Origin of the sequence: Solibacillus sp. NPDC093137 (assembly GCF_050280445.1) — a bacterium.
In the GTDB taxonomy this organism is placed as follows: Bacteria; Bacillota; Bacilli; order Bacillales_A; family Planococcaceae; genus Solibacillus; species Solibacillus isronensis_B.
This window is the reverse complement of sequence record NZ_JBNNVH010000001.1, coordinates 922,081-979,751: the sequence shown is the minus strand read 5'-3', so window position 1 is coordinate 979,751 and position 57,671 is coordinate 922,081. Positions and strand designations below refer to the sequence as shown.

The window sequence follows — 57,671 nt, the reverse complement described above, 5'->3', positions numbered from 1 at the left end:
GATGGTAAGGTGAATGCAGGTGATATTATTACACATGTCCTCCCACTTGAAAAAGCAAAACATGGCTATGAAATATTCGATACAAAGCAAGATGACTGTATAAAAGTTGTTTTAAAACCTTAAATATAAGTATTTGGTACTTTTGTAACTACTCTTTGCAAAAGTACTTTTTTATTATAATAATTACCTTCTCTCCACCTACTTATCACGAGAATAAGCTTCAGCCACCCCTTTAACAATTTAACGCCTTCTCCCCGAAAAGGTATTTACAATTAATTCGACACATTTTATATAAATTCCATTAAATATATCAATTTATTAATAAACATTTGCTCTACATAAAAATATTACCAGTATTATTATCCTACAATAACTAGTAATATATATATAGAATCAAAAAGGAGGATTTACCGCGTTGAAGAAAGCATTTAAACTTGGTTGTGGCGGGTTTTTAGCCCTTATTATATTAATAGTAATCATTGCAGTGTTCAGTGATGGAGAAACATCTGAAGTGGATTCAGATACAAAAGTTGAAGCGACAACTGAACCGAAAGAAAACGCAGCAGATACAAAAGAAGCTGTAAAAGAAGAGCCAAAAGAGGAAGCAAAAGAAGATAATGTACCGCGCGAATATAAATCTGCGTTGAAAAAAGCTGAAATGTATGCGGAAACAATGCAAATGTCTAAAGCTGGTATTTACGATCAATTAATTTCGGAGTATGGAGAAGGTTTTCCTAAAGAAGCTGCGCAATATGCAATCGATAAACTGGAGTTTGACTGGAAAGCGAATGCATTAGAAAAAGCAAAATCATACGCTGAAACAATGGCAATGTCTGACTCTGCTATTTATGATCAATTGATTTCCGAATACGGAGAAAAATTTACGGCTGAAGAAGCACAGTATGCAATTGATCACTTAGAATAAAATGAAAGCCTTCCTTCGAATTGATGGAAGGCTTTTTTCGTTAAAGTTCATCGATTTTCTTAATGACCGTTTTTAACAAATCAATTGAACGGACAGGATCGCCCTTATACTGCAGGCTGTGATCCGCTCCTTCCAGTAGTCTTGACACCAGTTTTGGATTATTGGCGAATTGACGATATCTTTCCGCATTATAATGCGTGTCATCATCCCCAATAAAACATAAACTTTCGTTACGGCTGTGTAACATTGATTCAAAAACATCATCTCGATTAAGAAGCGGCGTTAACCATACAGCCTTTGCATTATAAAAGATTTCTTTGTCTAACAATGAAGCCATAGCAATCGTTCCTAGAGACTTTCCAACAAGATAATAGCCATCATATGAGTTCTCTTCTAAAACTTTATCAATGACTGTACCTACATCATGTTTAATCGCTTCAACGAGCTCATCCATAGTGAAGGAATCATAAAACTTATCGTTATACGTATAATTCACCTGCAGCACATCCACCGATTTATGTGAAAACACACCCGTCGAATAATGAAGAAGTGGTGCTTGCGCGGTATAGCCAGCTCCAGGAAGCAAAATCGCCAATTTTGAGACATGCTCATCGGTACTTAAAACAGTATAATCAATATCCTTACCTTTATAACCTTTGATAAAATCTGTTTTAACTTTAAACATATATAAAACCCCTCCTATAAATTATTTATTACTTGGTTCAGTTGCATTTTGATCGACATCAACGGTCCATGAAACAATTGTTGTACTGTCCCGTACACCCTTTGCTTCAACCTCCTTTAATAGCTGCCTTACAGAATCGTTTGGAGACTGGGCATGGTCAAATACATTCATAATATCCTTCGGGTTATCAAATGTAGTATGAGGACATTCCGTTAGTCCGTCCGTTGTCAAAAACAGCTGATTCCTTCCTTTTCGCAATTCTCTGCGACCCGTACTGTAACACGGCACATCCAATTCAAATGTATTGACACTCCCGATCCACTCGTAGAAATTTCTTTGATTTAACTGATATTGCTGCATTTCAGCCAATTCGGGATGAAATAAATGAAAAATACAGTCCCCAACTGAAAACCACCAAATATATTTGTCTTTCCTTAACACGATCAGACATGCCGTTTCCCCTTGTACTTCACGGCAACGGGCTAAAAAGAGCGGATTTTGAAAAATATGTAGGATATGATGATCTAATTCCAGAAAAGCTTCAGAAAGTGGCTTGTTAAAAATTGAAGTCAGATTATGTTCTTCTTTCGTAAAAGTTTCCACGACAAGTTCGGCACTTTCCGCACTGTTATGAGCATCCAAAATCATGACAAATTCCCAATTCTGTTCTTCATTCACCCAGACGATACAACCATCCTCGTTTTTATATTGCCCTGCTGATGAATTGCCGCCAAACCGTCCAATTGTAAGATTCTTGAATTGCTGAATGTGCGGTAAATCAACAAAATGCGTTTCGCTCCCTACCCAACTGAATTTGAACATTTCTACTAACCTCCTTATACTCTTTATAGATTTCCATAGTATAGCACCAATAAAATAAATTTGTAAAATATGGAATATATCTAAGAGGAAAAGGTAGGAAGTTTGCCACTTTATATAACAAAAAAGCAATCGGTTCCCCGATTGCTTTCATCATTTTTTTATTAAACTTCTACACGGTAACGCCAATTTGCGTGTTTAACATCCTCATAATTGATATACGCAACACTTGCTTCAATGACGTCGTTTAAATTCAGGCTATGATCCTTTGCAAATTCTTTCAGGCTATCCAGTAATTCTTTATCGCATGTCGTCCGGAATTCGATGCGATCTTTAGGCCGGTTTTTTTTGTCGTAAACGATTGAACCGGATTCGATTAAATTACTATAACCATTTTCCAATAAATAACCGATATGTGTGTCATATTTTTCGGCAAGGTTCTTTAAACTGTTAATAATTGCCGCGCTCATTCGCGTTTTGTACCGGATTCTAGATTCATCCGTTGTTTGAATCAGTTTCCCATTATGTATCTTCCACATTGTCATTCTCCTATCAGCAATTCGTTACGTATATTATAGCCATTATTGCACAAAAGAAAACACTCCTTATGGCATAAGGAGTGAAAGGCGTAAAGTTGCGGTCGGTATTGCCTATTAAGTTGTAATGTTTCGTACGTTAGTTTAACATCATATAAAACGTTTGAGCTGAAATTTTCAATGGTATATCTCAATTCGTGTATGCATTTCGCTCGCCTAACTTTTGCTGGCATCTTTCGAAAATCTTCGTTAAAGCATTTTTGTTCATTAATTGCCTAAAATAAACTGTGAATGTTGCTTTATAAACGCATACAACGAAGCTAATAGAAATCATCATATAAACAATCTAAACTAGTGGTTAACTTACATCTACTCTTCAGTGACCGCAACTTTACTTACAAGTAATATACCACGTCAAAACATCCTTAAACCTAATTTGCGAACTTTTTTTTCGGAATTTCAATGATTCAAGTATATAATAGTAGGAACGGAGGTGTCTTAGCATGCTAAAAATTAAAAAGATCGAGTTTATTAAAGTTCTGTATGATGACGCATTAGCGCAAAATATCTTTTCAATCGCGAATATTACGTTTTCAAATAGAAATCCGATTCAAGGAGCCCTCCTCTACTGGCAGCAAAATGAATCAAAGGAACCTTATACAAAAGAAGGCGATTACAAGTTTTTCTATGACTTGGCAAAAGCGCAATATTTTGCTGCTGTAAAGTTTCCGAAAGACTGTGAATTAACACGGGATGAACGCCAGGAACTTGCCTATATCTTACTGGAAGAGCGCGGAGCAATCGGGACGTATAGTTTTGTTTCGACGAAGCCAAAAGCAACTTTCCATTTAAATAGTGCTTTTCAGGAAATTCCGTTCCCTGCACAGTTTTCGGTAGATGATTTTAATGATCTGTCCATTGTGAAACAAATGGAATCGAATGATGAAACTGTTTACGAGCAGCTTCCATATGACCGTGTATTTTTAGAAGCTTACCGAAACTGGTGCCATCAAGCAGTCCAGTTGCATCCTTCCCGCTTGACGGCTTATTTTCAATACTTGCCGTCTACGTATGTAAGTTATGCGAACCCGCTTCTATCAGAGCAGTTTATAATCGATTATTTGCCCGAAGTGGATCTGGAAGCACTCCAGTATAACAAGCCTGTACTTGCGCGGTTGTCGATGTCCTTTAAACGTTATTTAGTAACAACATTAATGGCCAACAAAAAGCGTTTGAATCCGGATTTTGTCGATCAACTGGATGACTTCATTGAAAGCAATGTCTTTTATAATTCATTTGAGCTTATTTATTTACCGGAAGCCGATGAAATCCCGGATATGGATATGCAGCTTTTCGAATATGACCGAGGTTCGTATAAATGGTCTGGCAGTGAGCATTTAGTGAAAGGAATTCCGTCACTAGTCAGTCAGAAGTATAACCGGTATGGGGACCGACGATTAACAAATGCCGAAATGGATAAAAAATTTAAGGCATACAGTGACGAACAAAAACAGTTATTTACCGCAATTGCGGAGCTGCATTGGCTGAATAAGTACAAAAATGAGCTGGATTGGTCTTACATTTGCCAATATAATGTGCATTTAACGGAACAATTTTTAACGGCGCATATCAATTATGTCGATTTCAATGCGCTGGGCCAAAACACGGATATTGCAGTAAATGAGGATTTTTTATCGACCTATTTACACCGGTTTAACCATCAAAAAGCGGTTCCGTTAATAATCTCTCATTTAACAGAGCAGTTCTATTTAACACATAAAGATGAAATCAAAGTCGATCTCGATTTGCTGTATAAATATATGGACAATATCGATGAGGAAGAGTTTTTGCGAATTGAAAGTTATTTGCTTGATTAATAAAGGGCTGCTTTGTAACTCGATTACGAAGCAGCCTTTTTGATTTACAAAGAGCCAAACAATAAAAAAAATCAATCTACAACGGATTCGTAGATTGATTTAATACATTAGATTAAGTTGTAATTTCATAAACACCTCGATGCAGCATGGCGTAATTTGCACATATGTGGGACATTTCCATCGTCAGATCTGGCTGGATATAGTGGATGTTCACGAGTTCGATTGAATGAATCGGCATTACATCCTTATAATAAACTGTTTCGGTTTGAGGGCTAATCATTTTGTCTCATCTCCTGTTCCATTGCATAGCCGTTGTACGCAAGTAATTGCTGATAGGAAAGCTGATTTACGTAATACCGGAAATTCAATGGCTGTAATCCAAACTGTTCACACTTTTCTACATACATTTGATACCCTTTTTCAAAATAACTCATTGTTCTTCTCTCCTTTGTTATATAACAGTTTTTATTTGTAAATTAAATATATAACAGTTTAGAGACAGTGTCAATGAATTATCTGAATCTTTATTTTACTTTCGGAAATTTTCGACAAGGGTTTTTATCAGGAATCCGCAGTAGACAATCATTTCATCTTATCGACATCTTTGTTACCATAGGAGGCGGGAGGAATTAGATGAATCTTATTTATAAAAAACTAATCGATTTTGGCGTAAATACAATAGTTGCTGAGTATCTCTCAGTGGGAATCATGATTATTTTTATCGTGCTCCTTTGTTTATTGGCAAACTTTATAACTAAAAAGATTGTCATCAGATTTATTACACATATTGTGAATAATAATAAATATACGTGGGATAACATCCTTTTAGAAAAGAAAGTATTCCACAAGTTATCTCATATCGTTCCGGCGATTATTATTTATCATTTTGCTGAAGCTTTTACGTATCAGGACCTCATTGAAAAAGGGGCCACTACGTATATCATCATCGTCGTAATAAGTCTAATAGGCAGTTTATTGAATGCTGTTCATGATATTTATCAAACATTTGAAATTTCCAAAGTTCAGCCGATTAAAGGTTATATTCAAGTAGCGAAAATTATTGTCTATGTACTAGGGATTATATTAATCATTGCGAACTTAATTGGTAAAAATCCACTAATTATCCTAAGTGGACTTGGTGCACTGTCAGCTGTGCTGCTGCTCGTTTTTAAAGACTCCTTATTAGGTCTTGTCGCAGGGATTCAATTAACATCTAATGATATGGTCCGTGTAGGAGATTGGATTGAAATGCCGAAATACGGCGCAGACGGTGATGTCATTGATCTTTCATTAAATACCGTAAAAGTCCAAAACTTTGATAAAACAATAACAACGATTCCTAGTTATGCATTGATTTCGGATTCTTTTAAAAACTGGAGAGGTATGCAAGTTACTGGTGGCAGAAGGATAAAACGCTCCATCTTTATTGATACAACAAGTATCGCGTTTTGTTCTGAGGAAAAGATCAAGGAGTTGCGCAAAATTCATTATCTTACGGACTATATTGATACGAGACAACGGGAAATTACGGAATACAATATTAAACATCGTATTGATATTAGCCATCAGGTGAATGGCAGAGCACTGACAAATGTCGGGTTGTTCCGAACATATATTAGCAACTATTTAAAAAACCATCCAGGAATCCATAAAGATATGACAACGATGGTAAGACAATTGGCGCCAAGTGAACATGGGTTACCACTTGAAATTTACACGTTCTCAAACGATATCAACTGGGCAGTTTATGAGTCGATCCAATCGGATATATTCGATCATCTCTTTGCAATCGCATCCGAGTTTGACCTGAGACTCTTCCAAAATCCAACCGGAAATGATTTTAAAGCAATGAGCTCCATACAACTGAATAAAAATGAAGGCGAATTACATTAATTGATCGCTTAAAAAAACACCCGTTTTCTAACAAATAGAAAATGGGTGTTTTTTGGATTTTAACAGGATATGTGCCGATCTTCTTTCCTGATTAAGTCTTTTATATTTATTTAGTTTACATAATATTATTATTATAAATTATTGAATGGATTATTTTTAAGTACTTCCTGAATTTGTTCGTCTTCGATATGCGTATAAATTTGTGTTGTTGCTACACTCGAGTGGCCAAGAATATGCTGCAATGTTCGAATGTCCGCTCCGGATTTATACATCATGGTCGCGGAAGTATGTCGAAGTTTATGCGGTGTCAGCTTTTCTTTCGGTGACTGACTGTTGGCGTTGATCACTTTCACGATCCGTGCAATCGACTGTCTCGCAAAACGTGTCCCTTTTTGAGAAATGAACAGTGGTTCTTTCCCTTCCCCTTTATATGCATGTCGCTCCTGTAAATACTTTTCTAATGCATTTATACACGCATCATTTAAATACACATGCCGTTCTTTATTCCCTTTCCCGATCACCGTCAGCATTCGGCCATTGATGGAATCGATATTGAGTGAACACAACTCGGAAACACGAATACCGAGGTTCAGGAAAAAGACCATCATGCATTCATCGCGTGCACTGTACGACTGTATCTGTACAGCACCGATAAAATCCTTTGCCTCATTATAATTTAAATAAACCGGTTGGCGTCGTCCGATTTTTGGTGTTTCCAAATGTTCAGCCGGGTTTTCATTAATTAGGCGGCGCTTTCCTTTTAAATATTTGAAAAAGGATTTTAATGTTGCTACTTTACGAGCGCGGGCTGCTGAGGAGTTGCCGCGTTGTACTTCGCAATACTCCATAAACAAATATAAGTCTTCCAGAGACACTTCTTTAATTTGATCAACTGTAAACGTAGAAATGTCGATTGTATGTAAACGGTCTAACGGGATATCTTCTTCGATCGCTTTTAGAAAACGCATGAACAAAATAAGATCATATTCATATTCTTTTCGGGTTCTTTGGGACTTTCCCGTAATCGTTGTTAAGTAAATTAAAAAATCACGTAAAAATTTCGGCAGCTTCATTTTCGTCCAATCCCCTTCTATTTCGCTCTAATTATAGCATAAAAAATGTTCCCAAATTCATATTTGGGAACATTATTGCTAATTTAGTAGATTTAAGCGGTTTTTCGACAATAAATAGAAACATATGTTCCTGTTTCGCGATTTCGCTCTCAGACGAAGTGAAATGTCGAATCGTGTATAATGACCCGTGTCGAATCGTCTGAGATCGATTTCTGTCGAAGCCCTTTTTGGTTAAATTTATCGAATTTTGGGAATAGATGTTCCAGGAGGTGAAAGGATGAATTCGCTAAAAACCCACTATGTTTTTTATTATCCTTTCAATTATCGACAGTACGATTTTGAAAAGTTACAGCAAGTATTAAAGCGCAACAAATTTTATCACTTTACGATCGATGAAGAGGAATTTAACGAAACACTTTACGGACCCGATATTAAAGTATCCCCCCAATTGTTAACGCAATTCTTTTATCCTTTCATGGAAGAGAAATTATTGAATGACGAAATTTCCGTACGAAACTTCAACCGTTACTCGAAAAAAATCCAATGTGAAGGAAAAATGAAGACGGCATTCGATGAAATTCCATTTACGTTATTGAGTGCGGATATTAATCTGTGTCCATTTGGTATTGGAATTTTAGCGCTGAGAATTCAGTTGGCGGATAATGTCGATATGAATGCCGCGTTATCATTCGGTCATTTTTTTAGAGTGCTGCGGCCAAAAATTGATGAAGAGCTTGGTACGGAAATTTATTACGACAATTTTTTCTTTAATAATACAGATGAATTATTATTAAAAAAAATCGCCCCATTTTTGGAAAATTATTTTGTTGATTATTCATCAATTCACAAAAACATAAGCAAAATTCCATTTTTCGAAGATGAGCGCATGTATGTCAGTGCTTTTTTTCATATGGGAGAAGACGCGGAAATCGATGAACATTTACTGTATCGGGCAGGACAATTAAATGGTCGGGACAGCAAAGGGGGTCCTTATATTTCGAGTACAAATGAGGAGTATATCAAACGCTTTGTTGAGGAACATTGCTACGAAAGATGGGCACCAAAATTTCATATTATTACAACATTGCAAGGCCATATTCACCTATCATCCGTAGATGACAAAAGCATGTATAAAAATTTAAACAGCTTTCACTCAGTCTCTTACTATACATTGCTTATTCACTATTTTTATAAGCTGATGTTGTTAAAGCTCGTATTCGAACATAGTGAATTAAAGTTTTCAAAAGATAAGGATATTGTAAAGGAGTTAATCGAACAGATTACGAAGTTTGCATCGAGGTATTATTTTACTGAGGTATCGGCACGTACAGAGGGGAAGGAAATCTCGCACTATTTCAGGAAAGTATTCCGTATTGACGGACTATACCGCGAGACGAAAGAAACGCTAGAAGAACTGTACCGGATACAGGAAGACCGTTCAACAGACCGGTTAAATAAACTGATTTTTATTTTAACGATTTTCAGTATGATTTCCGGTATATACGGAATGAACCTTGTCATTGAAATGCTGGCAGAGCCATTTAAACTATCCGAAATTTTTAGTTTTACTTTCTTTGAATGGATCGCACTTATACTGATGGTTATCGGCTTACTGACGCTGGCACTGCTCATTTTAAACCAGGTTTATAAATATTCAATTAGCTATTACGGGAAAATAAACAGGCGACGACAACGCTAAAGGGGGTATGGGATGAGTCATTTGACTGTTCCCATATCCCCTTTTTATACCAACTAGACAAATAATGTAATTAGTTCCCCATTACGCTCGACTTTCCAGTTTGAAGAAAGCATTCCGCGAATGTGCTGTTCAGTGATCGGATCGACTTTTAATGATTGCAGACCGTTCCCTTCAGGCAGCAGTTCATACTGGTCATCGGAAATTTGAAAACGCATGCGCAGCAAGTTTTTCAAACCATTGATCGTTACAAATTTCACCTTATAGTTTCCTGCAAAAGCCCGTTCCATCTCTTCAGCCTTTTCATTCAATAAAATTTTCAAACTATCTGGATCTATATCATAAGTATCTGTTAATAGATACATTTCGTCATTTTCAATAAAGTGTTTAACTTGTTCAAATGTATAAGGATGAGTTTTTAATAATTCAATCGTATATGCTTCCATCATTGAAATTGCCATTGTATTCCCTCTCAATCTTTCATATTAATTACTAGCCGTTTTTCGGGAATCGTTGTTCTCGTTCAAGCAGGACGCCTTTTCTCGCATAGCCGAACTGCTCGTACAAAACTTTTGGATCCTCTTTTTTTGTTAATAGTTTTTGAATTGCGTGATAGCGCATATTGGTAGCGGTCACTTTAAATTGGAGCTGTTCGGACATCGCCTTAAAAATCCGTTCGATCGTTTTGACGGTGACCGGCTCCCCCATTTTATTACCGACACCGAGCCAAACATACGGTGACTGCTCCGTTAGCGGCATGAATTCAATTGTATGGCGTTTATAGTCCTCAAGCAGTTCGAGCAGTTTTTTTGAACACTGCAAAACACGGTAACTTTTCGAAGCCAGTACAATGATTTCTCGCTTTTCGGCATGGATATGCTTCCATTCCATCCGCACAAGTTCTGCTGGTTTAATACCAAGCTCCGCAATGGTAAAAACAATGACGGTATTGCGTAATGCAAGCCATTCATGTTCCTCATTTAACGCAATCTCATACTGTTTCGGCCAATAGGCTAATGCCCGATTAAATTGCTTTTCCTTCAGTACATTCAGTTCCGTTTCCTGCTTTGTCAACGGAGCAATGATTTCTTCGTTATATACGGAAATCACACCGCGCAGCTGTAAGAAAGTAAGGAAATGGCGAATGGATGCGAATTTGCGGTTGACCGAATTGAACGAAGGATACTTTTCCTGAATCATTTTTGAATAAAGTTGCAATGCTTCATTAATCTGATTCTCATGTTGAATGATTTCCGCGAATTGCTTTGCGTCCAATGTATATTGTTTCGTCGTATGAAAGGATTTATTTAATGACTTCAAGTAAGCTGTAAACGCTTTAACATACGGTTGGATTTCTTCCACATTTTTCGCCCCTTTCTTTATATTGTAACATGCGTAGTGGTAATAATTACACGGATTTCATACATGAAATTGCTGAATATTCGATATATTTACTTGAACCATCCGGAATGCATGTTATTGTATATTGTTTCGTCTATAATGACTATGTATACATAATTAAGGGGGACCATCAATGCAAGTACGTACGACAAGACTTGAAGCAGAAGAAGCGAAAATCATTTATCAGGAAACTGCGGGGCTCGCCATTATTACGATTCATCGCCCGCAACTTAAAAATGCATTAACGGCGAATATGTGGGATCAGCTTGCCAAAATTGCATTGGGTACATTGGAAAATCCAAAAAACAAGGTGCTGTTATTGCGAGGATCTGGCGAGAACTTTACAGCGGGCTCGGATATTAAAGAATTTAATTCGATTTCTCTGGAAAAAGCGGAAGAAGCCTTCGTGCATATGGAAAAAACGATTTCGACAATAGAAAACTTGCCGATTCCGGTGATCGGTGTCATTAACGGACCGGCAATGGGAGCTGGGCTGGAGCTTGCCCTTGCATGTGATATTCGTATCGGCTCGGACAAAGCGAAAATGGGCATCCCGGTCGGTAAGCTCGGCATTACTTTGAATAATAAATTCGCCAAGCGATTAGTCGATTTGGTCGGACCATCCGCAACGAAAGATTTTGTATTCACTGGACGAATGTATAAAGCAGAAGAAGCATTTAAAGCCGGAATGCTCAATTATTTAGTTGCCGAAAAAGATCTGAACCGTTTTGCAATCCGTATGGGTAAGCTTGTTGCCGGTATGTCACCTGATTCCTTATTAGCAGTAAAACGCTCGGTTAAAGAATGTGTGGATTCGGCCCCTGTATTATGGGAAGGATCAACACCATTTGTTTCCGAAAGAGACTTTTCTGAAGGTGTTCGTGCATTTGTTGAAAAACGTCAGCCGGTTTTCACAAGACAGCTTCCAAAACAATAAAAAAACTGCCTCCTTTATGCGAGGCAGTTTTTTCGTTAGGAATGCATCAAATTAAAGTTCCTTAATTAGACGCCATTCGTGCAGAATATACAAAGTCGTTTGAGCTGTTTTTAACAAGACGCTTGTCAAATGCTGTTGAATTGCCTGTAGTTCAATTGTTTTTTATTTAAGTTCTGTAACTGTAGCGAATTTCGACAAATCGTTCAACCACTAATCAAGAAAAATTTTGCCGGGGTTCATAATGTTGTTCGGATCAAATACCCGTTTAATCTCTTTCATCCACATGTAGGCAAGTCCGTGTTCTTGCTGTTGGTATTTTTTCTTACCATAACCTACACCATGTTCTCCCGTACAAGTGCCTCCAAGTGACAGGGCGTATTCAACGACATGTTCATTCAGTTCTTTTGCTCTTGCAATCTCTTCTTTACTTTCCATATCTACCATCAGCAATATATGATAATTGCCGTCTCCTACATGCCCGACGATCCCAGCGTCAATCTGCATGCTTTCAATTTTCTCGCGGGAATTTTGAATCGCGTCCGGCAATGAGTTAATTGGTACAACAACATCTGTAGACATCAGTTTTTTCCCTGGTGCGGAATGGATATATGTATAAGCCATGTTATGCCGAAGCTCCCATAATTGATTGCGCGCACGTTCGTCCTGTTCAAATGCCAGCTCAATACAGCCATTGTCGTTCAATAATTCAGTCGCAAAAATAACATCTGACTGCAAACCTGCCTCATTACCATGGAACTCCAAGAATAGCGTTGGAGTCTCGGGGAAATTTGTTCCGGAAGCAAAGTTTACTTTTTCAATACTTTGTTTATCGACAAGTTCCATTCGGGCCATTGGTATACCGGCTTGTTTTAATGAAACCACAGCATCGACCGCTTTCTGTATCGTCTCAAATGTCGCGCGGCCGGCAACAATGCTTTCCGGAATCCCGAATACACGCAATGTCAATTCAGTAATGACCCCAAGTGTCCCCTCGGAACCGACCATTAAACCATTCAAATGATAGCCTGAAGAAGATTTCGCGGCCAATCCTCCAGTATGGATTACATCACCATTTGCCAAAACCACTTCTAAATCACGGACTTGGTCACGCATGATGCCGTAGCGTACAGAAGTTGTTCCACTCGCATTCGTCGCAGCCATTCCGCCTAATGTCGCATCGGCACCCGGATCGACTGAAAAGAATAAGCCATATTTCTTTAATTCTTTATTTAGCTGGCTGCGCGTGACACCTGGTTGGACCTTTACAAGAAAATCTTCCGGTCTTACTTCCAATACGGCATTCATAAGCGATAAATCCAAAGAGATTCCGCCTTGATAAGGAATCACATGTCCTTCTAGACTTGTACCAAGACCAAATGGCACTACTGGAATGCGCTGTTCATTTGCAAGCGCTACAATTTCGCTTACTTCCTTTGGAGTTTTCGGGTAGACAACAACATCCGGTAAATGCGGTTCATGATAAGATTCATCTCTCCCATGTTGTGTACGTAACACTTCATTTGTTGTCACTTGCTCATGTGTTAAAATTTGCTGTAGCTGTTCCATGTAATTCATCTCATTTCCCCCTTATATTCTCATTGCAACTTTAAAAGATTTGATCCAATCAGTACTTAATAATTAGAATATACTTAATCATCTAAAAATAGAAACTACAAATTTATTATACAATATTCTCCATATAAAAAGAGCTGACATATACATGCCAACTCCTCTTATTACTATTCACTTGATTCCTTTTATTTGCACATGAATCGTTTCCGGTTCAATACCGAAATGCAATGAAAATTCCTGTGAAATTTCATTCTGAAGTTTATATAGATATTCCGGCACAACATAGGATACAGGTGACTTTAAATAAAGCCCGATTGTCATTTGCGGTACGCCGTCTGTTTGGATATTGGCTATTTCGAATTTTGCCAGTTTATCCTGTTTTTCAAGTACATGGTCCAACACGTCGGTAAATACATTCCGAGAAATATAAACACTATTTTGATGAAAATCCGGCTGGACGATCGTCGTTTCGCCAAGCTTAACTTGTGAAGAAGAGAAAATTTCCTTCCCCCGCTGAATAAGCCGTTTGAAAAAGTTCTGTTCTACTTGGCGGTACGGAACAGGCATAACATGTTTGCCCTGAATTTCCCGCACATATTTTGCAATGCGGATTTCCTTTTCTGTTCGGATATTATGGACATAGTGAAATTCATCGATTTCTCCTAGCTGTAACCGAGCTGCAATTCTTTTCGTCATTTTGTCGGATGTGCCGATCAGTAAAATGGATTTCACATCGTGGGAGCTAATCGCCTCCAGTACTTCCGATTTATGTATGTCATCATCCAAAATGGCGCGGCGCACTGCTTTTAACGTGTTTTTCTCAAATTTAGCGGATGTCCCCGCGATTTTTTCACCGTTTACGATCAATATACCGTCATCAATGATGGCTTCAATTTCATTGTCATGTGCAAATTGTAAAGCACTCGTACTCTTCCCAGTACCGCTTGGCCCACTTAATGAATAGATTTTCATCCTACACCTCTTAATCATTTATTTTCCTAAGAATAATATTTTCCAGTACCTATATTGCTATTCCATTACGGTTTCGTGCTTTATGCAGTGAATTAATTCTCTTTTCTGATTTCATCCCCATTATACGTGATGTGTGTGATAAAATGGTGCTTACAATTGAAAGTTTTAAGGAGTGTTAAAGATTGAATATCCAACCGTCTAAAAAAATGTCATTATTTGTGCCGGCTATATTTGGTGACTTAAAAAAACATGCAAAATTGCAAGAGCAAAAAGGAACGGTACTCATTGATTTAAGCCTTGGGAGCCCTGATATTGCTCCGGCGGAGAATTTACGCCAAAAAATGTCCGAGCTTACGGCACTCTCGTCTTCTTACGGCTATACTTTAACGGGTATTCAAACATTCAATGAAGCGGTATGTCGCTATTATAAACGAGTAAACAATGTTGAATTAGATCCGGAAACTGAAGTTGTCCAAACAATTGGCTCTCAGGAAGGTTTAGTCCATTTGCCAGTCGCATTCTGCGATCCTGGTGATATCGTACTTACTACAAACCCGGCATATGTCGCTTATGATGCAGGGATTCATTTGGCAGGTGCAACACCTTACTATATGCCATTAACTAAAGAAAATCAGTATTTACCGGATTTAACAGCCATTCCAGAAGAGATTCGCCAAAAAGCAAAATTACTAATTTTAAACTTGCCGGGTAACCCGGTACCAGCCATGCCATCGATCGCGTATTTTGAAGAAGTCGTGGCATTCGCGAAAAAGTATAATATTATCGTTCTGCATGATGCGGCCTATTCGGAATTTTACTTTAAGGGGGATGCCCCAATCAGCTTCCTTGCGATACCTGGTGCGATGGAAGTCGGTTTGGAAATCAACTCTTTATCGAAAAGCTTCAGTCTGGCTGGTACTCGTATTGCCTACATAGTTGGAAATGCACAATTAGTCGCGATTATGAAACAGCTGAAGTCGAACCTGGATTTTGGTATTTTTGAACCGATTCAGCAAGTAGCTGCTTTAGCGTTGGACAATGCCGAGCAAGTTACTACTGTACTGAGAGAAACCTTCTCTGTCCGTCATAAAACACTGATGGAAGGCTTAACATCAATCGGCTGGGAAGTTGCGCCAAGTGATGGCGGGATGTTTGTTTGGGCAAAATATCCGTATGATATTAAATGCATCGACTTTGCATATAAGGCAATTGAACAAACAGGTGTCGTGATGGTGCCGGGTACGGTATTTGGCACAGCCGGTGAAGGCTATATGCGTCTCGCATTAGTGCAGCCTGTCGAGCAACTGCAAGAAGCTGTTAAACGACTGTCCACAATAAAACTATAAACTAAAAGGCGTTGCTGTATGTAAGTATCAGCAACGCCTTTTCTTTTATTCAATGGCGCTATACGATATAACACCTTTTTCTTCGATTTCCATACCATCTAAAAATACAACGGTCGTTTGCAAGATGAGTTGCTCATCTTTACCGCATACCCAGCGTTCGTCTGGAATAATCTCAAATGGAATAATTTCACCATCTTTTGATCGGATCCCGCCAACTAACTGAAACGAGTGTTTGCCGACAATGGATAATTCGCCATCCAATTCTTCACAAAGTACTAGTAATGAAATGTAATCGATTTTATCCTCTTCATCCTCTGTATGTGATGTCACATAAACAGAACCATTTAATATATCTCCTTCAACAAGCTCTGTCTTTTCAATGACGGTCTCAACCTTCACGCCATTCTCTTCTAATGATGTTAGCCATTTGCTTAACATGTATACTCCTCCATTATAAATATGTAATTGGTAAAAAATTTTAAAAAGGGAGCGTGTTAAAAGTTTCGCTTTTAACACACCCCATCTTTACGTTATCCTGTTTAATGTTATTTCAATTCTTCATACAAATTCGTCTCGTCTGACTGAAAACGGTTGTAACGCAGTTTAAAGATTCGATAAGTATGTGAAATGAGCACTTTTATTAAAGCATAACCAGGAATACCTAGCACGACACCAGGGACTCCAAATAAAGAGCCAGCTGTTAATAATACAAAAATAATTGTAATAGGATGGATACTTAATGATTTACCCATAATCTGAGGGGATATAAACTTCCCTTCAATTAATTGTACAATTGTCCATACAATAGCTAACTTTACTAACAGCCATGGTGAATTCACAATCGCGATAATTGCAGCAGGTGTAGCTGCAATGGCGGGTCCCAAATATGGAACAACACTTGTGATCATTGCCAGGAAGCCAAGTAATAAAGCGTACGGCATTCCGATAATTAAAAAGCCGATTGTCATCATGACACCAATACAAAACGATACTAAAATCTGGCCTTGTATGTAGGAGCTAATTTGCTTGTCCATATCATGCAATACATCTCCAATTCGCTCACGCATACGCGGTGGGAATAGAAGTAAGATGAAGCGCGGCATTTTATCGCCCTCATATAATAAATAAAATGTAATAAACGGCACAATGACCAGCGATAAAATGATGCCTGTAACAGTTGATAGGAAACCTGTTATCCCAGAGGCTACACCAGTAGCTAAACTACCTAACGTTACTTTTACCGTTGTAATAAAACTATCTGTAAAGTCCGTTAGAATCTGATTGTAGTCAAAGTTTATTTTTTCGAAATACTCACTGAAATGAGAGTTATTTAAAAATGCTAATAAATCATTTGCAAGAGCCATTAAAACTACAGGGAATTCTTGCACTAAGTTTGTAAACTGATCACGTAAAAACGGAAAAACAAGTAACACAAGTAACGTGATCAAAGCAATTACTATAATATACAAAATTAGAATCGCCAATGCACGCGGCACTTTCCATCTCACTAAAAGCTTCAATGGCGGGCGTAATAAGTAAAACAAGATGGCCCCTAGTACACCAGGCAATATGATGACTTCAAATAATACATGTAACGGCTCGAATATAAAGGAAATTTTATCGTACACGAATACCGTACAGCCAACCAATAAGATGATCACTAATAAGAATAATAAATTTTTACCACCTAAAAATCGAATAAATTTAGAAGAGAAAAATTTAGACGTTTCCTGGGGTAATGAATTCATTTTATTCATTTCATTTTTTCTTTCCAAAAGACCACCTCAATATTTCAACAATATTTAATTTATACTTTATTTTAGCATGAATAACGAATGTACATATAATGCTTACTCGTTTAAATTTAAAAAATCATGTAAAATTTGCGAATTTTTCGCTATATCGATTTCCAGTACTTCCCCTGCATGTCGGTACTTGTTAATTTTGTAAGTACCCTCTGCTGGAATCGTCATTTTTTCAACATTGATTTCACCGCCAGACACGGCTTTTAATGCAGTTGTCAGCTGGTCTTTACTTGTTAAATCTGTCGTAATGTAACCTTGAGTAGCACCAATGAATTTAGGGATATTCGCTACGTTTTTCGGTGAAAATAGCTGATCCTTTAGAGCTTCAATTACCTTTTGCTGACGTGCCACACGTCCAAAATCACCTTCAGCATCACTTCGGAAACGGGCATAGCCGAGCAGTTCTTTACCGTTCAGATTTTGAATGCCTTTTTTAATTTCCACATAAATTAATCCGCCCATATCTTTTTCAACATCCATTTCAATACCGTTTGGAGCTAAAATATCAATTAATGTTTCAAAGCTTTTAAAATCAATCATTGCATAATGATGGATTGGTATATCGAACATATTATTTAACGTTTCCTGAAGTAACGGTACCCCGCCTAAATAATAGGCCGTATTCAGTTTATATGATTGATAACCAGGTATGTCCGCATAAATATCACGCATAAATGATACGAGCTTCATATCATTTGTTTTTCTATTCCAGGAAAGAAGCATCATCGTATCGGAACGCGATTTTTCCTCCCCTCGAGTATCAACACCTAAGATTAAATAATTTTCTATAGTCGGGTGATTATCATTTGGTTCAAAACCTTCTACTTCAATTTTTTTATCGCTAGCCAAGTTCTTCCCCTTATTATATTGTACATAGCTATATCCAATTACACTTAAAAGTAAAAGAAATACAACTACGAATAGTAATCGCCCTTTACGCATTTTTCTCTTTCGATAGCGCGTTTGTCGCGTCTGTTCTTCCATTCCTACAACTTCCTTTCTATTTCTGTGAAGTTTAGACGATTTACATTAAATTTAGTTGCAAATTACTTATAGTATACCATTTTATGCACATTTTCTTCCTAACTAATGAAATGTCCGCATATCTTTTTTCTTTATTTTTATTACGCGACACATTATTATATGCTATTAAAAGATTAATAAATTGAAAGTCATTCCTTATCCATGTTAGAATACAGCATATTTAACAGCTATATTGAAATAAAGTACAGGTTGAATATGTGTACTGGTTTATGAGGAGTGATTCAAAATGGAGAAGGCAACATTTGCAGGTGGGTGTTTTTGGTGTATGGTCAAACCTTTTGATCAATGGGAAGGCATCGAAAAAGTAACGAGCGGTTATATGGGTGGACATGTGGAAAACCCTACATATGAAGATGTAAAACGTGGAGACACTGGACATGTGGAAGTTGTCGAGATTGAATTTAACCCGGAGATTTTCAGCTATGAAAAACTATTGGATATATACTGGATGCAAATTGATCCGACAGATGCTGGCGGTCAGTTCCACGATCGCGGTGAGTCTTACAAAACAGTGATTTTTACACATAGTGATGAACAGTATGCGGCGGCAATGCAGTCGAAGCAAAATTTGGCGGAAAGTGGACGATTTAAAAAGCCGATTGTAACTGAAATTAAACAGGCAGAAACTTTTTGGCCAGCGGAAGGTTACCATCAGGATTATTACAAAAAAGAAGAATCACATTATCAAGAAGACCGTGCAAAATCCGGGCGCGATGAGTTTATTGATGCTCACTGGAAAGAGAAAGCTAATCATTCTGAATAAAGAAACGTACCATTCGATATTTCGAGTGGTACGTTCTTTTTTGTATAGTGTTATTGAAGTTAAATGAATATTTCATTGAAAGCTTTGTAAATAAATTTCTTGTAAATCGTCTCGGGAAAGTCCTCTACACCATTTTTCGCAAAAATGATATCACGTTTTGCGGCTACTGCATCATTTTCATAGTATGAAGCTAATGCCCGTACAGCAAAGAACTGATAATATTTAGCCAAATCAATGGGATGGTGTAAGTAGTCAGGAATGGTTAAAGCAGTACCGATTTGGAGTGCTTTCGAGTAGTTTTGTAATTTAAATTCCGCATACATCTCTTCACCGATGAAGATAGGATTTTTAAATAAAAATAAGTAATCCTTCAGTTTTGTTTTATAAAGATTAATTTCCGGAACGATTTGTGCGTAGTTCTTTTCAACAATGTTCATATAATGCAGCTTGCTGTATAAATAACGTACCGATATCGCTGGATCATCAGCAAACTCCGATAAAAGCATTAATTTTTCTATGTACTCTTTACTCTTGTTAATATCCTCATTCGCAATCGATTGAATAAATAACAAATGATAAAAGCGGTCCATACGATAAAATATTTGCTTCTTTTTAGCCATGTTTAATGCCTTTTGTAAATAGTGTTCAGACATGCTAATATCATCCGCTGCTGAATAGGAAATCGTTAAATTATAGTACAAATCAAGGATTACCATAGGGTCCATCATTAGCTCATATGGTTCGATACGTTTTTCACCTTGCTTTAAAATAGCTAATGTTTCATTGTAATTCCGCTGATCGATTGCAGCCTGGCATAAATAAAAATAACAACGAAGCATTCGACTATATGCATGGATTTCTTCGTACTGATCGATAAACTTCCAATATTCGTCGAGTGATTTGGCCTTGTTAATTGTACGATTCATTAAAAAATAAACTTCTCTTAAACGAATTTGTTCATAGTTCGTGCCTTGAATTTCCGATAAATAAGGTTCAATTTTTTCGATTATTTTAATCGTAAGTGATTGAAGCTCTTTAGGGTCGCGTATGAGCTTTCTTCGCTCTACATCTTCTTCGATTGTAGTGTACAAGTTTCTGAGCATTGTAAGTGTCCCGTCATCCAGAAGATAATCGACATCGACATTTAATCTTTTGGCAATAAAACGTAGACTTTCCATTGACGGTTGTGCTTTACCGTTCTCAATTAAACTTAGCATACCTTTCGTTAAACGTTCCCCTACTAACTCGGTTTGAGTTAATTTTTTCTGTTTCCTCAGCTTTTTGATGCGTTCACCAAGTATATTCAATATTTCACCTACACTTCTTAACTGAATATTCTTATTAAACTATGAATACAGAATTTTTACAATATCTTAACTTAAAGTTTAATGATTTAAACCGTAAAATAGTAAAAAAAGAATGTACTGCACTTGGCAATACATTCCTTTAGTATAGTGAGATAGCAAATTTCATGAGTAAAATGAATTTATTCGTTTAAAAATATTTTATAAAATAAATTGGATATCTTTAAAATATTTGTGAAAAGTTTAATTCAGAACAATCGTTAAAATTGTAATTATTTAACAATCAATTATGAATTTGCAACAATCGCCTCAATAAAAGTTTTACCATACTTCTCCAATTTGCTCTCCCCGACACCGCTTACCTCTAAAAATTGTGTACTGTTTTTAGGTTTACGGACACACATATCTTTTAATGATTTATCTGAGAAAACAACAAAAGGTGGAACTTTCTCACGATCGGCAATTTCTTTTCGTATTTTACGAAGAGTTTCAAATAGAGGATCGTTTGGCTCTACTGTAGATTCAATAATGCGTGCTTCTTTACGCAATACCTTTTTTTGACCAAGCAGTACTTCTTTTCCTGCATCAGAAATGGATAACGTCGGGAACTGCCCATTATTTACGACAATCAGTTTTTCTGAAATTAAAAACTCGATAAAATTGGCAATCTCTTTCGCATTCATTGCACGCAAAATGCCATATGTCGGCAACTTTTGAAAATTAAATTCAAGTACTTTCTTACTGCGCGAGCCAGCCAATACTGAAGCGGTTAATTGTTTACCGAATTTTTGACCCATTCGGACGATACAGGACAATACTTTCTGTGCATCTGTTGTTACATCCAGCTGCGGACGGTTATCTGTGCAATTCGCACATCTGCCGCAATCTTGACCTGCCTCGTCACCAAAATATTCAATTATATAACTTTGTAAACAGCGCTCTGTATGACAGTAATCAATCATCGCATGCAGCTTTTGCAGTTCAAAAGGAATGCGAGAGCGATCTTGTGCCTGATCGATTAAGAAACGCTGTGTTTGTTCGTCGGAAGAGCTGTAAAGCAATATACACTCACTATCCAGTCCATCACGCCCTGCACGGCCTGCCTCCTGATAATAGCTCTCCATATTACGAGGCATATTGTAATGAAGCACATAGCGTACATTTGTTTTATTGATCCCCATCCCAAAAGCATTTGTTGCGACCATTATTTGAACTTCATCATTTAAAAAGCGATTTTGTTCATATGTACGGTCTTCTTCAAACATACCACCATGATATTTTGCTACTGCAAAACCGGCTTTGTTCAGCATTTCATAGACGGATTCCACTGATTTTCGGGTTGCTGCGTATATAATCCCTGCTTCATTTTCATTTGCTTTTACATATTTTTTTATATAGGTTTCTTTGTTTTCTCCAAGTAAAACCGAAAATGATAAATTTTCACGTGCGAAACCAGTAATAAATGTATTTTCTTTTTCGATGGAAAGAAGCTGTTGGATGTCTGCACTTACCTCTTCAGTAGCCGTTGCCGTCAATGCAATAACGGTCGGTTTCTTTTTCCATAAATGCAGCAGTTGCTGGATAGAACGGTAACTTGGTCGAAAATCATGCCCCCACTGAGATATACAATGTGCTTCATCAATTGCCAAGAGTGGTACATTTATTTGAGAAAGTTCCATACAAAAGCGCTCATTTTCGAGACGTTCCGGTGCAATGTAAAGCAATTTGATTTTACCGCTTCGGACACCATACATAACGTCCTGCACTTCTTCATAGCTTAGTGAACTATTAATATAAGCCGCTGAAATTCCACTGGATACAAGCATATCTACCTGGTCTTTCATAAGAGAGATCAATGGTGAAATAACAAGTGTCGTTCCTTCCATACACAGTGCTGGAATCTGATAGCAAAGGGATTTCCCGCCACCTGTCGGCATAATAACAAGCGTATCGTTGTTATTTAATACGTTATCGATAATTTGGGTTTGACCAGGACGGAAAGAGTCATAACCAAAATTAGTTTTTAAATGTTGTAATGCTAGTGAAATCATAATCCCTCCTAAATAACTTCAATTTCTTTATTATACATGCAAATAAAAGTTCGTAAAAGGAACTTTAGTTTACATAATATATTTATAGAATAATTCACAATCACTGAAGAGCTAATTTATATATTTATGTCCCCTATTTCCAATATTTTCGACATATAAAAATAGAACCCTTTCTAAATAGGCAAACAATTTATTTGCATTATTTTTTGGGTTCCTTTATTTCTTATGAACTATATTTTGTATTTAAATTTATAATACATAGTGTCGGATAATATGTTCTATTGAAAAAATCACCTATTCTCTATTCTTATCTTTCGAATGTGGCGATAATATAATTTTCACTTTTTGTGTTAATACAACCGTTTAATACAAGGTGATTCTCTTTCACACCGATGAAATTGCATGTAAATTGCGCAGAACCATTGTTGACAACAATTCCCTTGTCATCATGTTTCATATTCCACTGAAGTTCACCTACAGTTAATTGAATGGCCGGCAGTTGCTCTATAATAAATAATTGTAATGCAGGTACTGCTTCAATTTTCTGTTCATCGGATAGTTGAACTTCCGGTACCATTTCTTCCGGCCGATACTCGTCTGTTAGAAAATTTGCTCCGATTACTTTAAATTGCTGTTGTTCTTGAACAAATGTGAGGCGTACTTCTTCTTTTTGTTCGTCCACCCCATCCACAAAATAATAGACCCCTTCTTTTCGCGCATCTTTTATTTGATAACCTTTAATCGGTTTCTTTATATACTGCAGTGCTTGTACTACATCATCTGAAGCGGTATATCCTTTTAAAGGAGTTTGGTCTTTCTTTACTATAGAATCATTTAGTTGGTTAATAAAGTCCAGACCCGCCTTCTTTAGTTCATCACTATTGTACGTAAATATATTTTTTTCATAGTACTTCGTAAAGTTATCGATCTGTTCTTGATTTGTGTGTTCCAGCAAATCGGTATTTTTTTGCAGCCGCTGTTGCCAATCCATCTTCTCTTCCATTGCTTCATCTAATAAACGGTCAATTTGATCTTTGTTCCCAGCAAATTCCTTATTTGTGGGTATATCTTCAATCGAATAGTCTTTGCCATTACGAATATGAATGATTGCGATATTATTTGCAACGTCGATTGCCTCTGTTTCCCCAAGCGTAATATTTTCATCATAAATAAGTGAATTCGGATGACTTGCAACGTCCTGTGCATTTACTACAATCCATTTATCTCGCTTACTTTGATGGATGACAAAGCCGCTAGTTGTTGTATTCGGTGAATGGATCGCCACCTCCCCATTCAAAACAACCGGTTCTTTCTTTTCTTCATTTGGTAATGTTTGTGCAACCCATTTGGCATCACCGGGTTTGTCGGAACATGCCGCCAATAAGAGAACAAAGATTAGGATAAATAATTTTTTCATGCACTTCTCCTTTACCATAATTGTATTATGTAAACTAAAACGATTCATTAAAAAAAGAAGTGACTGAACGGATTCAGACACACCTCCATTATACTGGTTTCTTTTGTCCTTGCATTGAGATGATCGAAAATGACATAAAACCGAATAATATGACGATAATCCACTTCAAAACGTAATGAGTACCGATCATATCATACTCAATTGCAATGATTTGTGGGCCAATCGCACTTATCATAAAACCAACTGACAATACCTTGGAACTCCATCGTTTGCTTCGGCTTTGTTTTTTACTTCACATCGTTTCTCTTTTAATAACTCATTAGTAAAACGGATTATAAATGTGTGACAACTAAATGATTCAGCTGTATAAGATTCGGTTATTTCCGATACGCTGTTATTTAATTTAACAATAAGACATGCTATAATAGAAACATTGTGTGCAAAAGAGAATTCTCTTTTTTAAGCAATCGAAAATACAAAGAAACAATTCAAGGAGGTACTTGCATGATTCAAGTATCAGGTGTAGGTCTACGTTATGGTGACCGTAAATTATTTGACGATGTAAATATTAAATTCACACCAGGTAACTGTTATGGTCTTATTGGAGCAAACGGTGCTGGTAAATCGACATTCTTAAAAATCTTATCTGGTGATATTGAGGCACAAGAAGGCCACGTATCAATGGGTAAAGATGAGCGTCTTTCAGTATTAAAGCAAAACCACTTCGAATACGATGAATTTAACGTATTAGATACAGTTGTAATGGGTAACAAACGTCTTTGGGAAGTAAAAGCTGAAAAAGATGCTATCTACATGAAACCGGAAATGACAGACGAAGATGGTATGCGTGCTGCTGAACTTGAAGGCGAATTCGCTGACATGAACGGTTGGGAAGCAGAATCTGATGCTGCAACACTTTTAAACGGTCTAGGTATCGGCGATGACTTGCACTACATGATGATGGCTGACTTAGAAGGTTCGGACAAAGTAAAAGTATTACTAGCGCAAGCTTTATTCGGTAAGCCGGACGTATTACTGCTGGATGAGCCTACAAACCACTTGGACTTAAAAGCGATTAAATGGCTGGAAGAGTTTTTAATTAACTTTGAAAACACAGTAATCGTTGTATCACATGACCGTCACTTCTTAAATAAAGTATGTACACATATCGCTGACTTAGACTTTGGTAAAATTCAGCTTTATGTTGGTAACTACGATTTCTGGTATGAGTCAAGTCAATTAGCGCAAAAAATGATGGCAGACCAAAACAAGAAAAAAGAAGAGAAAATTAAAGAATTAAAAGAATTCGTTGCACGTTTCTCTGCAAACGCATCGAAATCTTCTCAAGCAACGTCTCGTAAAAAAATGCTTGATAAGATTGAGCTGGATGACATCCGTCCTTCAAGCCGTAAGTACCCGTTCATCAACTTCCAAACTGGACGTGAAATCGGGAATGACGTATTAACAGTTGATGGCTTAACAGCTTCACAAGATGGCGAAACATTATTCAAAGACATCCGCTTCTCAATGAACAAAGAAGATAAAATTATCCTTTTAGGTTCACCAAATGCAAAATCTGCATTTATGGATATTTTAATGGGTCGTAAACAAGCAGATGCCGGTACGTATAAATGGGGTGTCACAACATCTCAAAGCTACTTCGAAATGGATCATGATCAATACTTTGGCGGTAACGAAAAGTCATTAGTTGAATGGTTACGCCCTTATTCTCCGGAAGATGAAACTGAATCGTTCTTACGTGGTTTCTTAGGCCGTATGCTATTCTCAGGTGAAGAAGTGAAGAAATCTCCTGCTGTACTTTCAGGTGGAGAGAAAGTTCGCTGTATGCTTTCAAAAATGATGCTTTCAAACTCGAACGTATTGTTATTAGATGAGCCAACAAACCACTTAGACCTTGAATCAATTCAAGCATTGAATGAAGGCTTAATCCGCTTCAAAGGTGCGATGATCTTTACATCACATGACCACCAATTCATTCAAACAATCGCAAACCGCATAATCGAAATCCGTGAAGACGGTTCTATTTTAGATAAACCATTAACATATGATGAGTATCTAGAGTGGAAAGATGCACAAGGCTTAAGCTAATGAACGAAAAAGAAGGAGGCAGTTGTTCTGCACTCCTTCTTTTTATTTATTCGGTAATCGTATTTTTATAAATATCGAGTATGTCATGCAATTGGTTTTTCTTTGTTTCATCCGCCTTTAATTGATCCAGTTTGTCTATATATTGTGTAATCGAATAACGGGAAAGTACCGGTAAATCAAACGTTTTGACAAGCAGATCAAATAATATTTGCTGTTCATCAGATAAATAGATCGGAAGTGTGAAACTATAAGTAAAAACATATTCGCCTTTTTTATTTATACCTAACTGCGCATATTCCGGTAAGGAAAATGATAAATTAGGCTGCGGCTCAAGTGGCTCCACAATTTCCTCATCATCCATCGACCACATTTTCTCAAATTTATCTTCCCACGTGAAGTCTGCAGCCATTCTGTAGCGCGCTTCGATCCAGCCTTTATTGTACCGACCATTATGATCAAGACCTAAATTTTGCTCTTTCATTAGCTGCAACAAGAGTTTATATTCCTCCATCACTAATAAGTAATCATCTATATAAGTAGATAATGGAATATCAAATGTCTTCAATAAATCATCCATATACTTTTTAAAATAAGGATTCTCCAACTGCTCTGCCAGAGATTTTTCAAGCTGTACCCGCGCATTGATACGTGCTGCTTCATCTAATTCAATTTCGAAATCCTGCTTCAAATAATTAAATAAACCATACATCGCCCCTACTTCTTCATTGGCAATTCGGTAAGCATAGGATTTATTAGGGATGTTTTCTGCACGGTAATAATATTCATGCTCAAACAGCTGTAAAGTAATGTTTTGATGCTTCCGCAATTTACTGACGTCGTATGAAGGGATTTCGCTGAACTGATAATTTACCACTTCGCCAAGAACCATGTCTATACTCCGCTCCACTACTTTAAATAATTCCAGTAACTCGTCCGCAACCGGCGCATTTTCATTTCCCGATGCCGCTTTTTGCTGTAAGGCATCTTCATACAATTTGAAATTATACCGCGCCAATTCCTGAAGGTTATATTTTTCTCTAACTTCGTGAATTAAGGAATTCTGTTCATCTGTTAAACCCATCATATTAAAATCACTTGAGGTTAGAATAATTTCCCCATCTCGATTTTTAGCGAACTCGAAAAGATAAGAATCAACTGTAAAAGGCAAATCCAAATCAGTAACCGAAGGCTCGATATGGATGAATTCGCTTTCTGCTAAATATTCAAGGTAATCGAATGATATTCCCATCTTATTTGCGTACAGTTCATCCTGGTCACCAGCTGGATAGCTTGAGGTGCCCGACTCATCCAAAACCAAGCCTTTACCAGTATCTTGCATGTTCCTGTATAAAATATCATGTTCTTTGTTTACAAGTAAATATTCCTCGATATAGTCCTGTTTGCTAATTTCAAGCTCTTGGAACATCTTTTCAAAATACAGTTTTAATATTGGGTTTTGCATATCATACGTAATCTGCTCATCTAATATTTTCAGTTGTAATTGGCGCTTTTCATCACTTAGTGTAATAGTTTGCTGCTGTAAATAATCGATAAGCGCATATTTAGATATTGCTTCACTTAATGCAGAAGATTTTACCGCCTCTTTTGAACGCATTGGATTGTCTCGGTAAAAAAGCTCGTATTGGTGTATTTTTAAATACGTTTCGCTTATCGGTCTGAATTTGATTTCACTATCTGCCAGTGCATTCACTTGTTCGTTTGACTGCTTACTTTGTTTTTGCAAGTATAATAGTCCGAACAAACCGGCCAATATTAGTATAATAATTATTCCCCATTTTAACGGCCTGTTATTGTTAGAAATTGCATTATGTACGTTTCGTATTGGTATCTCAACCTTCCCTATGTATTCCTTAAATTATAACAATATATGTAAAAATATGTAATATATAAATATATAAATAGAAAAAGCTGCGTAAATTGATACGCAGCTTCGAAATTTGTACTATTATAGTTTGATTACATTCGATGCTTGTGGTCCGCGGTTGCCATCTACAACTTCGAATTCCACTTGTTGTCCTTCTTCTAATGTTTTGAAACCTTCACCTTGAATTGCAGAAAAGTGTACGAATACATCGTTTTCCCCTTCTACTTCGATGAAGCCAAAACCTTTTTCTGAGTTAAACCATTTTACTGTACCTTGTTTCATCAATAAATACCTCCAAAATAAAAGTTAACAATTAAAAAACCAAATAAAAAAACACATATTACAAGAGTACCGATCCACTAACTCGATTACTGTTTGTAATATGTGAAGCCATTGTATTCGGTCAATCTTTCAATTGTTAAATATAGTATATATATCATAATTATGACTGTCAACTACCATTTGGCAAATTAAGCAAATTTTCAATTAAATGTTGTTATTGTGTAATCGCTTCTGGTGTTAATACAATAATGCCATGATAAATTTGGGCATCATCATCACAGGCTTCACAAAATTCACATTCATCTTCTGACCAAAATGCATAAAATCGTTCATTTTTATGTGCTTCAAACTCATATTTGTTTCGAAACTGAGCAAGCAAATGATTCAATGCCATTTGGAATTGATGCTCTGTATCATACTGCTCTGTTGATACGATATACTCTTCCCAACCGTCAAATTGCCACCAAGGCTCATAATCTGCCTTCATATAAATAATTTTATACATATACATTATCCTTTCTTTCTCTATATCTTATACACTTTTGTCCACGATGTCTAATAATGCTCATTATAATTAGGGGAACAATGGAAATCATAATAATTGTTTAGCTTTCCAAATCTTTTTACTTTTTAATAGCGCCAAAACTTGTTACGATTAATAAAAAGCCGCCATTTCATCTTCTTTAGAACTGTGTGACTTTAAATAACTAATTCCACTGATTTTTCTGCAATAAAGGAAGTAGTATTGAAACTTTTTTACGTTTCATACGTATCAATAGTATCGAGTAAAGGAGGTATGACAATGCTTGGTCCTATAAATTTTCTAACACGACATCTAATTAATGTATTAGTTTTATCAACAGCGGTCACTCTTACGTTTGTTAATTTTACCGGCATAACAACGATGCTGGCATTACCTCTTGGAGCAGCAGCATATTTCATCAGTAATAAAGTAACTTACGCTATTCAAAAAACGGCACAAAGTAAAAAAATCGGGCTTTCCAAATCGGAATACAATTTAATCGAAGCACAATTAAAACAGGCCCGTTCACATATTCAGGCATTAAACCAGCAATATGTCAGAGTGCGTTCGGTACGTTCTTTTAAGCAAATAAATGAAATGTCAAAACTGGCAAAGCGCATTATTAATATAGTGCAGACAAATCCGCACAAGTTTTATGCAGTGGAAGATTTCTTCTATGCACACTTGCCGTCAGCCGTACAGCTTTCTGATAAATATACGTTACTGACAAAAGAGCAAGTACCTGGTACGGAAGTACATTTAGCGTTGGAAGATACGCGCAGAACTTTAAAAGAGCTGCAAATTACGATGGAATCTGATTTGAAAAGTGCTTTATCTTCGGATATCGAAAACTTGAAAATCGAACTCGACTTTGCAAAATTGTCGAATGAAAAGCGTAAAGATCGATTAAAAATCGGCGGTGAGTAACAAATGAATATGACAAACAATCCTTTTGATGCCTTTACAGCGAGTGAAAACGTTGACTTGCAAGTAAGTAAAGAACAATTTGCGGTGAATGTTGCAAACAATGCAGCCTCACCGCTTTTCGCATCATTATCAAATGATATGAAACAGCGGGCACTGCAATTAGCCCAAAATTTAGAGCCAAAAAATTACGAAACGGTTTTGGCATTTGGTTTACCCGCACAAGAAGCACTAAAAAAATTCACGACCCAGATGCTGCAGTATATTCAGCGCAAAGATGTTCGGAAAGTCGGTGAAGTATTATCCGATTTAATGCAGCATTTGGAGATGATTGACCCAGATGCATTGATTGAACAGGATAAAGGTTTTTTTGCTAAACTTTTCAGCCGTTCCACACAGTCTATTCAAGAAATTATGACCCACTACAATAAGTTAAGTAAACGCATTGATCGCTTATGTATCCAACTGGAATATAATCAAAATGCACTATTAAACGATTACCAGTTTTTAAATAAACTCTATGCGATCAATGAAGATTATTTTCAGGAAATCAATGTTTATATTGCAACATTGGAAATTAAAAAACAGCATATGCGGGATGTTGTCCTACCTGCCCTGCAAAAAGAAATTGTAGATGGACAAAATCCGTTTAAACAGCATGAACTGAAAGATATTGAAATGCAAATCGAGTGGATTGACCGCCGTATGTATGATTTGGAGCTTTCGCGTGAAGTGGCAATTCAATATGCACCGCAAATCCGAATGATTCAGCAAACAAATCAAATGTTAATCGAAAAAATTCAAAGTTCGATTATGACGACCATCCCATTATGGCAGTCTCAAATAACCATGTTATTAAACATGAACAATCAGCGTCGTGCGATACGATCTCAGGAACGTCTTATGGATGCATCGGAACAATTGATGCGTAAAAACGGCAAGATGTTGGAAGTGTCCAAAAAAGCTGCTAATCGACCAGCATTATCCCATAGTGATATTGACCGATTTAAACAAACCCAGATGCAATTGCTGCATGATATTGAGGATACATTACGCGTGCACGTACAGACAGACGAAAGGCGCCATGAAATCGAGCATACGATACTGGAACAGAAATAAAAAAGGTGTGTGAAAAGCCATAAGACTTTTCGCACACCTTTTATTTTTAAGCGAAGTATTCTTTGTAGAAACCGCCAACTTCACCTGTGTTGTCGATTACAAAGATGAACTCTTCAGTTTCGTTTTTTACTTCATATTCTTTGCCTACTGTTAATACGTTTGATACTAAATATTTCGATGCATCTGTATGTACACATTTTACCGTGCGAATTGTCGGTGCATCTTTCCAATTTAAATGTAGCATGTTATTCCCTCACTTTTAACTAATATCGATACTCTCCTATTTTATATGATTTTCCTGCCAGTGGAAAGCGCGTTGTAGTAAAAATCAACTTTTCTTGCTTCTAATATAAATACAAGGAAACCAACCACATAAAAATAGTTTTAATTTATCGCTGTTTCCGATATTTGATAGAACAACTATTCCATGTTAAACTCACAAGCAGAGGTGGAATGTATGGCATTTGGTAGTATTCCAATGTGGTTTTTCGCAATTGTAATTGCTTTTGCAATTGTATTTATTTTAATAAGCGAATGGAACTCACGAAAATAAGCTCGCAGTTAACTGCGAGCTTTTTGCTATTACCGTAATGTTCGTTTCAAGAACTCTTTTGTTCGGTCGTGTTTTGGGTTTACAAGCAATTGTTCCGGAGGGCCTTCCTCAACGATAACCCCTTTATCCATGAATACAATCCGGTCCGATACTTCCTTGGCAAACTCCATTTCATGTGTAACGATCAGCATCGTATTTCCTTGATCTGCCAGATGGCGCATTACTTTTAATACTTCCCCTACCATTTCAGGGTCAAGTGCTGATGTCGGTTCATCGAACAGCATTACATCCGGATCCATCGCTAATGCACGTGCAATTGCGACACGTTGTTTCTGTCCACCGGATAAATGTTTCGGTTTCGCATTTTTATAGGCGCTCATCCCGACAAGTTCCAAATATTTTATTGCATTCCGTTCTGCTTCATCTTTTGAACGCTTTAGCACTTTGATTTGGCCAACAATACAGTTATTTAGTACATCCAAATTATTGAATAAATTGAACTGCTGGAATACCATACCTAAATGCGTACGGTACTTTTCAATTTGATGTCCGTCATTTAAAATATTTTCACCATTATAGATTATTTCCCCTGCTGTTGGTGTTTCCAGTAAATTAATACAGCGTAAAAGTGTTGATTTTCCGGAACCTGAAGAGCCGATCAATGTTACTACTTCCCCTTTGTTTACTTGGAAATTAACATCTTTCAATACTTCATGATCACCGAATTTTTTATTTAAATGGTTAATATCAATTACAACTGTCATTTTATTCACCATCCTTATCTAGCTTGTTGCCTGTAATGAGCTCCACTTTATACGAGGAAGGTCCGTCCATCTTTTTCTCGAATAATAGTAAGAAACGAGTTACAGTAAATGTCATAATAAAGTATAATACCGTCGCGATAAAGAACGCTTCAATATATTTATAGTTACTGCCCGCAATCGAATTCGCAGTAAAGAACAGTTCCACTACCGAAATAACACTTAATACAGATGAATCTTTAATATTCATAACGAACTGATTCCCTGTTGCAGGTAAAATATTGCGTGCTACTTGCGGCAGAACAATATGAATCATCGTTTGCAGGTGATTCATTCCAATCGCTTGTGCAGCCTCGAATTGGCCTTTATCAATTGATACGATACCACCACGCACATACTCGGCCATGTAGGCTCCTGTGTTTAAACTAATAACGATAGAAGCTGCTAAAAAGCGGTCAATATCGATCCCTAAGTAGACAAGACCATAAAATACGACCATCGCCTGTACCATCATTGGCGTGCCCCTGAAAATTTCCACATAAGCCGTTAAAATAAAGTTAAAGACTTTCAGAATAGCTGATTTAATATTTTTTTTGCGTTGTGGAATTGTGTGCATAATTCCAATGAAAAATCCGATCAGTGTTCCACAAATTGTCCCGATAATTGCCAACAGAAGTGCAGTCCAAGCTCCACGTACAAATAAATCCCAGTTGTTCGTAAACAAGTTCCATGATGATTCTAAAAATGCCATCGCCTTGTCCTCCATTTCTTTCTTTGTTTCTACTATTTATGTATGAAATCATAATTTTAATAGAAAAAGGTTGTCTTCCGTTTGCCGGCAAGACAACCTCATTAAAACTGTTAATGCTACACGATTATTGTGCTGCTGGTTGATTTGCAATTGCGTCTTCCATTAATTGTTGACGCTCTTCATCCGAAATTTCAGCTAAAACTTTGTTAATTTGTTCACGTAAATCTGAACCCTTTTTCAAACCTACCGCTACAGCTGTTGAGGCTTCATCTGCTTCGAAGTTTGGTTCAGGTACGATGTATTTAATATTGTTCAGAGCCATTTCAGCTGAGATACCTTCTGGACGTTCTGAAACGTATCCATCAATTGCGCCTGACTGTAATTGCACGCGCATTGCACCAAAATCAGTTGCCGCTACTTGTTTTTGAACACCTTCGATTTGATCGATTACATCATAATGTGTTGTCGCTTGCTGACCTGTAATTTTTGCATCTGCAAAGTCCGATAATGAAGTGGCATTTGCATATGGGCCGTCTTCTTTTACAACAATGACATAGTCACTTGTATAATAGTTCTCCGTGAAATCAATTACTTCCTTACGTTCAGGCATTGGTGACATACCAGCAATTACTAGATCAATGGCACCTGATTGTAATGATGGAATCAAGCCATCCCAGTCCGTTTTAACAATTTGTAATTCCATGTCCAGACCTTCTGCAATTTTTTTTGCAATTTCCACATCATAGCCTGCTGCGTATTCCTTTGAACCTGCAATTTGAACTCCGCCATTGGCATCATCTTTTTGTGACCAGTTAAAAGGCGCATACGCTGCTTCCATACCGATTTTAATAACTTTTTTGTCTGAATCTGAACCGCTTGTAGTACCTTCATCGCTTGTACCACAAGCTGCTAGCAATAGCATTGTCATGGCAGTCAATAAAATTAATAGTCTCTTTTTCATAGAAAATCTCTCCTTATTTGTTAAATTTCGGGCGCCAAATATACAAAAAACGACCTAAAAGAAGAACTTTAGGTCGTTTAAATTATAATTAGCCCGAATCCTCTACAGTTCCCATTTTGAGATAGCACAACTCAACCATCAGGGATATAGATGATTGAGACAGTTCTGCAATTATTCACTGCAGACCCAGCATTGTAAAATTGAGCATTTACAACACTTCGGCGATATTTCCTTCTCTTATATCTCACAGCCAGCTCATGGCTCCATATAAAACTGTTAAGTATCGCGCCTCTACCTCACGAGAGTGTGAGGTTTTAATATGAAATTGATATGTTTATATTACATTATTGCGACATTTCCGTCAACACTCATTTTTCTGAAATTTCACTGTAAGAATAAAAGCGCTAAAGCGCCCGTTCAACTCCGACAGACATTGGAGGGACCTAATGGTGCGAGGAGTTGGCGCTTTAGCCTAGACGTGGATAAAACTATATTTTTACGTTATCTACAATGCGATATTCTATAGTTTCCTTAACAAAAAAGCTAATGCGCAATATACAGAATATCGCGCATTAGCATAGAAAATACTATTAAGAATTTAATAATAAATCTTCTGGGTTTTCGATCATTTCTTTTACTGTTTTTAAGAAGCCAACAGAATCTTTACCATCGATGATACGGTGGTCGTAAGATAATGCTACATACATCATTGGACGAATTTGAACTTCCCCATTAACAGCTACTGGACGGTTTACGATTGAGTGCATACCTAAAATACCAGCTTGAGTACCATTCATGATTGGTGTTGACATTAATGAACCGAACACACCACCGTTAGTGATTGTGAATGATCCGCCAGCCATGTCGTTTAAGCCTAATTTTTTGTCGCGTGCTTTACCAGCTAATTCCGCAATGTTTTTCTCGATTTCAGCGAAGTTTTTAGCGTTTGCATCACGAACAACCGGTACCACTAAACCTTCTTCTGTTGATACAGCAATACCGATATCGAAGAAGTTGTTTAAGTGAATTTCATCACCGTTAATTTGTGCATTTACATATGGATATTTCTTTAATGCTGCTACTACAGCTTTTGTGAAGAATGACATGAAGCCTAATTTAATATCGTTAGCTTTCACGAACTCATCTTGTTTACGCTTACGTAATGCCATAATGTTCGTCATATCAATTTCATTGAAAGTAGTTAACATTGCAGTTGATTGTTTTACTTCTAATAAACGTTTTGCAATTGTTTGACGACGGCGGCTCATTTTTTCAACTGTTACACGGTCTGTATCAGCTGCTGGTGTGAAGATCATTGGACCATTACCTGCTGCTGGAGCTTGGGCAGCTGATGCTGCTGGAGCTGCTGGTGCTGTACCATGTGCTGCAACGTCTTGTACACGTACGCGACCTTGTGGGTCAACAGGTGAGATTGCTGCTAAGTCGATACCTTTTTCACGAGCTAATTTACGAGCTGCCGGTGAAGCGATTACACGCTCACCTGAAGTTTCTTCAACTGCAACTGGTGCAGGTGCTGCTGCTTTAGGAGCTTCTTCTTTTGCTGGAGCCGGAGCTGCTGCTGGTGCTTCTTCTTTAGCAGCTGGTGCAGGTGCTGCGCCTTCGCCAGCTTCAACTACTGCGATTACTTGTCCTACTAATACAGTATCGCCTTCTTCAGCTAAAATTTGTTTTAAAACGCCTGCTTCTTCAGAGATGATTTCAGCATTAACTTTATCAGTTTCTAACTCAACGATGAATTCGCCTTTTTCTACGCGATCTCCAACTTTTTTCACCCACTGGGCAATTGTACCTTCAGTAATTGATTCTGCTAATTCAGGGACTTTAATTTCAGCCACGTTCATATCCTCCTTTAATTACGCTACACATTCATTGTATAGCAAGCCACTTCTATTTTAAATAGAAGCAGCTCTTTTTAAACAAATCATTTATTACTTTTCAAGTGCTTCGTTCACTAATTTAGCTTGTGCTGCTTTATGTGAATCGCCATCGCCTTCAGAAGTTGAGCTCATTGCAGGACGTCCTACATAGCGCACTTTTTTGCCTTCTGCGATATCATATAATGTTTCAAGAACATATGTCCATGAACCTTGGTTTTTCGGTTCTTCCTGTACCCAAACGATTTCTTTAACATTCGGGAAACGAGCGATAATATCTTTCACTTGTTGTGCAGGGAATGGATAAATTTGTTCAACACGGATGATGTGTAAGTGATCAAGCCCTTCGCCGTCTTTAACGCGTTCTGCTAAATCGATCATTACTTTACCAGTACCAAGTACTACTTTTTCAACCGCTTCTGTGTTTTTGCCTAAACCTTCTTGCTCGATTACTTCCTGGAAGCGACCAGTTGCAAGTTGTTCAGCAGTAGCTGCAGCAAGTGGGTGACGTAAAAGTGATTTTGGAGAAACCACTACTAATGGACGTACACCTTCTGTACCTAGTAATGCAGCTTGACGGCGTAATAAGTGGTAGTAGTTGCCTGCATTTGAACAGTTTGCTACAAACCAGTTATTTTCTGCAGATAATTGCAGGAATCGTTCCATACGGCTTGATGAGTGTTCCGGACCTTGACCTTCATAACCATGTGGTAAAAGAAGTACGAATCCAGATTTTTGACCCCATTTAGCGCGGGCACTTGAGATGAAGTTATCAAACATTACTTGCGCCATGTTTGCAAAGTCACCGAATTGTGCTTCCCATACTGATAATACATTTTGGTTTTCTAAATTGTACCCGTATTCAAAACCTACTACACCTGCTTCTGTAAGTGGTGAGTTGTAAACTGAGAATGATGCTTTTGCACCTTCAATGTGATGTAATGGTGTGAATTCAGAACCATTGTTTTTATCATGTAATACTAAGTGACGTTGAGAGAACGTACCACGCTGTGCATCCTGACCAGTGAAACGAACTGGTGTGCCATCTTGTGTGATTGTTGCATATGCTAATGTTTCAGCATGACCCCAGTCAATTTTACCATCTGCGAATGCATCACGGCGTTTTGCTAAAATTTTACCTAACTTGTTTTGCGGTTCAAAACCATCTGCAAACACAAGTAAATCTTCATTTACTTTAGCCAGACGCTCAGCATCTACTTTAGTATCGATTTCAGGGAATTCGATTTTTAGTTCTTCCGGCATATTAGGCGTTACATGCTCGTCTTTTTCAGCCATTTCTTTTACATGATCATACGCAGCTTGCATTTCCGCATAAATAGCAGTATCTAAAGCTTTTACTTCATCAGCAGATAAAACACCCGCTTCTGCTAATTCTGCACCATACAATGCACGAATCGGCTCATGTTTTGCAACTAATTTGTATGTTTCAGGGTTTGTAACAGTCGGATCATCTGTTTCGTTATGACCGTATCGGCGGTAACCGATTAAGTCGATTACGATATCCTTTTTGAACTTCGCACGGTATTCCGCAACAAAGCGACCAACAGCTGCCACTGTTTCAGGGCTGTCAGCGTTTACATGAATAACCGGAATATCATAGCCTTTTGCAGGGTCAGATGAATAATTAGATGAACGTGAATCATGTAACTCAGTTGTGAAACCGATCATGTTGTTCGCGATAATTTGAACTGTACCACCTGTTTTGAATCCTTCTGTTTGAGAGAAGTTGAAGCCTTCAGTTACAATCCCTTGACCAGCGAATGCCGCGTCACCATGCAGGATGATACCGAATGCATTTGATGGATCATGTTTCGCAACACCAGTTGCTGATACATCATCTTGTGCTGCACGTACAGAACCGATTACAAGCGGATTCCCTACTTCTAAGTGAGACGGGTTGTAAGCTAATTTAACGTTCAATCCAGAATCATGAGTGTAAGATGCACCCATATGATATTTCACGTCGCCAGTCCAGCCTTTTGTAATTTCTAATTTACCATCTTCAGGGAAGAAAAGGTCGTTAGAAACATGGGCGAAATCAGAGAACATCATATCGTATGGTTTTTTTAATACGTGAGTTAATACGTTTAAACGACCACGGTGTGCCATACCGATTCGAACGTTTTTTACACCTTTAGCTTCTGAAGATTTGATAATTTCGTCTAATAAAATGATTTGAGTGTCTAAACCTTCTCCAGAGAAACGTTTTTGACCAACAAATGTTTTATGAATGAATTTTTCAAAGTTTTCAATGCGTGTTAAACGCTCTAATACTGCTTTCTTCTCTTCGGCAGATAACGTTGTTTTGAAAGTTCCGCCTTCAACTTGAGCTTCGATCCAAGCACGTTCTTCCGCATTTTGTAAATGTGCAACTTCCACACCTATTTTATCTGTGTAAACAGATTTCAAATAATCAATTGCTTCCTTACCGTTTGTAACACCTGCAGGAACATTTGCAAAAAATACTGATGCAGGGATAGCTTGTAAATCTGCTGCTGTTAAATTGAATACGCTTTCTTCAATGCGTGAAGTATCTAATTGACGATTTTTTAATGGGTATAAATCTGCTGCTAAATGGCCGTATTCACGAATTGATTCTGCCAGCTTAACTGCTGCTAATACTTTTTTGTAGTCTCCAGTACCTGTTACTGCTGCTGTTGCAACCGGTTGTTGACCATCTGCAAATACAGGACCACCGTAAGCTTGGAATAATTCTACTAGTTCCGGTTCCACTTCTTCAGGAGATTGCAGGAATAAGTCATACTGCTCTAATACGTAACCTAAGTTAGGACCAGAAAACGCTGACCATGGAGAACCTGCAGGTAATACATTGTTCGACATGAAAATAACCTCCAAATTTTGCCTTATGGCTGTTCCAATAATTTACTTAAAAAGGTATAATATTGTATATCACAATACAAAAATTACCTTCTTTTGTATGTAGATAAAGTAAGTACCCTCTTTTTATCTACCAAAACAAAGCAAATAATATTTTATCATTCTTCCACATGGACTAAAAGCACATTTATAAACGGCGGAAGAACATTTTTTCCATCTCAATCTTACTACTCTTCACAAAAAATACAACTCTTTTTATCAAATTAAGCAATTTTTTTCGTGAACTATTGAAATAGTAATTAGATTGAGAAAAATTATTCATTTTTTAAGAAGTTTAAGGTAAAAAAAGGTACCTTTCTGTAATTTACTTTCGACATCAATTTTCACTTCATATTTATCTGCAAGCATCTTCGTAATACTTAACCCTAGTCCAGTACCTGCAACTTTATTAGTTCGGGATGCATCGGCCCGGTAAAACCGGTCGAAAATATGTGGTAAATGTTGTTCAGAAATACCGATACCATTGTCTTCTATCGTAACTGAAATCTGCGACTGTAATTCATTATAATCAATTGTTACATGAAGTTTTGGAACATTGCTATTATATCGTATACTATTACTCAAAATATTTCTAAAGATTTGCGCTAAAGCATGTTCGGTAATGGAAGCAGCCGTTTTATCACCGGTAACAGTGAGGCGAAACTCAGTGTTAGGATATAGCTGCAACAATTCTTCTCTCACCTGTTCGTATACTTGTTCTATATCAGCCTCAGCCTGTTCATCCGCTTGCTCCCTTCTTGCCAATTGCAATAGTTCTTCGATCATTTTTCTCATACGCGCAATTTCGGTTAACGAAGTGTTTAACGATTCTTCCATTACTTCCGGTTCATCTTTACCCCACCGTTTAATTAATGATAAATGACCTTCAATAACTTGAATCGGTGTTCGCAGTTCATGCGAGGCGTCTGCGACAAATTGCTGCTGTTTTGTAAATGATATTTCCAGTTCATTCATTAAAGTACGATACATATGAAGTAAATCGCCAATCTCATCTTTTGCCGAATAATCAAAGTTAGGCTGTGCAGTAAACCCGTTTTTTCTAACAAAACTCATTGCGTCCCGTAATTGGACAAGCGGTTTCATTAGCATATTCGCCAGGTAATAGCTGATCACAACCGAAAATAAAATGGCACCGAAACCAATAATAAAAATTGTTGTCAAAATATAATTCATCATCGATTGAAATGCTGCTAATGGGTGAATCAGCTGCATAACCCCTTGAAATTGTCCGATTTGAACGACTCTGTGGATGACATAGCTTTCAGATCCTGAAATCATCTGCTTTTCAATAACCGTTGAAAAATAATTTTGATTTTTTGGCAGTTGTGCAGCCGGAGCAGCATCATTGATACGCATTACCTCAATACCATCCAGATTAAATACACGTACCGTTTGTTCTTGATTTAAAATGGCCTTCATCAATGAGGTGTTGTTTTGGAGTGCCTGTACTGTAACAGTGTTACCTTGTGATTCAAAGTATGTTGTCATATCATCAACCGTTCGCAATGCATTTTTTTCTTCATTATGAATAAGCCATGTTTGTAATGCGATATACAGCACTACAGAAATAAGGGCATAGCTTACAAAAATCGTTACACCGACTGCAAGCATCCACTTTGATTTTAATGAAAGGTTCAGTAATTTGTTTTTCATCATCCTCACCCGCGTATCACATATCCAACACCACGTACTGTTTCAATGTACGGAGTATTTTCTGTTTGCAGTTTTGAACGTAAATGGCGAATATATACATCGACTACATTAGTTTCGACCTCTGAATCGAATCCCCAAACTGTCTCTAAAATACGTTCGCGTGTACATACATGGTTTCTGTTCTCCACAAGCAGCTTCAGTAAATCGAATTCTTTTCTTGTCAGTTCGATTTTATTATTTTCAAATATTACTTCATATGCATGCACATCGATTTCTAAATCCCTTACAATGAGTTGTTTAGATTTTTGAGTATGCTGGACTCTTCTCAAAATCGATCGGATCCGGGCTAGTAGTTCTTCTATCGCAAACGGCTTCACGATATAATCATCTGCTCCCGCATCCAACCCTGAAACGCGGTCCATTACTTCATCACGTGCAGTAATTAACAGAATCGGTACATCGCTTGTTTTCCGTATTCGTCTGCATACTTCAATCCCGTTTAATTGAGGCAGCATGACATCGAGCAAAATACAGTCGAATAGTTCACTTTCAGCCAATTCCAGACCCGTTCTCCCATCATATGCAACAACCGTCTCAAATCGCTCGTGCTTAAGCTCCAGTTCAAGGAAACGTGCAATATTTTTTTCATCTTCAATTATTAAAATCTTCTGTTTCATCAGCTACCCTCTCTATCAACAATATATATCTTCATTATTGTACCATTTGTATTTTACAATAAAAAAAGAATACGGAGTAAATTTCCGTATTCTTGCAAGTAAGATATGGATATGAAGAATGTGCTAATTGGAAGATTGTTTCGCCTTGTATAATACCTGATCTGCCAAGTCGATAAGCACATCCAAATTTACACTGTGCTGTGGATAAATCGATAGACCCATCGAGGCAGTAGGTGAGAAATGCGCATCTCTAATCATCCATCCGATTTTCAGATTTTCTTTGATTCTGTTCATAATATGGGCTAGTTGAACAGAACGGTCTTTTTCGTCAGTGGACAGCCCTGTTATAACAATTAAAAATTCGTCTCCGCCCAGCCTTATTACGAGGTCTTCGTTTCGCACACTGCGAACGAGTGATTTCCCGAATTGAATTAAAAACTCATCCCCTACATCATGGCCATATAGATCGTTTACTTGTTTAAAATTGTCACCGTCAAGATATAAAATTGCCAGGCAGGTGCCTGTTTCGTCTGCTTCGGTTTTAAGCAGCGGAAAGTCCTTGTACAGTTTCCGGCGATTACCTAGCTGCGTAAGACTATCATGATACGCTAAATAGGTTAATTTATCTTCCAGCTGCTTGCGCTCGGTAATTTCTCTAGAAACCATGACAATTTCCGTGATTTCATGATTTGCCAAATCGAACGTTAGCGTATAATTCCCTTCCGTCCATATCGTACTATTATCTTTTTTATACAAAAGCAATTCAATTTTTTGTTCTTCTACACTATCAAACTTTTCCGGGTTCAATGCTTCATGCCACAGTTGGACACTTTCAGGCTTCAGCAATCGATCGTACGGAACACCTATCAGCTCTTCTTCCCGATAGCCAAGTTTCCTTGAATAGGAAGGTGAAGCGTATTTAATTTTGCCGTAGCGGTCTGTTACGACAATAAAATCATTCGTATTTTCAGTAATCGCTCTGAAATTACGTTCAATTATATATAGTTCAGACATTAATTGCTTTTCAGACGAAATATTATATTGAACCATTAAAAACTGCTCGACATCCCCTAGTTCATTTTTCAAAGGAATTATAGTGGAGTCCACCCAATAAATTTCGCCATTCTTTTTACGAATACATACTTCATCACGCCAAATTTCTTCTTTTCTGACTTTTTGCCAATAACTCATTGAAGCCGTATCTGCGTGATACGTTGAATGAAGAAAATGGTGTGGCTTACCGATTAATTCGTCTTGGGTAAAGCCTGTATTTTTAATAACTCTTTCATTTACATCTATTATATTTCCGTCAGCATCTGTAAAAATAACGTCAGCAAAAGAATTGATCGCATTTTTGAACATTTCCAGGCCATGCGATGCAGTGCGTAATGCCTGTCCTTGTTTTATATACTCTGTTATTTCTTGCAATATAATAAATACGGCAATATTTTCACCGTTACTTGTCAGCGAAGAAAAAGAAGCAGTAAAACATCGCTGTTCATTATGTTTATCGATAAAAAACAGCATTTTCGATTGAACATTTTCTCCAAGCTGAGCACGTTTCAAATAGCTTTTTAATTTTATTGCCATTTTTCTTTCTATAAAAGGCATATCCAATATACTTGTACGGGAAGCATCTTCCATTTGAATATTAAATTCACCCAAAAATTTTGTATTCGCTTCAAGCAATTGCAGGTCATTGGAAACTAATATCGTTGATAAAAATGAATTAGAGAATAAGGAACGCATAAATAAATATTTATCTTCTAAATCAAGACTCATCGACACTTCTTTTGTCATAGCCAAAATATAATTTTTCCCGTCTTGTATTACTGGAATAGTTGTCGTTCTTTGTTTTCGAACGTTCATTCTTTCATAAGTGAAATCTTCAAATTCAACTTGCTTATTTTGTTCGATTGTTAAGTCATAATGGTGAATAATCGTTTTTGCCAAATGGGACGGAATTACCTGTTCGATCGTTTTGCCGCAAGGATTCTTATTAATTAAATTTACTGCAGCATCATTGACAAAAATATAACGATACTTTTCATCTATTTTTTCCATAAAGAACACAGCATCATTACTATTTTTGAATAACAAATTCAATAGATCCATTGAAAAAATGGAACTCATCATCCTTGTCCCCCTACTTTACTGATCTTTACAGAAAGCTTTCTATTTTATCTTGCACAAAAAGTTTGCATTTCTCATATTGGATTTGCTCTTCTGCCGGCTGAATATGAACCAACTGTAATTGTTCGTCTTGAATTTCGAATTCATATTCCCCTAATACCGTTGCATTTCCGATGAGCGCCAATTCCCAGTTTCCTTCATTATTTGAAACCTCACATTGAACAAAGCCTCCCGGGTTATAGATAGTTACTTTACTATTCGTTACGAATCCTTCAATTGAGGCAATCAGTGCAGAGGCTGTCATTGCAGTACCGCAAGCATTTGTAAAGCCTACCCCACGCTCATAAGTTCGGACAAATATTTCATCAGACGATAATGACTGGACATAGCTGACATTTACCCCGTCAGGACAATATTCATTTTCACTGTTCAAATAGGCTGCTAGCTGTTGTTGGTGCGTCGTGTTTTCGATATATTTTTTATCAACAATTCCGATTAAATGCGGGTTCGGTACAGAAATCGCAGTAAAAGGAATTTCTTCTGAAAAAGCAGGTATAATTTCGTGGCGCAATTGTCGTTTGTTATCTACCTTCATTGGCAAAGATGATAATTCAAATGAAATGGGCGAGATTTCTACAGAGTATGTAGGAAGCTGTTCAAAAATGGAGTCCTCACGTTTCACTTTCAAACAGGCATGCATTGTTTCGACAACCGCTTCATTAACATTTAACTTTTCGCAGACATACCGTGCGACACAGCGTAACCCATTCCCGCACATCGAAGCTTCCGAGCCGTCCGCATTAATGACGCGCATTTTTGCATCTGCTGTGGAAGAAGGAAGCACCAATAATAAGCCATCTGCCCCGCCATCAATGGATGGATGACATAATTGTTTTGTGATATTCACAAAATTAAATTGTTCATCATATAATGCTTCGTATAAATAAAATGTATTTCCAGAACCATGGACTTTCGTTAGTTGGATATTCATATTTTGTGCCTCCGTGTTCTCTCTTGTTTTATTATATTATACTTTTAAAAAATTCATCCTGTCATTAATAGTTTTTATTTACGCATTATTCTGAATATATCGACTTTTAGCAGAAAAAAATGTTTTTTTCGAGCTTGAAAGTTGCGACAAGAGAATATATTATAATAAAATGTAGATATATTTCTTGTTATTAATTGTCTAGGATAGAGCGAGACAGACGAATTATGCATAATAGTTTAACGTCAAATTCTTTTAGGTAAGATCAAGCTCGAAATGACTACTGCCTTATGATAAAGAACCTTTTAGCATTAGAAGATTATTTGCACTATTTCTTTAACAACAGGCTCTACCATTTTCTTCTTAAAAGGAGGCGTTTCACATGTTAAAACAGAGAGAACTTCATGAAACAGCAGAATTATACGAATTATTACGTCATCCGTCTGTATTTCCATTCGTACGTCAAAAAGCGACTTCAGCTGAAGAGTATTTATTTATGACTAAACAATTAATAGAAGAAGAACAAAACGGATTAACGATTTCACGTACAATTGTAGATGAGTGGGGTGCCCCAATCGGAACAATCAGTATTTTTGATATCCAAGATGGCGCCGGCTTTTTAGGAACATGGATCGGCAAACCATATCAAGGCATCGGTTATAATCAGAAAGCGAAATTAGCGTTTTTAAATGAACTATTTTTCGACTATGATTTCCATACAGTTTTCTTACGCATCCGGGAAGAAAATGCACGCTCACAAGCAGCAGCATTAAAATTACCTTATGTAGTAGATGCGGAGGAATCAAATCCATCTCTTTTCACAGAAATTAATCAAGGCGTAAATAAATTCCGTCTTTTTAAAATTCCAAAAGATCTGTTCTATTTAACAACTGCGAATTCGCACGAGGAAGCAGAGGAACAGGCAATGTAAAAAGGAAATTTTCACTAGTGACGTAATTACCTTCATTACGCTTATATGTTAAAATCGTCACAAATATTCCTTAAATAAAAAAGGGGCTACCTTAAAAGTATGAACTTTTAGGTAACCCCTTTTTTTATTAATTATTTTTCATATTGAGTTATTAATGCAACCATTTCTTTCGGAGTTTTCGGGTGTTCGACTTCAAGCATATGGTCGATCATTTCTTCCGCTTTCTCTTCAAGCTTTTGAATCGCCTGCATAAATGATACTTTTGTCAATTTTTCCTCATCCAATACTTGTGCAAAGCCTTGTTGTTTAAATAAGTTGGCATTTAAAATTTGATCGCCACGGCTTTTTGCAGCAGAAAGAGGAATGAGCAGCATCGGCTTATGCAATGCTAAAAATTCGAATATCGAGTTTGAACCGGCACGCGATACAACAAAATCTGTAGCGTACAGTAAATCCGGCAATTCTGTTGTCACATATTCAAACTGACAGTAGCCTTGCAGATTTTCAAATTTTTTGTCGGCGTTCCCTTTACCGCATAAATGGATAATCTGATATTTTTCAAGTAGTACAGGCAAATTTTCACGAAGTGCGTCATTAATAATGACTGACCCTAAGCTGCCGCCCATGACAAGCAGAACTTTTTTTTCTGTTGTGAAGCCACATAATGCCAAGCCACGTTCACGATTTCCTTCAAATAGTTGCTGACGAATGATCGAACCTGTGCAAGTCGATTTGTCGTTCGGTAAATGTTTCATTGTTTCTTTAAAAACCGTAAAGATATGGGACGCAAAAGGTAATGAAATTTTATTCGCTAATCCAGGCGTCACGTCCGATTCATGGACAACAACCGGAATATTTGCCAACTTTGCCGCAATCACGACAGGCACTGATACAAATCCGCCTTTAGAAAAGATGACTGTCGGCTTAATTTTTTTGATAACCGAAAAGGCTTGTGTAACCCCTGCCATTACTTTAAATGGATCTGTAAAATTCTGTACTGAAAAGTAACGACGCAGCTTCCCGCTCGAGATACTGTGATATGGCAATGAAGGAAAGGCATTTGTTATAAGCTCCTTTTCAATCCCATCATGAGAGCCTATATAATGGACATCATACCCCGCTTCCTGCAATGAAGGGATAATCGCTTCATTTAGTGATACGTGACCGGCCGTACCCCCGCCTGTTAAAATAATTGTTTTTTCGTTCATAAATTTCTCCTAACAAAGCAATTGTCATTGCATCTATTTTATGCAACATGACATTTCAACATGCTTCGATATATATCTTATTTATTTGATGTGACATTTTATTATCGATGATTGTTTTTACTATACTTTTTATAGTTCCTTTTTAATATTCAATAATTATTCTTGTTTTATTATTCTAAAAAAATGATTTAACTATTTATCACTTCTATTCCATCGAATTCTGCACCTTTTTTTAAAAGGCTTTTTAAAAGTATACCGTATATTGTAGCACATTTTGGCACTTTATAAAGCATTTCTCTAAAAATGGGTGTTTTCGCATATAAAAATTTTAATATCAATAGAAATAATAAATATTCGATAAAAGTATTTTTATTGTTTTAAGAATTCAATTAATAACTGAATAACAAAAAACTACCCTTTTCATTACAAAAAGGATAGCATCAGCAAATTACTTTTTAATAAATTGTTGTGTCCAAATATTACCGTCCTGCACATAGCCTACACCAATATGAGTGAAGTCTTTATTTAAAATATTCGCTCGGTGACCTTCTGAGTTCATCCATGCTTGTACAACTTCTTCAGGAGATTTTTGACCTTTGGCGATGTTTTCACCGGCAGATTTATAAGCAATACCTAATGCTTTCAATCGGTCAAATGGGCTGCCGAATGTTGGTGATGTATGAGAGAAGTAATTTTTATCTTTCATATCTTGAGATTTTTCACGTGCCGCCGCCATTAATGGGTGGTCGATCTGTAATGCACTTAAACCGTTTTTAGCACGTTCCGCGTTTGTTAACGCAACAACTTTTTCTTCAATCGCTAAAATTTGATCTGTAACTGTTGTTTCTTTTTGCTCTTGAGCTGGCGCCTGTTCAGTTTTAGATTGTGTAGCAGGCGTTTGTGACGGTGATTCAGTCGTTGGAGCTTTTGGAGTTTCGTTATTTACTACATTTGTTGGCTCTTTTTCTACTTCCTTACTAATCTCTTTGTTCGTTTCCTTGTCAGCCTCTTTAGAAGTCTCTTTGCTTACATCAGTTGAAGCAGGTTTTTTATCTTTATTTTTTGACCCTTCCTGTTGAATAACTGTCCAATTTTGAGGTGTCGTTTTTACAAGTTTATAGAAATTGTTAAGTTTTATATTATAGTCATTCGCTAATTGAATGTGATTTGTAGTTGGTGTTGATTTGCCCCCTTCAATTGCGTTTGAACTTGCATTCGCAACGGGTGCTTGAGTTGCAAAAAGTATTACTGCACAAAATGGTAGAACTAATTTTTTCATTTTGTACGCCTCCTTTCGTGATTCCATCGTAAATGAAAAACCCAAGAAAAAAAGGCCTATAAATTGGTAAACTGCCCATCTACCAACTTATTAGCCTTTAAATCTTATATTTAAATTGATATTTTGCGATAAATTTATCCAATTCCCTCAAACATTTCATTTGAAAAGCTATTGACGAATTATGATACAGAGATAATTTTTAGATTGTTAATGTTTTCACCAATGATGACTAAGTTCGGTTCCATCTTTATATATTCCGGCAGCCATTGGACCATTCCATAAGCATATTGGAACAGCATCGGATTTTTGATTCCCTCAATCGGAACATAGCCTTTCATACGGTAAACTGTATCCGGTAATGAGCGCACCCAGTTTTCAAACTGTTCTTGTGTAAAGCTTGTATCAAATCGAACGAGTCGTGAGCCTAAATTAAAACTTTCACCAATACGGGCGGACACGATATCGTCTTTTGATATACGAGCAGTTGACTGCATATTTTGCAGTAACTTTAACGGAACACGGCCATTTGTCGTTTGAAGGATGAACGCATTTGCATTAAACCCTTGCAGCTCATAAACAACTTGCGCTTGTTCCGATTCCGTAAGCAAGTCCGTTTTATTGGCCAATAACAGATGGGCATGACGAATTTGCTCCATAAATAGAGATCGTACTTGCGGAGTAAGGCTTGTTCTGTCTAACCATAACCGGCTGTCCGCCACCGTCACAATTCCTTTAATATTTAACTTATCCGCAAATAGAGGCGAATAGACCGCATCCAGGGCTTCCACAGGGTGTGCAGCCCCGGTTGTTTCTATTATTAGTACATCAAAATCCTGATCATGTAAAAGCGATTGGATTTGAGCTTCCGTTTTTTCCGCTCCGCTGCAGCAAATACAGCCTTCTAACATTTCTTTCAATGGTACATCCTGTTCCACTGCCTGTGAATCAAATGGAAGCTTCCCAAGTTCGTTCATAATAACAGCAGGCTTCAAATTAGCTTCTTTCATCTGGCGAATGACATCGGTTAACATGGACGTTTTGCCGCTTCCTAAAAACCCGCTAAATAAATATACATCTTTCATATTTCCACTTCCTATAATAATGGGCTGGCAATAAAGTGTTGTATCACTTTTGCCAGCCCGCATTTTTTATTCGTTTGTTGGTTCTTCAGGCTTTATATCCAGTAATTCTTTCGCCTTTAAAATTTGAGGATCTTCTGTTTTCAGCTTTTCGCTAATGGCATCCATTAAGGCATATGTTGTATCACCTGTTAAAATACCTGTCACTTCTAATTCATTATCTTGTTGGTATGCTTTTATTGCCGCTTCAGTCTCTTCATCAAATTGTGTATCGACTTCACCTGGCTCATATCCTAATACCTCCAGAATACGCTCAGCTGTTTTGATTGACGCATGATTGGCATCCTGTTCATATTTCTGGCTCGGATCGATATATGGTAATGAAGCATAATCCGGATAGTCAACTTTCACATCCGGTGCAATTCCTTTTTCATTCACCCAGTTACCGTCTGGAGTTAACCATTTGCCAGTTGTGAACTTCAAGTTTGCTCCGTCTTCCATATAAATAATTTCCTGCATTGTCCCTTTACCAAAGGAATTTAATCCAACAATTTTGGCACCTGCCGACTCTTTGAGTGCACCTGCCAAAATTTCAGAAGCAGAAGCACTTCCTTCATCGATTAATACTGTTATCGGAAGATTATATTTTGAACGATTGTCCGCAGCTACAATTTGTGGCGCTTCATCTCGTTCTTGAATTTGAACGATTGTTTTTCCTTCTTCAACAAACAAGTTTGAAATATCGATTGCAGCCTTTAAATAGCCTCCTGGATTTTGGCGTACATCTAATACAATCCCTTTCATCCCTTGTTTTTCATATTCAATTAGCAGCTTTTCCAGTTCTACTGCTGTTTTTTCACTGAAAGAAGTAATTTGGAAGTGTGCAATTCCTTCTTCATCAATATCACCATAGACAGTTTCTACAGGAATATCGTCACGCACGATTGTCATATCAAAGCTTTCTGCATCTCCGCGTTGAATCGTCAGAGTGACGTCAGAACCTTTTTCACCGCGTATCAATAACACAGCTTCTGTAGAGCTCATGCCTTTGACGCTTTTCCCGTCAACCGCCAGTACCATATCTTTCGGTTGTAACCCGGCTTTTTCGGCAGGTGTATTTTTAATTGGGGAAACAATCATTATATATCCATTTCGTTCTTGAATTTCCGCACCAATTCCTTGAAAACTTGAAGACAGGCTTTCATTAAATGAACTTGCCTCATCTTTATTCATATAATCAGAATATGGGTCGCCCAATGCATCAAACATTCCATTGATTGCACCATATACCACTTCTTCTTCATTTACGTCTTCATAATATTTTTGCTGAAGTGCATCATACGCATCATAAAGTTTTTTAAATTCCGCCCGTTCCACCGGTTCCTTTACTTCCACAACTTTATTTTCGCCGAATGTTAACGCAAAAATTGTTAAACCGGCTGTACATAAAATTGTCAGGAAAATGACCATTATGAATGCAAATGGTTTCATTCGTAAATATTTCCCTGCCGGCTTTGTAATTTGCTCTTCGTTTAAACCGTTTTGATCCTCATCTCTTTTTTGTTCATCCATTTCAATTTCACCACTCTCATTTTTACACTGTCTGATGTCACACTATACCAATAATATCAGTTTACAAGCGACTAGAAAAGGATAGACGTCAATTTTTTTATTTCATTTCATATTAAATAGGAAAAAGCAGCGAATTCCGCCATAAAGCGGCCTCGCTGCTTGATTTATTATTCAGTTTTAGCTTCTTTTTTAACTTCATTCGGTATATTGATCTCTTTTACTTCATCAAATTTCGAATAGACAATGTTCGCATCATTTTCAATCGTAGTTTCCTGACCTTCGACATTTGTGATGATTTTCAAGTCCATATCCATTTCTTTTATATCAAATGTATCTTTCGCTACTACAATATTATATTGTGAATCTTCAAAGGACATATTCTCAAGCATTTCACCATTCATCTCCAGTGATTCACCTAAGCTGGCACCCATTTGTGAAAGTATGAACTGCTTGAACTGATCCCCTTCAATGTTCAGCGTCAACAAATAGTTTTCATCATCCTGTTCAAAGCTAAAATCTTCGATAAATTGTTCAAGCTGTTCGAGTTGCTCTGACGCATCTGCCTGCGCACCTGTTTGCGCTAAAAGTTGTTCATATTGTTCGTCAGGCATCTTTAACCATTCATTCGAATCGCCATTAAACAAGTAAAAGCCATCTTCTTCTGTCATATACATTTCGATTGGCAATTCCATTTTATCATCGCCCATATCCATCTCAACTGTTCCTTTTGAATACATCGCCATCGGATCTTGCTGGATATCCATTGCCAAATTTGAGTTGCTCGTCATATCTACCGTCTTACCGTCCATCACGAAGCTCGTCACTTGATCCATCTTTGTTTCTGCATGAACACTTTTTAAATTTTGCTGACGCTGCATAGCTTTCTCATATACTTGCTGTAATGTTAAATTGGCTTCACTATCCGTACCTTCAACCGGTTCTGCTGTATTTCCGCAGCCTGCAACTAGTGCAATCGATAATGTAGACATCGCGAATAAGTATCGTTTTTTCAAATGATTTCAACCCTTCCTAGATAAACTTCTACTATCCATACCCTAATTTGGTGTATTAATATCTTTAAATTGGAAATAAGATTAGATGAATTTTATTATGAATTGAAAATATTGTATGGATAGAGTGCATTTTTTTAGGAATGACGGATAAAATAAAAAGTGTCTACAGGCATAGACACTTTTTATTCTTCACCAATTTAACTTAATACCGTATTGTTCATTTAAGAACACATGCAATTCTTTGTAAGTGCAAAGGGCAATGCCGATGACAATTTCGTTTTCATTCATGTCTTTTTCTATTTTGAGGTTGTTATCAAAAATGTGAAAGTTCATCGGCAAAGCTCTAATATCCACACTAATGTTATGTGCGGCTTTGTTGCGCCAATAATTCAGCAACCATAAGTTTTCGAACAATTTTTGTTCGATTAAGCCTAATGCATAAACAGCATATACTTTTGTGCTGTAATTAGAGCTCGCCATCGGGATATAAGTTGACTGATCCTTGAAGCTTCGTACTTTCGGCAGCTTTTCCTGAATCAAATGGTTAATGGCATTTTCACAAAACAGACTAACCGTAACAATATTCGCTAACGGATCCACTGTGCTTGAGATTCGATCAACAAATTTCTTCGCTACTTCCTGACTCATCCCCTCACTCCTTTTTACTTTTTTGCCGTCATCTTATGTGCTTTAAAATTGTCGGTATCTCAGTTTGCCCACAACACAAATTCGATATGCCAAACATCCGCTAAGAAAATTTTTGGAATTTTTTATCGCTTCAATTCAAAAATTAAAAAAACACATCTTTAGTATGATGTGTAAAAACCACGCTACTTATTTTCTAAATGTTTATCCATGCCGGTTACGAGCAATAAATAATCATTATGCTTTGATTGAATCTTTGCAATTTCCGGATCATCCCAATCATTCCCAAAAAATTTATAGCCACTAATGGCGGTATGCAAGCTAAGATAATCCGCACGTGAGAATAGGTGTAAAATAAAACCGATATGATCTACCAGCTCTTTATTAAGTACCTTCATATTGTCATCGGTTAACTGACTAATTTCTTCCACCGGTGTGTTGGGTGGAATCTCTTCATACTTAGTAAAACTATACTTACCTGCATGAAAATCTTCTATACTTCCACTTCTAAAGATATATTGGGTAATCCGAATTGCTAATTCCCTAATTACTATTTCTAAATCCTCATTATAATCAATCTCAAATTGATCGCTGTACAAAGCTCTAAGTAATGCTCCATTACGACCTTGTTCTTTTTCTTCATCGTAAATTTCTTCAAGATCTCGTATCAAGATTGCATCTTCCTCATCAAACTTATCTTGAATAAGCTGTATCAACTGTTCCTTTTTCATAAAACCACGCTCCTCAACATCATTTGTATTCCTATGTTTTACTATTCGTAAGATGATGTTTTTTATACTAATAAACGTTTCCAGTTTTTATGGGATTAAGAACAGGATTAAAATTTTTACAAATAAAAAAGCACTTAATAAGCGCAAATTGGCCTATTAAATGCTTATAATTTAAAATTAATCTTGAATTGCCGCTTCCAACGCAATAACCATCATGTCATTGAACGTAGTTTGACGTTCTTCTGAAGTTGTTACTTCACCTGTCAGAATGTGGTCAGATACTGTTAGTACTGTTAAAGCTTGACGACCGAATTTCGCAGCTAATGTGTATAGTGCTGATGTTTCCATTTCAACAGCTAATACGCCATATTGCGCTAATTTTTCGTTTTGTGCTTCGTCAGAATAGAACATATCCGCAGTGAAGATATTTCCTACACGTACGTTTAAGTTCGCTTCTTTAGCAGCATTGTAAGCTTTTAGTAATAAATCGAAGTCTGCAGTTGGTGCATAGTCGATTGTACCGCCGAAGACAACTCGATTCATGTTTGAGTCTGTAGATGATGTTTGTGCAATAATAACGTCACGTACTTTTACGTCTTTTTGAATTGCACCACAAGTACCTACACGGATTAGTTTTTGTACACCGTATTCTTGCATTAATTCAGTCGCATAAATTGAAATTGAAGGTACACCCATGCCTGTCCCTTGTACAGAAACGCGTTTTCCTTTATACGTACCTGTGTAGCCAAGAATATTACGTACTTCGTTATATTGAACAACATCTTCTAAAAATGTTTCGGCAATATATTTTGCACGTAATGGATCTCCTGGTAATAGTACAATTTCTGCAATGTCGCCTTTTTTGGCATTAATATGAACGCTCATCAAAAAACCTCTTTTCATCATAATTCTTTTAAATTGTAAACGTTTTCGTATAAACATTCAATCGTTAGACGTCTTGCATCACAAAAAATTTTGCATAAAAAACAATATTTGGACAAAATAACGATTTTCTTTACGAAGACGTGTCTTATTTCACTATACCCCATCTCGCTTATTGCATGCAAAACAATGCCTATACTGAAAATTTATTTTCATATAGGTCCCATAATTGATCAAAGGCACCTATTGTCATATATTCATCGGATTGAAACTCTATATAATTCGTAAGCTCCTCGAAGCTGTCGGACATTTTTGGAAAAGCATGATCGAGAAACATACTTTCGGCAAAACGTACCTTTTCATCCGACCATTCTCCCCCTCTAAATGTTAGTGCAAAATGATAAAATGATTTTTTCAATATTTCCCCTCCTTTATACATTTTTTCACAATATATAGTGTAAATTTCCCATTTATGTAGTAAAATAGTTAAATACTGTTTTTTCAGAAAGTGGTGAATTATTTGCGAAAGAGCAAGAAAACTAAGCCTAATAAAGAAAAACTAAGGAAAAATCCTATTAAACCGAAAGCCCTATTTCACTTCTTTCATCTAATACGAGGGAAAATTTTAATTGCTTTCACTATTTTAATGGCAATTATTATCTCTATGCAAATTTTGTCGTATATTAATATAACAAACTTGGAAAAAAACTTGCGAGAATTTGCGGAAGAAAATTTAAAACAGCAAATGCATATTAATAGTTTAGCTTCCGATATCGCGAAGCTTTCAAGCCATGAACAAACTTACTTAATTACAGGCGACGAAAAATTTCTTCAATTATATGAAGAGACTAAGGACCGAATAAATACAAATTTAACATCTGTTGAAACGTCATTTAAAAATCAGGATGAAGAGCTTAAAATCCTCGGATTAATCCAACAGTTTTATGCTAATTATTTATCCTATTCTAAATCGACAATTGAAGTACGTCAAAAATATGGCTATGAAAATGCCGCTAAACTTTTTGCGAATAGCGGAAGCCAAAACTTCAAAGGGTATATTGATGAAAATACAGGTAAACTGATTCAAATACTTGAACAGCGCAATGAAAAAACCATTTCAGACTTGGAACAGTTTGCATTCGCTTCTAAAATAATGATTTCAGGATTAACAGGAATTGCCGTTATTTTAACAATTTCATTAGGTTATATATTATCGAAATCAATCCGTAGAAATACGAAAAAGATCAATGAATCAATTCTGGATATCGCCCAGGCTGGCGGTGACTTAACACGCCGCGTAAATGTTAAAACAAAGGACGAATTTTCTGTTATAGGAGATTCGACCAATATTTTAATCGACTCAATCTCTGCATTGGTTAAACGCGTTTCAAACCTTGCCGAAAATGTATCCGGAAGTTCACAGGAATTAATGGCCCTTGCAGATGAAAATGCTCGTACAATTGATTTTATTGCTGATTCTACGATGAAAATTGCGAGCGATAGCAGTGAAATTTTAAACAGTATCGGGAGTTCGGGTAATGAAATGCAGAAATTGGAGCAATCGATGCACGTATTAGACGGAAAGGCACGAGAAGTTCAGCGAGCTGCATCTGAAATGAAGGACGCTGCACACCAAGGAAGCAGATCAGTAAACCACTCATCCATTGTCATGCTTGAAATTGAGGAAACAATGGCAACTACTTCTGATACGGTTGAAAAATTAGGGGAAAAATCAAAAAATATTACTTCAATAATTAGTTCAATTACAGCAATTGCCGAACAAACAAACTTACTCGCTTTGAATGCGGCAATCGAGGCTGCTCGCGCCGGAGAACATGGACGAGGCTTTGCAGTTGTAGCGGCTGAAGTACGAAAACTTGCCGAACAGTCCCAAAAGGCAGCAAAAGAAGTTTCGGCAATCGTTGGATCAATTCAAACAGAGGTCAAGTCCATTATCGAGCAAAATCACACAGGGGTAGAGAAAGTAATCCGTGGTGTGGAAGTGACAAATGAGACGACCAATTCTTTACAAAATATATTACTTCAGACAGAAAAAACATCTGATATTTTAACAGAGATGGTTTCTCAAATTGAACAAACTTTAAATAATAGTCACGGTGTAACAACATCGTTCGTACATGTTGCTGCAATAGCAGACAATACGGCTGTCAACACAGAACGCAGTGCAGCTGCCGCATCTAAAGGATCTGCTTCCATGGAAGAAATCAATGCATCTGCAGTGGAACTGGCTTCACAAGCAGATCACCTTCGAAGTGTTGTCAATGAATTTAAAATCTAGTATTAAAAAACTCGCTCATGGGACTTCCCATAAGCGAGTTCTTTTTATTCAAACAGTGATTTATATTCACCGTAGCCTTCTTTTTCAAGATCCTCCACCGGAATGAAGCGCAATGCTGCTGAATTGATGCAATAACGCAACCCGCCTAATTCTTGCGGACCATCCGGAAATACGTGCCCTAAATGGGAATCGGCTGTTTTACTGCGGACTTCCACACGACGCATACCGTGCGACGTATCAAAATGCTCGGTTACCTCTACTTTCTCAATCGGCTTTGAAAATGATGGCCAGCCACAGCCCGCATCATATTTGTCTTTTGAACTGAAAAGAGGCTTTCCTGAAACGATATCCACATAGATACCCTCTTCGAAAACGTCATTGTATTCATTGCGGAATGGCGGTTCCGTTCCTTGGTTTTGTGTAACATGATACTGCATTTCTGTTAACTCTTTTAAACGTTGCTCTTTATTCATTTATTTCGCCCCCCAGTATTTCTCAATAAATCCAGCACGCCCTGAACCAACCGAATAGCGTTCGTAATGTGCCGGGTTCTTCTGATAGTAGTGCTGATGATAATCTTCTGCCGCGTAGAACGGCTTCGCTTCAAGGATTTTAACGGCAATCGGTGATTTGAATTTTCCGCTTGCCTCCAGTTTGGACTTGGATAATTCGGCAATCTGCTTTTGGACATCATCATGGTAAAATATCGCCGTAGTGTATGATTCGCCACGATCATAAAATTGACCGCCCGCATCTGTCGGATCGATCAATGTCCAATAAAGTTCTACCAGTTTTTCGTACGGATAAATTTCAGGATCAAACGTAATTTGAACTGCCTCAAGATGGCCCGTTGTTTCACTGCATACTTGTTCGTATGTCGGGTTTTCAACATGCCCGCCCGTGTAACCGGAAACGACTTCTATAATACCGGGCTGTTGATCAAACGGCTTTACCATGCACCAGAAGCAGCCCCCTGCAAATGTCGCTTTTTCATATGCCATTAAAATTACCTCCTATTTTACTTCGTCTGGTTTGGAATAACTACTTCCAACTCTATTTTATCATTTGGTAAATCAATTTCCTTCGCACGCACTCTGGAACCACTTGCAATATTTATGCGAGACAGATCTACATAAATTTCTTCGTCATTTGGTTTCACCGTAATCCAATTTGGAAAATTAACCGCATCATCAATCATTTTCAGGACGGTTTTCGGAGGAATATTTACCTTGCCGACGTGGACCGCTTCTTGACTCAGTGTAATATTACCGTTATTTACAATTGGAATGAAGTCCATCTGAATCGGCAAATCGATATTAAAAACAGTTAATGTACTGTATAGATAAATTTTATCATCCACTGTCAGCTCTACCGGAACAGGTGACTGGTTCATAGCTTCCGATAAATATTGTTTCGCAATTGCTTCGAATTCTTTAGCTGTCGTTTCCACAGTCAATATGTTGCCCTCAATAGGGAGTGGTGGCTGTTCTGTTGCTTGTTCTACATCAGCAGTTATTAAATAGAGCAATGTGGCAAATGTAATGAGTACTGCTCCAGCCAATAATAAAAATGCGACTTTCCATTTGTTCATCTTCTCACTCCTCAAATCCTAATAAACCGTCTGACATCTGCTCAATATCACATTGTTGCATTGTTTCAATGATGCGTTTTGTCATACGATCATATCCTGTGCTATTCGGATGAAAGAAGTCTACATGATATACCATATCCTCATTTGAGACAAATAAATCCTCTACAGATACGAAACACGCATTTTCATCTG

56 protein-coding genes and 1 riboswitch (2 of these 57 only partly in view) are annotated in these 57,671 nt (G+C 37.2%); of the genes, 13 read left to right on the top strand and 43 right to left on the bottom strand.

Translation table 11 applies throughout. The features are described 5' to 3' along the window. Positions 1-123, top strand: the final stretch of a protein-coding gene (locus ACQKN3_RS05055) for a zinc-dependent alcohol dehydrogenase (RefSeq protein WP_427709852.1). 1,014 nt of this gene lie to the left of the window's left edge; 123 of the gene's 1,137 nt are visible here — the last part of the coding sequence; the start codon falls outside the window, past its left edge; the stop codon is at positions 121-123. Positions 124-415: 292 nt separating this feature from the next. Further along, positions 416-925, top strand: a complete 510-nt coding sequence (locus tag ACQKN3_RS05050) for an Ltp family lipoprotein (protein ID WP_427709850.1) — start codon at positions 416-418, stop codon at positions 923-925. A 40-nt stretch (positions 926-965) separates the two neighbouring features. Here ACQKN3_RS05050 and ACQKN3_RS05045 read toward each other — a convergent pair whose 3' ends face one another. The 3 genes from ACQKN3_RS05045 to ACQKN3_RS05035 form a co-directional block, all read right to left on the bottom strand. Next, positions 966-1,610, bottom strand: a complete 645-nt coding sequence (locus ACQKN3_RS05045; RefSeq protein WP_427709848.1) for an alpha/beta family hydrolase — start codon at positions 1,608-1,610, stop codon at positions 966-968. A 21-nt stretch (positions 1,611-1,631) separates the two neighbouring features. Continuing rightward, positions 1,632-2,432 carry a protein phosphatase 2C domain-containing protein gene (locus ACQKN3_RS05040; protein ID WP_427709846.1) on the bottom strand — a complete coding sequence of 267 codons (801 nt, stop codon included), beginning with the start codon at positions 2,430-2,432 and terminating at the stop codon, positions 1,632-1,634. A gap of 161 nt (positions 2,433-2,593) precedes the next feature. Beyond that, a complete protein-coding gene (locus ACQKN3_RS05035) occupies positions 2,594-2,968 on the bottom strand; it encodes an rRNA methyltransferase (protein WP_427709844.1) in 375 nt (124 codons plus the stop codon). A gap of 500 nt (positions 2,969-3,468) precedes the next feature. On the opposite strand from ACQKN3_RS05035, the gene ACQKN3_RS05030 reads away from it, so the two are divergent. Further along, a complete protein-coding gene (locus ACQKN3_RS05030; RefSeq protein ID WP_427709842.1) occupies positions 3,469-4,842 on the top strand; it encodes a nucleoside-diphosphate sugar epimerase in 1,374 nt (457 codons plus the stop codon). A gap of 112 nt (positions 4,843-4,954) precedes the next feature. Here ACQKN3_RS05030 and ACQKN3_RS05025 read toward each other — a convergent pair whose 3' ends face one another. After that, on the bottom strand, positions 4,955-5,122 hold the full coding sequence (locus ACQKN3_RS05025; RefSeq protein WP_251687929.1) for a hypothetical protein: 168 nt from the start codon (positions 5,120-5,122) through the stop codon (positions 4,955-4,957). After that, positions 5,115-5,276 carry a transcriptional regulator gene (locus ACQKN3_RS05020; RefSeq protein ID WP_340801232.1) on the bottom strand — a complete coding sequence of 54 codons (162 nt, stop codon included), beginning with the start codon at positions 5,274-5,276 and terminating at the stop codon, positions 5,115-5,117. The genes ACQKN3_RS05025 and ACQKN3_RS05020 overlap by 8 nt, the downstream gene beginning before the upstream one ends. Positions 5,277-5,475: 199 nt before the next feature. On the opposite strand from ACQKN3_RS05020, the gene ACQKN3_RS05015 reads away from it, so the two are divergent. Beyond that, entirely contained in the window at positions 5,476-6,735 is a 1,260-nt protein-coding gene (locus ACQKN3_RS05015; protein ID WP_427709839.1) for a mechanosensitive ion channel family protein, read from the top strand. A 131-nt stretch (positions 6,736-6,866) separates the two neighbouring features. On the opposite strand, the gene ACQKN3_RS05010 is transcribed toward ACQKN3_RS05015, so the two are convergent. After that, on the bottom strand, positions 6,867-7,808 hold the full coding sequence (locus ACQKN3_RS05010; RefSeq protein WP_251687923.1) for a tyrosine recombinase XerC: 942 nt from the start codon (positions 7,806-7,808) through the stop codon (positions 6,867-6,869). 277 nt (positions 7,809-8,085) lie between these two features. Between ACQKN3_RS05010 and ACQKN3_RS05005 the strand changes: the two genes are divergently transcribed. After that, entirely contained in the window at positions 8,086-9,507 is a 1,422-nt protein-coding gene (locus tag ACQKN3_RS05005; RefSeq protein WP_251687921.1) for a CorA family divalent cation transporter, read from the top strand. Positions 9,508-9,560: 53 nt separating this feature from the next. Here ACQKN3_RS05005 and ACQKN3_RS05000 read toward each other — a convergent pair whose 3' ends face one another. Both ACQKN3_RS05000 and ACQKN3_RS04995 read right to left on the bottom strand, forming a co-directional pair. Then, entirely contained in the window at positions 9,561-9,965 is a 405-nt protein-coding gene (locus ACQKN3_RS05000) for a hypothetical protein (protein WP_251687919.1), read from the bottom strand. A 31-nt stretch (positions 9,966-9,996) separates the two neighbouring features. Next, positions 9,997-10,866, bottom strand: a complete 870-nt coding sequence (locus tag ACQKN3_RS04995) for a tyrosine-type recombinase/integrase (protein ID WP_427709836.1) — start codon at positions 10,864-10,866, stop codon at positions 9,997-9,999. Positions 10,867-11,038: 172 nt separating this feature from the next. Between ACQKN3_RS04995 and ACQKN3_RS04990 the strand changes: the two genes are divergently transcribed. After that, complete coding sequence (locus ACQKN3_RS04990) at positions 11,039-11,842, top strand: enoyl-CoA hydratase/isomerase family protein (protein ID WP_427709834.1); 804 nt, start codon at positions 11,039-11,041, stop codon at positions 11,840-11,842. Positions 11,843-12,052: 210 nt separating this feature from the next. On the opposite strand, the gene ACQKN3_RS04985 is transcribed toward ACQKN3_RS04990, so the two are convergent. Together ACQKN3_RS04985 and ACQKN3_RS04980 are read right to left on the bottom strand one after the other, a co-directional pair. Next, complete coding sequence (locus tag ACQKN3_RS04985) at positions 12,053-13,417, bottom strand: FAD-binding oxidoreductase (protein WP_427709832.1); 1,365 nt, start codon at positions 13,415-13,417, stop codon at positions 12,053-12,055. A 168-nt stretch (positions 13,418-13,585) separates the two neighbouring features. After that, the gene (locus tag ACQKN3_RS04980) at positions 13,586-14,386 is read right to left on the bottom strand and encodes a hypothetical protein (protein ID WP_427709830.1); all 801 of its coding nucleotides are present in this window, start codon (positions 14,384-14,386) and stop codon (positions 13,586-13,588) included. A 206-nt stretch (positions 14,387-14,592) separates the two neighbouring features. Here ACQKN3_RS04980 and ACQKN3_RS04975 point away from each other — a divergent pair, with 206 nt between their 5' ends. Further along, entirely contained in the window at positions 14,593-15,732 is a 1,140-nt protein-coding gene (locus ACQKN3_RS04975) for an aminotransferase class I/II-fold pyridoxal phosphate-dependent enzyme (protein ID WP_427711593.1), read from the top strand. Positions 15,733-15,777: 45 nt separating this feature from the next. Here ACQKN3_RS04975 and ACQKN3_RS04970 read toward each other — a convergent pair whose 3' ends face one another. From ACQKN3_RS04970 to ACQKN3_RS04960, 3 genes are all read right to left on the bottom strand, one after another. Further along, on the bottom strand, positions 15,778-16,170 hold the full coding sequence (locus ACQKN3_RS04970) for a cysteine synthase (RefSeq protein ID WP_251687907.1): 393 nt from the start codon (positions 16,168-16,170) through the stop codon (positions 15,778-15,780). A 107-nt stretch (positions 16,171-16,277) separates the two neighbouring features. Continuing rightward, positions 16,278-17,489, bottom strand: a complete 1,212-nt coding sequence (locus ACQKN3_RS04965; protein ID WP_427711591.1) for an AI-2E family transporter — start codon at positions 17,487-17,489, stop codon at positions 16,278-16,280. 93 nt (positions 17,490-17,582) lie between these two features. Then, positions 17,583-18,521, bottom strand: a complete 939-nt coding sequence (locus ACQKN3_RS04960; RefSeq protein WP_251687905.1) for an LCP family protein — start codon at positions 18,519-18,521, stop codon at positions 17,583-17,585. Between the two features lie 286 nt (positions 18,522-18,807). Here ACQKN3_RS04960 and msrA (ACQKN3_RS04955) point away from each other — a divergent pair, with 286 nt between their 5' ends. Further along, on the top strand, positions 18,808-19,344 hold the full coding sequence (gene msrA / locus ACQKN3_RS04955) for a peptide-methionine (S)-S-oxide reductase MsrA (protein ID WP_427709828.1): 537 nt from the start codon (positions 18,808-18,810) through the stop codon (positions 19,342-19,344). A gap of 59 nt (positions 19,345-19,403) precedes the next feature. Here msrA (ACQKN3_RS04955) and ACQKN3_RS04950 read toward each other — a convergent pair whose 3' ends face one another. The 4 genes from ACQKN3_RS04950 to ACQKN3_RS04935 all read right to left on the bottom strand — a co-directional run bounded on the left by ACQKN3_RS04950 (position 19,404) and on the right by ACQKN3_RS04935 (position 24,366). Then, positions 19,404-20,651 carry a helix-turn-helix domain-containing protein gene (locus ACQKN3_RS04950; RefSeq protein WP_427709826.1) on the bottom strand — a complete coding sequence of 416 codons (1,248 nt, stop codon included), beginning with the start codon at positions 20,649-20,651 and terminating at the stop codon, positions 19,404-19,406. Positions 20,652-20,935: 284 nt separating this feature from the next. Continuing rightward, on the bottom strand, positions 20,936-22,699 hold the full coding sequence (gene recQ, locus ACQKN3_RS04945; RefSeq protein WP_427709824.1) for a DNA helicase RecQ: 1,764 nt from the start codon (positions 22,697-22,699) through the stop codon (positions 20,936-20,938). Between the two features lie 307 nt (positions 22,700-23,006). Then, positions 23,007-24,116: a hypothetical protein gene (locus ACQKN3_RS04940; RefSeq protein WP_427709822.1), complete on the bottom strand. Its 1,110-nt coding sequence runs from the start codon at positions 24,114-24,116 to the stop codon at positions 23,007-23,009. 88 nt (positions 24,117-24,204) lie between these two features. Next, positions 24,205-24,366 (bottom strand): hypothetical protein, encoded by a 162-nt coding sequence (locus ACQKN3_RS04935; protein WP_251687896.1) that lies wholly within the window; start codon positions 24,364-24,366, stop codon positions 24,205-24,207. A 254-nt stretch (positions 24,367-24,620) separates the two neighbouring features. On the opposite strand from ACQKN3_RS04935, the gene ACQKN3_RS04930 reads away from it, so the two are divergent. Then, a complete protein-coding gene (locus ACQKN3_RS04930; RefSeq protein ID WP_427709820.1) occupies positions 24,621-26,225 on the top strand; it encodes an ABC-F family ATP-binding cassette domain-containing protein in 1,605 nt (534 codons plus the stop codon). 46 nt (positions 26,226-26,271) lie between these two features. Here the strand turns inward: ACQKN3_RS04930 and ACQKN3_RS04925 are convergent, their stop codons facing one another. From ACQKN3_RS04925 to ACQKN3_RS04915, 3 genes are all read right to left on the bottom strand, one after another. Continuing rightward, the gene (locus ACQKN3_RS04925; RefSeq protein ID WP_427709818.1) at positions 26,272-27,969 is read right to left on the bottom strand and encodes a hypothetical protein; all 1,698 of its coding nucleotides are present in this window, start codon (positions 27,967-27,969) and stop codon (positions 26,272-26,274) included. A 222-nt stretch (positions 27,970-28,191) separates the two neighbouring features. Continuing rightward, complete coding sequence (locus ACQKN3_RS04920) at positions 28,192-28,392, bottom strand: cold-shock protein (RefSeq protein ID WP_079526785.1); 201 nt, start codon at positions 28,390-28,392, stop codon at positions 28,192-28,194. Between the two features lie 214 nt (positions 28,393-28,606). Then, entirely contained in the window at positions 28,607-28,897 is a 291-nt protein-coding gene (locus tag ACQKN3_RS04915) for a DUF1033 family protein (RefSeq protein ID WP_251687892.1), read from the bottom strand. A gap of 297 nt (positions 28,898-29,194) precedes the next feature. On the opposite strand from ACQKN3_RS04915, the gene ACQKN3_RS04910 reads away from it, so the two are divergent. Then, complete coding sequence (locus ACQKN3_RS04910) at positions 29,195-29,842, top strand: 5-bromo-4-chloroindolyl phosphate hydrolysis family protein (protein WP_251687890.1); 648 nt, start codon at positions 29,195-29,197, stop codon at positions 29,840-29,842. A gap of 3 nt (positions 29,843-29,845) precedes the next feature. Further along, the gene (locus ACQKN3_RS04905) at positions 29,846-30,958 is read left to right on the top strand and encodes a toxic anion resistance protein (RefSeq protein WP_427709815.1); all 1,113 of its coding nucleotides are present in this window, start codon (positions 29,846-29,848) and stop codon (positions 30,956-30,958) included. A 46-nt stretch (positions 30,959-31,004) separates the two neighbouring features. Here ACQKN3_RS04905 and ACQKN3_RS04900 read toward each other — a convergent pair whose 3' ends face one another. The 10 genes from ACQKN3_RS04900 to dapF form a co-directional block, all read right to left on the bottom strand. Continuing rightward, positions 31,005-31,202, bottom strand: a complete 198-nt coding sequence (locus ACQKN3_RS04900; RefSeq protein WP_079526794.1) for a DUF6501 family protein — start codon at positions 31,200-31,202, stop codon at positions 31,005-31,007. 338 nt (positions 31,203-31,540) lie between these two features. Then, the gene (locus tag ACQKN3_RS04895) at positions 31,541-32,275 is read right to left on the bottom strand and encodes an amino acid ABC transporter ATP-binding protein (protein ID WP_251687886.1); all 735 of its coding nucleotides are present in this window, start codon (positions 32,273-32,275) and stop codon (positions 31,541-31,543) included. 1 nt (position 32,276) lies between these two features. Continuing rightward, complete coding sequence (locus ACQKN3_RS04890) at positions 32,277-33,023, bottom strand: amino acid ABC transporter permease (protein WP_251687884.1); 747 nt, start codon at positions 33,021-33,023, stop codon at positions 32,277-32,279. A gap of 124 nt (positions 33,024-33,147) precedes the next feature. Next, a complete protein-coding gene (locus tag ACQKN3_RS04885; RefSeq protein ID WP_251687883.1) occupies positions 33,148-33,984 on the bottom strand; it encodes a transporter substrate-binding domain-containing protein in 837 nt (278 codons plus the stop codon). Positions 33,985-34,098: 114 nt separating this feature from the next. Further along, positions 34,099-34,286: riboswitch (Lysine riboswitch) on the bottom strand. 288 nt (positions 34,287-34,574) lie between these two features. Then, complete coding sequence (odhB, locus tag ACQKN3_RS04880) at positions 34,575-35,840, bottom strand: 2-oxoglutarate dehydrogenase complex dihydrolipoyllysine-residue succinyltransferase (RefSeq protein WP_427709812.1); 1,266 nt, start codon at positions 35,838-35,840, stop codon at positions 34,575-34,577. Between the two features lie 93 nt (positions 35,841-35,933). Beyond that, a complete protein-coding gene (locus ACQKN3_RS04875; protein WP_427709811.1) occupies positions 35,934-38,741 on the bottom strand; it encodes a 2-oxoglutarate dehydrogenase E1 component in 2,808 nt (935 codons plus the stop codon). Between the two features lie 315 nt (positions 38,742-39,056). After that, entirely contained in the window at positions 39,057-40,451 is a 1,395-nt protein-coding gene (locus ACQKN3_RS04870) for a HAMP domain-containing sensor histidine kinase (RefSeq protein ID WP_427709809.1), read from the bottom strand. Positions 40,452-40,456: 5 nt separating this feature from the next. After that, on the bottom strand, positions 40,457-41,128 hold the full coding sequence (locus tag ACQKN3_RS04865; protein WP_251687879.1) for a response regulator transcription factor: 672 nt from the start codon (positions 41,126-41,128) through the stop codon (positions 40,457-40,459). 123 nt (positions 41,129-41,251) lie between these two features. After that, entirely contained in the window at positions 41,252-43,264 is a 2,013-nt protein-coding gene (locus ACQKN3_RS04860) for a diguanylate cyclase domain-containing protein (RefSeq protein ID WP_427709806.1), read from the bottom strand. Positions 43,265-43,289: 25 nt separating this feature from the next. Beyond that, positions 43,290-44,252, bottom strand: coding sequence for a diaminopimelate epimerase (dapF, locus tag ACQKN3_RS04855; RefSeq protein WP_427709804.1), 963 nt, complete (start codon positions 44,250-44,252; stop codon positions 43,290-43,292). A 379-nt stretch (positions 44,253-44,631) separates the two neighbouring features. Between dapF and ACQKN3_RS04850 the strand changes: the two genes are divergently transcribed. Beyond that, entirely contained in the window at positions 44,632-45,180 is a 549-nt protein-coding gene (locus ACQKN3_RS04850) for a GNAT family N-acetyltransferase (RefSeq protein WP_427709802.1), read from the top strand. Between the two features lie 131 nt (positions 45,181-45,311). On the opposite strand, the gene ACQKN3_RS04845 is transcribed toward ACQKN3_RS04850, so the two are convergent. The 9 genes from ACQKN3_RS04845 to ACQKN3_RS04805 all read right to left on the bottom strand — a co-directional run bounded on the left by ACQKN3_RS04845 (position 45,312) and on the right by ACQKN3_RS04805 (position 54,007). After that, positions 45,312-46,388, bottom strand: a complete 1,077-nt coding sequence (locus ACQKN3_RS04845; RefSeq protein WP_427709800.1) for an undecaprenyldiphospho-muramoylpentapeptide beta-N-acetylglucosaminyltransferase — start codon at positions 46,386-46,388, stop codon at positions 45,312-45,314. 448 nt (positions 46,389-46,836) lie between these two features. Further along, entirely contained in the window at positions 46,837-47,667 is an 831-nt protein-coding gene (locus ACQKN3_RS04840) for a CAP domain-containing protein (protein ID WP_427709798.1), read from the bottom strand. Positions 47,668-47,846: 179 nt separating this feature from the next. After that, positions 47,847-48,749, bottom strand: a complete 903-nt coding sequence (locus ACQKN3_RS04835; RefSeq protein ID WP_427709796.1) for a CobW family GTP-binding protein — start codon at positions 48,747-48,749, stop codon at positions 47,847-47,849. Positions 48,750-48,815: 66 nt separating this feature from the next. Continuing rightward, a complete protein-coding gene (locus ACQKN3_RS04830) occupies positions 48,816-50,318 on the bottom strand; it encodes a S41 family peptidase (RefSeq protein WP_427709794.1) in 1,503 nt (500 codons plus the stop codon). A 167-nt stretch (positions 50,319-50,485) separates the two neighbouring features. Further along, a complete protein-coding gene (locus ACQKN3_RS04825) occupies positions 50,486-51,331 on the bottom strand; it encodes a DUF6612 family protein (protein WP_427709792.1) in 846 nt (281 codons plus the stop codon). 189 nt (positions 51,332-51,520) lie between these two features. After that, entirely contained in the window at positions 51,521-51,979 is a 459-nt protein-coding gene (locus ACQKN3_RS04820; protein WP_427709790.1) for an RND transporter, read from the bottom strand. 182 nt (positions 51,980-52,161) lie between these two features. Continuing rightward, positions 52,162-52,707: a hypothetical protein gene (locus ACQKN3_RS04815; protein ID WP_427709788.1), complete on the bottom strand. Its 546-nt coding sequence runs from the start codon at positions 52,705-52,707 to the stop codon at positions 52,162-52,164. Positions 52,708-52,884: 177 nt separating this feature from the next. Continuing rightward, entirely contained in the window at positions 52,885-53,592 is a 708-nt protein-coding gene (gene deoD / locus ACQKN3_RS04810) for a purine-nucleoside phosphorylase (RefSeq protein ID WP_251687817.1), read from the bottom strand. Between the two features lie 190 nt (positions 53,593-53,782). Continuing rightward, positions 53,783-54,007 (bottom strand): YozE family protein, encoded by a 225-nt coding sequence (locus ACQKN3_RS04805; protein WP_251687815.1) that lies wholly within the window; start codon positions 54,005-54,007, stop codon positions 53,783-53,785. A gap of 90 nt (positions 54,008-54,097) precedes the next feature. On the opposite strand from ACQKN3_RS04805, the gene ACQKN3_RS04800 reads away from it, so the two are divergent. Further along, positions 54,098-55,888, top strand: a complete 1,791-nt coding sequence (locus tag ACQKN3_RS04800; RefSeq protein WP_427709785.1) for a methyl-accepting chemotaxis protein — start codon at positions 54,098-54,100, stop codon at positions 55,886-55,888. Between the two features lie 44 nt (positions 55,889-55,932). Here the strand turns inward: ACQKN3_RS04800 and msrB are convergent, their stop codons facing one another. The 4 genes in view from msrB to ACQKN3_RS04780 are tightly spaced (at most 17 nt apart) and all read right to left on the bottom strand, a layout consistent with a single transcriptional unit that may run on beyond the window. Next, positions 55,933-56,361: a peptide-methionine (R)-S-oxide reductase MsrB gene (gene msrB / locus ACQKN3_RS04795; RefSeq protein ID WP_251687813.1), complete on the bottom strand. Its 429-nt coding sequence runs from the start codon at positions 56,359-56,361 to the stop codon at positions 55,933-55,935. Then, positions 56,362-56,889, bottom strand: a complete 528-nt coding sequence (gene msrA, locus ACQKN3_RS04790) for a peptide-methionine (S)-S-oxide reductase MsrA (RefSeq protein WP_251687811.1) — start codon at positions 56,887-56,889, stop codon at positions 56,362-56,364. A 17-nt stretch (positions 56,890-56,906) separates the two neighbouring features. Then, positions 56,907-57,479: a YpmS family protein gene (locus tag ACQKN3_RS04785; RefSeq protein WP_427709782.1), complete on the bottom strand. Its 573-nt coding sequence runs from the start codon at positions 57,477-57,479 to the stop codon at positions 56,907-56,909. Positions 57,480-57,483: 4 nt separating this feature from the next. Next, a protein-coding gene (locus ACQKN3_RS04780) for a GDSL-type esterase/lipase family protein (RefSeq protein ID WP_251687807.1) crosses the window boundary here: on the bottom strand, positions 57,484-57,671 show its 3' portion. It continues 724 nt past the right edge of the window; 188 of the gene's 912 nt are visible here — the last part of the coding sequence; its start codon lies beyond the right edge, outside the window — the gene reads right to left on this strand; its stop codon occupies positions 57,484-57,486.

Coding starts and splice junctions, on each gene's coding strand:
- msrA (WP_427709828.1), top strand. CDS start 18,808: ATGGAGAAGGCAACATTTGCAGGTGGGTGTTTTTGGTGTATGGTCAAA.
- ACQKN3_RS04900 (WP_079526794.1), bottom strand. CDS start 31,202: ATGCTACATTTAAATTGGAAAGATGCACCGACAATTCGCACGGTAAAA.
- ACQKN3_RS04965 (WP_427711591.1), bottom strand. CDS start 17,489: ATGAATAAAATGAATTCATTACCCCAGGAAACGTCTAAATTTTTCTCT.
- ACQKN3_RS05000 (WP_251687919.1), bottom strand. CDS start 9,965: ATGGCAATTTCAATGATGGAAGCATATACGATTGAATTATTAAAAACT.
- ACQKN3_RS04895 (WP_251687886.1), bottom strand. CDS start 32,275: ATGACAGTTGTAATTGATATTAACCATTTAAATAAAAAATTCGGTGAT.
- ACQKN3_RS04860 (WP_427709806.1), bottom strand. CDS start 43,264: ATGATGAGTTCCATTTTTTCAATGGATCTATTGAATTTGTTATTCAAA.
- ACQKN3_RS04815 (WP_427709788.1), bottom strand. CDS start 52,707: ATGAAAAAGGAACAGTTGATACAGCTTATTCAAGATAAGTTTGATGAG.
- ACQKN3_RS04980 (WP_427709830.1), bottom strand. CDS start 14,386: ATGAAAATCTATTCATTAAGTGGGCCAAGCGGTACTGGGAAGAGTACG.
- ACQKN3_RS05035 (WP_427709844.1), bottom strand. CDS start 2,968: ATGTGGAAGATACATAATGGGAAACTGATTCAAACAACGGATGAATCT.
- msrA (WP_251687811.1), bottom strand. CDS start 56,889: ATGGCATATGAAAAAGCGACATTTGCAGGGGGCTGCTTCTGGTGCATG.
- ACQKN3_RS04865 (WP_251687879.1), bottom strand. CDS start 41,128: ATGAAACAGAAGATTTTAATAATTGAAGATGAAAAAAATATTGCACGT.
- ACQKN3_RS04845 (WP_427709800.1), bottom strand. CDS start 46,388: ATGAACGAAAAAACAATTATTTTAACAGGCGGGGGTACGGCCGGTCAC.
- deoD (WP_251687817.1), bottom strand. CDS start 53,592: ATGAGCGTTCATATTAATGCCAAAAAAGGCGACATTGCAGAAATTGTA.
- ACQKN3_RS04960 (WP_251687905.1), bottom strand. CDS start 18,521: ATGGAAGAACAGACGCGACAAACGCGCTATCGAAAGAGAAAAATGCGT.
- ACQKN3_RS04870 (WP_427709809.1), bottom strand. CDS start 40,451: ATGAAAAACAAATTACTGAACCTTTCATTAAAATCAAAGTGGATGCTT.
- ACQKN3_RS04985 (WP_427709832.1), bottom strand. CDS start 13,417: ATGAATTACATGGAACAGCTACAGCAAATTTTAACACATGAGCAAGTG.
- ACQKN3_RS04930 (WP_427709820.1), top strand. CDS start 24,621: ATGATTCAAGTATCAGGTGTAGGTCTACGTTATGGTGACCGTAAATTA.
- ACQKN3_RS04885 (WP_251687883.1), bottom strand. CDS start 33,984: ATGAAAAAGAGACTATTAATTTTATTGACTGCCATGACAATGCTATTG.
- ACQKN3_RS04785 (WP_427709782.1), bottom strand. CDS start 57,479: ATGAACAAATGGAAAGTCGCATTTTTATTATTGGCTGGAGCAGTACTC.
- ACQKN3_RS04970 (WP_251687907.1), bottom strand. CDS start 16,170: ATGTTAAGCAAATGGCTAACATCATTAGAAGAGAATGGCGTGAAGGTT.
- msrB (WP_251687813.1), bottom strand. CDS start 56,361: ATGAATAAAGAGCAACGTTTAAAAGAGTTAACAGAAATGCAGTATCAT.
- ACQKN3_RS05030 (WP_427709842.1), top strand. CDS start 3,469: ATGCTAAAAATTAAAAAGATCGAGTTTATTAAAGTTCTGTATGATGAC.
- dapF (WP_427709804.1), bottom strand. CDS start 44,252: ATGAATATCCAACTAACGAAAGTCCATGGTTCTGGAAATACATTTTAT.
- ACQKN3_RS05025 (WP_251687929.1), bottom strand. CDS start 5,122: ATGATTAGCCCTCAAACCGAAACAGTTTATTATAAGGATGTAATGCCG.
- ACQKN3_RS04890 (WP_251687884.1), bottom strand. CDS start 33,023: ATGGCATTTTTAGAATCATCATGGAACTTGTTTACGAACAACTGGGAT.
- ACQKN3_RS04850 (WP_427709802.1), top strand. CDS start 44,632: ATGTTAAAACAGAGAGAACTTCATGAAACAGCAGAATTATACGAATTA.
- ACQKN3_RS04820 (WP_427709790.1), bottom strand. CDS start 51,979: ATGAGTCAGGAAGTAGCGAAGAAATTTGTTGATCGAATCTCAAGCACA.
- ACQKN3_RS04840 (WP_427709798.1), bottom strand. CDS start 47,667: ATGAAAAAATTAGTTCTACCATTTTGTGCAGTAATACTTTTTGCAACT.
- ACQKN3_RS05005 (WP_251687921.1), top strand. CDS start 8,086: ATGAATTCGCTAAAAACCCACTATGTTTTTTATTATCCTTTCAATTAT.
- ACQKN3_RS05020 (WP_340801232.1), bottom strand. CDS start 5,276: ATGAGTTATTTTGAAAAAGGGTATCAAATGTATGTAGAAAAGTGTGAA.
- ACQKN3_RS05045 (WP_427709848.1), bottom strand. CDS start 1,610: ATGTTTAAAGTTAAAACAGATTTTATCAAAGGTTATAAAGGTAAGGAT.
- ACQKN3_RS04915 (WP_251687892.1), bottom strand. CDS start 28,897: ATGTATAAAATTATTTATATGAAGGCAGATTATGAGCCTTGGTGGCAA.
- recQ (WP_427709824.1), bottom strand. CDS start 22,699: ATGATTTCACTAGCATTACAACATTTAAAAACTAATTTTGGTTATGAC.
- ACQKN3_RS05010 (WP_251687923.1), bottom strand. CDS start 7,808: ATGAAGCTGCCGAAATTTTTACGTGATTTTTTAATTTACTTAACAACG.
- ACQKN3_RS05040 (WP_427709846.1), bottom strand. CDS start 2,432: ATGTTCAAATTCAGTTGGGTAGGGAGCGAAACGCATTTTGTTGATTTA.
- ACQKN3_RS04975 (WP_427711593.1), top strand. CDS start 14,593: ATGTCATTATTTGTGCCGGCTATATTTGGTGACTTAAAAAAACATGCA.
- ACQKN3_RS05015 (WP_427709839.1), top strand. CDS start 5,476: ATGAATCTTATTTATAAAAAACTAATCGATTTTGGCGTAAATACAATA.
- ACQKN3_RS04940 (WP_427709822.1), bottom strand. CDS start 24,116: ATGAAAAAATTATTTATCCTAATCTTTGTTCTCTTATTGGCGGCATGT.
- ACQKN3_RS04905 (WP_427709815.1), top strand. CDS start 29,846: ATGAATATGACAAACAATCCTTTTGATGCCTTTACAGCGAGTGAAAAC.
- ACQKN3_RS04835 (WP_427709796.1), bottom strand. CDS start 48,749: ATGAAAGATGTATATTTATTTAGCGGGTTTTTAGGAAGCGGCAAAACG.
- ACQKN3_RS04830 (WP_427709794.1), bottom strand. CDS start 50,318: ATGGATGAACAAAAAAGAGATGAGGATCAAAACGGTTTAAACGAAGAG.
- ACQKN3_RS04920 (WP_079526785.1), bottom strand. CDS start 28,392: ATGAAACAAGGTACAGTAAAATGGTTTAACTCAGAAAAAGGTTTTGGC.
- ACQKN3_RS04990 (WP_427709834.1), top strand. CDS start 11,039: ATGCAAGTACGTACGACAAGACTTGAAGCAGAAGAAGCGAAAATCATT.
- ACQKN3_RS04875 (WP_427709811.1), bottom strand. CDS start 38,741: ATGTCGAACAATGTATTACCTGCAGGTTCTCCATGGTCAGCGTTTTCT.
- ACQKN3_RS04910 (WP_251687890.1), top strand. CDS start 29,195: ATGCTTGGTCCTATAAATTTTCTAACACGACATCTAATTAATGTATTA.